This is a genomic window from Chitinibacter sp. ZOR0017 (assembly GCF_000799095.1).
Taxonomy (GTDB): Bacteria; Pseudomonadota; Gammaproteobacteria; order Burkholderiales; family Chitinibacteraceae; genus Chitinibacter; species Chitinibacter tainanensis.
In genome coordinates, this window is the sequence record NZ_JTLG01000017.1 from 169958 (window position 1) to 227628 (window position 57671).

The window sequence follows — 57671 nt, forward strand, 5'->3', positions numbered from 1 at the left end:
TACGCTGGCCTGAAAGATGGCGTGCGTGCCCACCAGCAGCTGGCCGCTGCCGTCTTCCGCGGCGGCGAGCGCCGCGCGTTTTTCTTTGGCTTTCAGGCTGCCGGTCAGCCAGATCACGCGCACGCCCAGCGGGCTGAGCCACTGGCTGAGTTTTTGATAATGCTGCTCGGCCAGAATCTCGGTCGGCGCCAACATCGCTACCTGATAGCCGGCTTCAATCGCTTGGCACGCCGCCACGGCGGCGACAATGGTTTTGCCCGCGCCCACATCGCCTTGCAGCAGGCGCTGCATCGGGTGGGATTGCTGCAGATCTTGGGTGATTTCCAGCAAGACTTTTTTCTGCGCGCCCGTCAGGCCAAAGGGCAGATTGCCGACCAGCTGGGCGGCCAGCGCCCCGCTTGGTGCGATGACCGGCGCCGTACGTTCGCGGCGGATGGCGCGTGCCAAGCGCAGCGAGAGCTGCTGGGCCAGCAGCTCATCAAATTTCAGCCGCCGCCAGGCCGGATGAGTGCGGGCGGTGAGTAAAATCTGCGGGATATCCGGCGTGGGGTGGTGCAGCAATTTCACGCTGCTGGCAAAGTCGGGCAGCCCCAGTTCGTGTAGCAGTGGGGCGGGTAAAGTATCGGGCAGCGGGGTGCTAGCCAGCGCTTTGGCAATCAGCCCCGCCAGCTGGTGCTGCGCCAGCCCGGCGGTGGTGGGATACACCGGTGAGAGCGCGTCTTGCAGGCTGACTTCACCGCCGACGCGGATTTTCGGGTGCACCATTTCCGGGCCAAAATAGCCACGGCGGATTTCCCCATACAGCCGCACCCGTTTGCCGACGGCCAGCTGCTGGGCCTGACTCGGGTAGAAATTCAGTAGCCGCACCATCACACTGCCGGTGTCGTCTTTCACGCGGGCGACCAGTTGTTTGCGTGGCTTAAAGGTAACTTCGCAGGAGGTGACTTCGCCCTCGACCAGCGCAGCGCCACCCAGCGGCGCTTCGGCCAGCGGGTAAAGCTGGGTTTGATCTTCGTAGCGCAGGGGCAAATGCAGCACCAGATCCAGCGGGCGCTGGATGCCCAGCTTGGCCAGGCGGGCTTGCTGTGCGGCGGTGAGCTTGGCGAAATCCATTATGGAACAATCGTTCTGTAATGCGCCTACTGTAGCGGCAAATGCGCCGCAAGGCAATCAGCGCGCGGCTTAGCGCCGGATTTTGGCGAGAAAGCGATCCAGGCTGCGGCCAAAAGCTTGCCGATCGCTGGCGCTAAAAGGCGCGGGGCCACCCAGCTGTTGGCCGCTGCTGCGCAGGGTTTCCATAAAATCGCGCATATTCAGCCGCTCGCGGATATTTTCGGTGCTGTAAAATTCGCCGCGCGGATTGAGCGCCGCCACGCCATTGCCCACCACTTCGGCGGCCAGCGGAATATCGGCGGTAATCACCAAATCGCCGGGCAGGGCTTGGCTGGCGATCCAGTGGTCGGCCTCATCAAAGCCTTGCGCCACTTGCACCGCCCGGATCACTTTGGAAGGCGGCACCCGCAGCAGCTGATTGGCTACCAGCACCGTGGGCAATTGCAAGCGCTCGGCGGCGCGAAAGATGATTTCCTTGATCACCACCGGGCAGGCATCGGCATCGACCCATAGATGCGGTGGGCGGGTATCTGCCGCTAGGGTTTGATCGGTATGGTTTGCTGGCATATACCCTGCTTATTTTCCGGCCTGGCGGTCAGCGATTTTCTTGCGAATCAGCGGCAGGGCGGCCAGCGCCGCTTTTTCGCCTTCGAGAATGGCGACATTTTTCTGATCAAAATCGCTCGGGCCAATTTTGCCCACTTTCGGGGTGATCACCACATCGGCGCGGGCCAGCTCTTGCTCACCCAGTTTTTGCCCCATGATCACAATGGCCTGATTCATCATGCCCAGCGTGCTGGTGGATGATTTGCCACTGGCTTTGGCCGAGATATCCACCGCAATCACCAGATTGGCACCCAGCTCGCGGGCGGCATCCACCGGCACAGGGCTTACCACGCCGCCATCGACAAATTTGCGGCTGCCGATCACGGTGGGGGCAAAAATGCCGGGAATGCTGCTGGATGCGCGCACCGCCTGGCCCACATTGCCCCGGCTAAAGACCACCCGCGCACCGGTATCCAGATCGGTGGCCACGGCGGCGAAGGGCTTGGGTAATTTTTCAAATGGGCGATTGCCGATTTGCTGATTCACATAATCTTGCAGCTTTTGGCCTTTCACGAGGCCGCCGCCGAGTAAATTTACATCGCGAATCTGGCTTTCATCCAGCGCCACGGCTTTTTCTTGCAGGGCAAAGGCATCCAGCCCGCTGGCATACAGACTGCCCACCACGCTACCGGCGCTAGTACCGGTCACAATATCGATCTTAATGCCATTGGCTTGCAGCATTTTAATCACGCCGATATGGGCAAAGCCCTTGGCTGCACCACCGCCGAGCGCGAGACCGATTTTCACGGGCGCTGGCGTAGGGGCCGGGCTGGGTGCTGGGGCTTTGTCATTGCTCGGGTTGGTGACGCAGGCGGCCAGCAGGCCGACGCTGGCACACACGAAGCTACGGCGTAGATAAATCAGGATGCTCACAAGGGGTTCTCCAGCAAATCATGCAGATATTCAACCATGGCTAGCTGCCCATCGCAGCGCCATTTCACATCATATTGATACAGCCGCACCCCATACAGCCGAGTCGGGTCGTCGGCATAGGCAGGGCGCGGGTCTTGCGCCAGTACTTCGGTGATCAGCGCACGCAAATGTGGCACGCTACTGGCCGCCAGTTGGGCCTCGGCCTGCGGGCTAAAATACACTTGCAGCTGCGGCGGTGGGCCGGCCACAAAGCCGCCACGGGCGGCGGGCTGGCTTTCTACAAACGGAATATACGGCTTAATGTCGACAATCGGGGTGTCATTCACCAGGTCGACCCCGGCAAAGCGCAGGGTGACGCCGGCGCTGCAGTCGATATCCACGAGCTGCACCAGCGATAAACCCAGCGAATTGGGGCGAAACGGGCTGCGGCTGGCAAACACGCCGACCTTGGCATTGCCCCCCAGCCGCGGTGGGCGCACGGTGGGCGACCATTGACCGGCCACTTCGTGAAAAATAAAGCTCAGCCACACATGGGAAAAATCAGCGAGGCCGCGCACGCATTCGGCACGGTTATACGGCGGCAACAGCGTCAGGCTGCCGATGGCATGAGGCGCCAAGCTGGGCTGACGCGGGATGCCGAATTTATCGGCAAACGGCGTCGCCAGATAGCCCAGCGGCGAAAGGGTAAAGGTAGTCACGCGCGCATTGTGCCAAACTGCCGGCATTTCAGACAGCGCAGTTTTACCGCTGTGGTGTTACAGACTGTGCCACCAGATGGCGCCGATCACCAGTGGCGAAACCCAGGCACACACCAGTTTGAAAACCGGCAAGATGCGCGCCGAGCCTTCGGCTTGCAGATCGCTCTGAATGCGTGACCAGATCGCCCAGCCGACAAACAGCGCCGACAGCAGCCCGCCGGCTGGCAGCATCAGATTGCTGGTGAGGTAATCCATCAGATCAAACACGGTTTTGCCAAACAGCAGTACATCTTTCATGGCGCCAAACGACAGCGCGGCCGGAATACTAAATACCCACACGCTCACGGCGCTAATCCAGGTGGCTTTGGGGCGGGCGAAGCCGAATTCATCCATCAGAAAGGCCACGATCGGCTCCAAAATCGATACCGATGACGTCAGCGCAGCAAAAATCAGCAACAGGAAAAACGCAATCGCAAAGCCTTGGCCAAACGGCATTTGCGCAAAAATCGCCGGCATGGTGATAAAGGTGAGCCCAGGGCCCGCACCCGGATTCACATTGAACGCAAAGACCGCCGGCAACACCAACAGTCCGGCCAGCAGGCAGGCCAGTGTGGCCAGCGTGGTGATCCACAGCGAGGTTTTCGCCAGATTGGTGCCCGGCGCCACGTATGAGCCATAGGCGATCAGCAGCCCCAAGCCGACTGAGAGCGAAAACAGCGCCAGCCCCATTGCGTCGAGCACAATCGCCGCGGTGAGCTGCGAGAAATCCGGTTGCACAAAATAGCGCACGCCTTCCATCGCCCCCGGCAAGGTGAGCGAGCGGCCAATCAAGACCAGCAAGAGAAAAAACAGCATCGGCATCAGCACTTTACTCCAGCGCTCGATGCCTTTTTCCACCCCCAGCAAGACCACCCAGGTGGTGACACCCAGAAATAGCGTGGTGTAAATAATGGCCTGCAGCGGGTCGGCAATAAAGCGGGTAAACAGCTGCTCTAGTACCGCCACGTCGCGGGTGATGGCTTCGCCGGTGGCCGATTGGTACAAGTAGGCAAAGGTCCAGCCGCCCACCACCGAATAAAACGACAAAATCAGAAACGAGCACAGCACCGACAAGCGGCCCGCCCACGGCCACAGGCCGCCTTTGAGATTACGAAAAGCGGTGGTCGCGGATTTTTGCGCCGCCCGGCCAATCAGCATTTCGGCCAGCAGCATGCCGATACCCACGGTAAACACGCAGGCCAGATACACCAGCAAAAAGGCGCCGCCGCCATTTTTGCCCGCCATATACGGAAACTTCCAGATCGCTCCCAGACCCACGGCCGAGCCGGCGGTGGCCAGAATAAAGCCGAGTTTTGAACCCCAATTCGCACGAGACATACAGCACACATCCACAACAAAACAGCCACTTATCCGGCTGGCGGCACGCTTTTGCGCGCCCGATTGATCGGCAATAACCAAGCCTGAGTGTGCCGGATTTACCAGCTGGCCTCTATTGCGAATAGTTCGTACAGCGAGCCGTGGCGGTGCATGGGGCTGCACACTGTGTTTTCACGGGCTTTCTTAATTCTGTTAGCGGCTTCGGTTACAATGGCGGCTTTTCTTGCTTACCTTGCTGGAGTGCCCATGCCTGTGAATATCGCCCCCCTGGACCCCGCCGCACTGCATCCGGTTGCCGGTGTTGAAATCGGTATCGCTTCGGCAGGCATTAAAAAACCGGGCCGCAAGGATGTCACCGTGTTTCGCCTGGCGCCAGGCAGCAAAGTGGCCGGCGTGTTTACGCTGAACCGTTTCTGCGCGGCACCCGTACGGCTTTGCCAGCAATACCTGCAGCAGTATACGGCTGGAGGCAAGGAAATCCGGGCGCTGGTGGTCAATACCGGCAATGCCAATGCCGGCACCGGGGTGGATGGCTTGAGTCGCGCCACCGCCATTTGCGCTGAGCTGGCCGCCAGCTGGGGCCTGGCCACCGAGCAGGTGTTGCCGTTTTCAACCGGCGTGATCCTGGAGCCTCTGCCGAGCGAGAAAATCATCGCCGCACTGCCTGAGGCTACCGCCGATTTGTCGCCCAGCAACTGGGCCGCAGCAGCCAGCGCGATTATGACCACCGACATCGTGCCCAAAGCCAGCAGCAAACAAATCCAGATCGGCGGCAAAACCGTCACGATTACCGGCATCGCCAAAGGCTCGGGCATGATTCACCCGAATATGGCCACCATGCTGGGCTATGTGGCAACCGACGCGGCGATTAGCCAGGCTTTGCTGCCGGGCTTACTCAAGCACGCGGCCGATGTATCGTTCAACAGCATTACCGTCGATGGCGATACCAGCACTAATGACTCGTTCATCCTGATCGCCACCGGCCAGGCTGGCCATGCCGAAATCACCGTGGCCGACAGCGCCGAATTTGCCGCGCTGCAGGCGGCAGTGGTGGAAGTGTCGCAGTTTCTGGCACAGGCCATCGTGCGCGATGGTGAGGGCGCCACCAAATTCATCAGCATTAATGTTACTGGCGGCGCCAGCTACGACGAATGCAAGGCGGTGGGCTATGCGATTGGCCGCTCGCCACTGGTGAAAACCGCGTTTTTTGCCTCTGACCCTAATCTGGGGCGGATTCTGGCGGCGATTGGCTACGCGGGTATTCAAGATCTGGATGTCGATCAGATCGAAGTGCGGCTCGATGACGTACTGGTCGCCAAAGATGGCGGCCGCCACCCCGATTACCGCGAAGAGCAGGGGCAAGCGGTGATGAATAAGGCCGAGATTGCGATCAATATCAATCTGCAGCGCGGCGCGCACAGCGCCACGGTGTGGACCTGCGATTTCTCGTACGACTACGTGAAAATCAACGCCGAATATCGCAGCTAAGCTGGCCACGCTGAGTTGCCCTGCCGCCTTGCGTGAGTTGATCTGCATGCGCTTGGCGGCTTGGTGCTAAGTCGCAAGCTGCGGTGTACTAAAGCCGTGTAGATGGGCTTAGTAAAAAGGATACCCTAGCGGGTATCCTTTTTTATTCCCTATTGATTAATGCTTTTCAGGCTATACCCCTGTGGTACTGATTAGGCTGGCCGCTGGGGCGGGGCGGTTCTATAGTGAAGCATCTTCTGCGAGACGCGGCGCATGACCCAGCCCACGATTTCATCCTTGCTGCAGCCCATGGTGGCGCAAATCCACCGGCGGGTATTTACCGATCGCTTTGAAGCGTTTAACGATTGCGAGGCCGGTTTTCGTCTGGCGCGAGCGATGCACGATCATGCTGCATTTATCGCCATCGCGATTGATTATGGCTTGGTGATTGATCAGCATGGCTATCCGGATGCCAGCATCAGTATTTTGTATGAAGCGCTGCAGCTGGCGCAGAGCTATCACTTATTTCAAGACGAGGCGCGCCTGCTGAATGTGATTGGCCGCGCGGTCTACACCCGGGCGGAATACCGGCGCGCAATGCAGGCCTGGGCGCATTGCCTGGAAGTGGCGGCGCTGGCCGATGATCAGGTGAGCTGGACATGGGCCAAGCTGGGCATCGCGCAAATCTACGATGCGCTCAATGACAATCACACCGCCGTGATTTTGCTGCGCCAGGCTGAGGCCCGCGGGCGGCCGCTGGGCGACGATATGCTGTTGCTGAATATCTTGCTCAATCTTGGGGTGAATCTGTATCACATCGCCGATCTGCCGGCGGCATTGAGTGTGTATCAGGAATCTTTGCAGCTGGCGGAGCGTCTGCAACATCTGGATGATCTCGGTGAAATTTTATTCCGGATCGCCGAAGTCGAACTGGCGCAGCACAACATCGCTGCGGCTTTACAGCACCTAGATGAAGCGCAACGCATATGCGAGCAATCGCATCATATGTGGGCGCTGGCGAATATTCATGGCGTGCGCGCGCAGGCGCTGGCCGAGCAGGATAAGTTGCAGGAAGCGCTGCTGGAAGTCGCGGTCGGGATTGATTACGCCACGCGCTCCGGCTCGGCGCATATTCAAATGCGCTTGCTGGAATTGCAATCCACCCTGGCCGAGCGTAATCAAGATGCCAGCCTCACCTTGGCGGCGTACAAAGCCGCGATGACCCTGCGCGAGCAAATTAGCCCGCATGATTACCGGCAGCAACTCACCGAGCTGGAAGACCTCGCCGGGCTGCGCCCCAGCCCAGGGCGCATCTTGCTGGAGCTAGCCAATCACCCGCAGCTGGAGCATTGCGAGCTAGCGGCATTGGCGCAGCTCTTGTGCGAAACCGCCTGCCAAATTATGCCCAAGGTCCTGGCCCGCTATGCGGCATTTGAGCCGGATTTGCAGCAATTTTCGGTGATCTTTGGCCAGGCCGAGCTAGAACGGTTGGCCTTACCGCCGCGGCTGCTCAATAGCCTGCGGCAGGGGGAAATGACCGTGGCGCATAATGCGCAACACCATCAGCTGACCTGGGAATGCTATGAGCGTTTGTTTCAGGCACGGCAGGTATTGTCGGTATTAATCGTGCCCTTGCGGCTGAACGAAAGCCTGTATGGCGCGCTGCTGATTGAGCATCCGGGCAGTATTAAAAACTGGTCGGTGGATGAAGTGCAGCAGGCCAATCAGCTGGCGATTATCGGCACCCGGGCGCTGGCCAATATCGAGCGGCAGATTTTTCAGGCCGATATTGCCCGCCTGAATGCCAAGCTGCAGCAGAGCAATACTGAGCTTGAGCAGCGGGTGGTGGAGCGCACGCTGGAATTGCAAAAAGCCATGGCCCACTTGGTTGAATCTGAAAAATTGGCCTCGCTGGGTAATCTGGTGGCCGGCTTTGCGCATGAACTGAACACCCCGCTGGGCACGACGCTCACCGCCGCGAGTACCTTGCTGGAGAAAAACCGCGAAATTCTGGGGGCGGTGAATGAGGGCGCGATGAAGCGTTCGCTGCTGATGCAATATCTGGATGAAAGCAGCATGATTGCTGAGCTGGTTGAGCGAAACGCCCGCCGCGCCAGTAATCTGATCGCCAATCTGAAGCAGGTGGCGGTGGATACCGCCTCTAGCAATCGGCGCGATTTCGATTTGCGCCAAGTGATCGAGGAAACCATCGCCGCGCAGGCCGTCAATTTGCGGCATAAAAATGTGCGGATTGAAAACCGTATTCCGGCCGGGCTACAGTTGCTGAGCTACCCCGGCGCGCTAGAGCAAATTATTAGCAACTTTATTCATAACTCCTTGGTGCATGCCTTTACCCCAGAACAGGAAGGGCAGATTGTGCTGGATGGCCGGATGCTGAACGCTCAGCAAATTGAGCTAAGTTATCGCGATAATGGTTGCGGCATCCCCGACGCCATCAAAAAACGGGTGTTTGATCCCTTTTTTACTACCCGCTTTGGACACGGCGGCAGTGGTCTGGGCTTGTATCTGGTGTATTCGCTGGTCAATGGCACTTTGGGGGGCGTGCTAGAGCTGCAAGATGCACCCGCTGGTGGGGTATGGTTTAGCTTGCGCCTGCCGGTGGAAGCGCCGGCCGAGCAGGGGGCGCATGGCAGCCTGTATAGCGGTAGCTGAAGCAGCGCTGGCGCGGCAAATGAAAACGGAGCCTCGCGGCTCCGTTGTTACTTCAATCATTCAGGGCTTGTTTTGGCCATACCTACCGATAAGGTTCCGCGATCTCCAATGCGAGATTTCTCTCGTCGTCGTGGTCTAATTTGGCAGGGGTTTTAAAGGCCCGGAACAAGTTCATCAACGCATCGTTGACCGTACTCGCTAAGCCTTCCATGAAGTTGATTCGCATAACGAACTCCTTGAAGGTTTCACTATCTACGTCGCTGATTTTGCTGACAGGTGCCGCCCCGTGTTTCCAACGGGCAGCTCGTTGCAGGAGTGTCGTCTCCTGCCTCGCCAGCACTGCGGTGCCGGCCTGTTGGCACAACCGTACGTGCTGCCGTAACCCCATTGTCACGGCAACGAAACCAATTTAGCACTTCGCCGCAGAGTTATACAAGTAGGGTTTACAGAAAAAACGGCCTTACATCATGCGTTTAGCGGCATGAGCCTAACTGGCGTGCCCTGTAGTGGGCAGCCTAGTGCTTGTAGGCGGGTGCGATTTTCATCGCTGAGTAAACTGGGGGGGAGGCGGACCAAATAATCGGCAAAATTCTGGGCGCTATGCTCGCTCAGGTGAGGAATCAGGTGATCAATAAAAAAGATGCGTGGTGCATCGCACAGCCGAGGTGAGAGCTGATTAAGCAGGGTAATCGGGGCGTCGCGCAGAAGATACCAATCCTGTTCATGTACAATCAGCGCATGCAGCAGCGCGCCCCAGCCAAGCTGGCCCACCACCGTTTGTGGTGATACCGCAATAATGCCGCAAACCAGCTCGGGTGCATGCAGCAAGGTATTAAGCTGCGTGAGGGTGCGCTGGCAATTGCTGTGCTGAATTTCAATCAGGTGCCGAAGCATGGCAGGCATAAAGCTGACGAATTGATACGATCAAAGCATTGCTTATGGTTGGTATTTTGCAAGTTAAATCAGAGATTTTTGATGATGAGCGTTAAGAAAGTCACTCGCGTCGCTGCCGGGATATTAGTACGCCCAGATGGACAGTTTCTACTCTCTAGCCGACCCACCGGCAAAGTGTACGCAGGCTACTGGGAATTCCCCGGTGGCAAGCTAGAAGAAAACGAAAGCGCTTTGGCTGCGCTACAACGCGAATTGCATGAAGAGCTAGGCATTCGTGTAACCGCCGCGCGCCCCTGGATTTGCCAGCGATTTGAGTATCCGCATGCCACGGTGGAATTGCGTTTTTTTATCGTAACGGCTTGGGAAGGCGAGTTGCATAGCCGCGAGGCGCAACAGTTTGCTTGGCAGCGGGTAGGGCAGCTGACGCAGTCGCCGATTTTGCCGGCCAATGGCCCAATCCTGCGCGGCTTAGCACTGCCCCAGCGTTTGCTGATTTCGCCGGGGGCCACCCTGCCAGCGGCGCAGTGGCTGACAAAAATGGCGCAATATTGGCAAACCGAGCCGGCCTGGCTGGTGCTGCGCGAACCGCAATGCTCGAAGGAAGAGTATCGAACCTTGTTTGCACAACTGCAGCAGATGCCGCGGCCGCATGGCGGAAAACTACTGGTGCATGGCCCGCATGGTGCGAGCTATGCAGGTGAAGCAGATGGTTGGCATTTAACGTCGCTGCAATTAAGTGCGCTGGATCAACGCCCACGTGGCTTTGATTGGGTTGGCGCCTCTTGCCACAATGAGTCGCAGCTGGCGGCAGCGAACCAATTAGGGCTTGATTACACCCTGCTTGGGCATGTGGCGAGTACCGCTAGCCACCCGCAGCAGTCCCCGCTGGGGTGGGAAGAGTTTACTCGCTTACTGGCCGTGGGCTGGGCAGCGCCGTGTTACGCGATTGGTGGGCAAAGTGTGAACACGCTACCGCAAGCTCATGCTGCCGGCGCACATGGGGTTGCGGTACTGCGTGACGCTTGGATCAGTGAATGACAGCGCATAAGCAATGGTTGGCGCTGCTAGTGGCTGCGTTGGGCTTGATTGGGCTTTATGCCTGGCTTGGGCTGCGTAACGTGGCGGCTACGCCATCGATACGCGTGGATTGCCCCAGTCTGGCTCAGGCGTGTGAGGTGCAACGACCCAACTTGCCCCCGATCCGCTTGCAGGTTGTTGGCGGCGTGCCTGCGCAGGGGCAGTTTACTTTGCAACTCTCCGGCGCCCAGCAGGCCGCGAGTGCCAGCTGGCAGATGAGTGGCATGGAAATGGGTCCCAATCGCTATCAGCTACAAGCTCAAAGTGACGGTAGCTTTCGCGCGAGCATGGCTTTACCCATGTGCACCCAGCAGCGCCACGATTGGGTACTGCAGCTGAATATTGATGGGCGGCTCATTGAAGTGCTGACCAGTGTGCCGGGCACTGGGCAAGGCGCAGCAAAATGAGCCACAATCAAGCCTAGATGTAGATTGGAGTGGGCAAGATGAAACGTGCGCTTTTACTGTGTTTGCTGGCGGCACCCGCGCTGGCGGGCAAAGTTTACCAATGGCGGGATGCCGATGGCCGGGTGTTTTATTCCGATCAGCCGCCGCCCAGTGTGCAATACACCGAGCGCAAAATCCGCCCCAATACGGTCGGGCAGGCAAGCAGGGCGAGCAGTGTTGATCAGGCTAACAATGAAACACAGGTGGTGTTGTGGGTGAGTGCGAGCTGTGAACCCGCCTGTTCGCAAGCACTAGAGCTGCTGGATCGACGTGGTGTGCAATATGATGTCCGCAATGTGGATCCGGCCAATGAAAAAAGCATGCTGGCTTTTTTTAATGTGGTCGGCACGATGCAGGCCCGCCCGCCTGTGCTGCAATTGGGTAAGGAAGTTTTGAAAGAATTTAATAGCCCGCTCTGGCAAGCCGCCTTGTCCAAGGCGGGCTATGGCATCAAAAATACATCAGCCAAAAAATAAGCCGGGCGCTGAGTGTCAATCCCGGCGAATGGCTTACTGCTGATTTAGCTCTTTGCTCACCGAGTATTTAGACCCCGCGACCGTCGCTTCGGCCATCAAGCCATTTTCGGTAATCTGATAGATATAGATTCCATCCGCGATGCGTTTTGCTCCGGCAATCCCTGCGCCTTTATCGTGCGCTTTGGCGGCTGCCGTCGCGGTTGCATCTGCTGCCCAGCCTTGCGTTATGAATTGCTCATAGGCTTTGGCATCGGTAAAGACCAGCACTTCACGGGTTTCTTTGCCACCCAATCCCAGACCCACTTTACCTTGCAACATGGTCATATAAGTCGCTTTACCTTGCCGATAAGCCGCGCCTTCACCGCCGCCGGCCCCCAAGAAAAAGACCGTGACGCCGCCGGTTTTAAAAACTGCATAACCCGCGGCTTTAGCAATATGAGCTTTGGCTTGCGGATATTTTTGATAAATCAACTTGAGCGTACTTTGCGTATTGCGATCAATATTGGCCCGCCGCTCAGCGGGCGTCGCCTGTTTGGCGCTGGTGCTGCTTGGGTCGGTAGGCTGTTCGGCGGCATACAGCGGGGTGATCAGGCTGACTGCAAGTAGGGGAAGGCACATGCGCTTTAACATGGTGGATCTCCTGTTAGTCGGTGAATAGTGAGTATCGTTAGCAAGCTTGGCTAAACCAACCGGAATATTCACATCATCGCTGCGCAATAAAACAAATCCATGACAAACTGACAAGACTGACACTGGTTTTACGATGAAACTGAGGCTGTAGTGTGAAGCGAATCATGCTTGCTGTCAGCCCAACTCCCCTTGGGAGGCATATTTCATGCACAATAAGGGGATTTTGTAATTAAACCCGCGTGTCATGAACTGATTGGCGCGGGTAAAGCTGGGTAATCACGGAATGAAAATTGCATGCTGGAATGTGAACTCACTCAAAGTTCGCTTACCGCAGGTCTTGGATTGGTTACAAGCCAATCCCGAGGTGACTGCGCTCTGCCTGCAGGAAACCAAAATGGATGATCCGGTCTTTCCGGCCGAAGAAATTCGTGCGGCGGGATTCGAGGTCGCTTTTGCGGGGCAAAAAACCTATAACGGCGTGGCGATTATTGCCCGCGCACCGATTGAAGATGTGGTGATCAATATCCCCGGCTTTGATGATCCGCAAAAACGCGTGATCACGGCCACGGTTAATGGGGTGCGGCTGGTTGGGGCGTATATTCCTAATGGTCAGGATCTGGAATCGGATAAATACCCCTACAAACTGGCTTGGCTGAACGCGCTTACCGATTGGCTAGCCCAAGAATTACAGCAATATCCCCAGCTCGCTTTGCTGGGCGATTACAACATCGCCCCGGAAGATCGGGATGTGCATGATATAAAGAAATGGGCGGGTGGCGTGTTGGTGTCGCCTGCCGAGCGCGAAGCCTTTCAACGCCTGCTCGATCTTGGGCTGGTCGATAGTTTCCGTCTGTTTGAACAAGCCGAGAAAGCCTTTAGCTGGTGGGATTACCGGGGCTTTTCCTTTAAGAAAAATGCGGGCTTGCGGATTGATCACATTTTGTTATCTACCGCCCTGGCCCCGCGCTGTACCGCCTGTGTGATCGATGTTGATCCACGCAAGCATGAGCGTCCATCCGATCACACGCCGGTCGTGGCGACTTTAAACTGAGTACCCCATGGATAAAGCAAGATTACTTTCCGGCAGCAGCCTGTTCTGCCAACTGAGCTATCAAGAACTGGCCGAGCTGGCCGAGCACGCTCAGTCCCGCCATGTTCGCACCCGCCAGATCGTGCTGGCACAAGGTGAGCGCAGTGATGAAATGTATGCCGTACTGCACGGCCGGCTGAAAGTCACGCGCAGTAACACCGAAGGCCGTGAGCTGACGCTGGCCATTTTGGAAGCGGGTGAAGTGTTTGGTGAGCTGGCCATGCTGGATGGCGGCGTACGCACCGCCACCGTCGAGGCGCTCGAAGATTGCGAATTGCTGGTGCTGCAACGCGCAGTGGTGGATCAGTATCTAAACGCCCACCCACTGGTGATGCGCTCGCTGATTCAGACATTGTGCGAACGTTTGCGGGCAGCGGATGAGCTGGTGCAAGACACTTTATTCCTGCCTTTGCCGCAGCGTCTGGCCAAAGTGCTGCGCCATCTGGCGCACAATCACGGTGATACCACTGAAGATGGCATTCGCATTGATTTGAAACTCACCCAGCAAGAATTGGCTAATTTTGTTGGCGCCACCCGTGAGAGTGTCAACAAACAGCTGAGTGCCTGGGAGACCCAGGGTTGGCTCTCAATGCGCGGGGGGTATATCTTGCTAAGCAAGATGGATCAATTGCCTTAAGCGCGTACCATGTAGGGTATCTTGCTGGCTGAGGCGCTGTGACACCCCTCACATCCAGCCAGTGGCCCTTGCCGTAGTCTAGCGTCCGCTGCCAACTTTCTGCGTTGGCCCGGGCGCTTTTTTACGCCCCTTGCTGGCTGATTAGCGGTCTAAAATTGGTCTTTATTAGGTATTAACCCTAATATGTCTTGGCTTTGTGTTGTAGTAATGCAGCAGTTTTGATTTGTAATCTACGTAAGTTGACTACGAAAAACCGTCTCTGGCTAAATCTGCGCTGTAAGCAATATTGCTGAATTATTAAAAAATAAATAAGGGGATAAACATGGTAGGTCGATCTGTATCACGCGCTTTGCTGACAGCAGTCTTGGTAATGGGTGTGGCTCACCCAGCGGCACAGGCGTTTAACCCAAGCTCAGGTGCGCCAGTGAATATTGATGACAACGGGGTAGCGCTGCGTGGCTATGATCCAATGTCGTATTTCAGTGGCAAGCCGCAGGCTGGAGATAGCAGCCTGAAATTTAGCTATGAAGGTGCAACGTATTACTTTGCTAATCGCGATAATCTGAATAAATTCAAAGCCAACCCAGCGCAATACGCGCCGCGCTTTGGTGGTTTCTGCGCGCAAGCGGTTGCCAAAGAAAAGAAAGTCGATAGCGATCCACTGTCGTACAAAATTGTGGACGGCTACCTCTTTCTGACGGCAAAAAACGTGTACAAAGATTGGGTGGTGAATGTGGACGGCTACGTGAAGCAAGCCTATGTGCGCTGGCCGGACATCAAAAACGTACCGCCCAAAGGCCTTTAAGCCGCTTTACTCTACGGTCACCGATTTCGCCAGGTTACGTGGCTTGTCGACATCGGTGCCTTTGCGATGGGCCGTATGATAGGCCAGCAGTTGCAAAGGAATCGTGAATACGATCGGCGCCAACGGGCCGCAGTGCCCGTTGAGCGTGATCATCGATTTCACATACGGCAGCGCGGCTTCGCAGCCGGGCTCGGCCAGCAAATACACTTGCCCGCCGCGCGCCTGCACTTCTCGCAAATTCGACATCAGCTTATCAAATAGCTCATCGCGCGCCGCGCAGACAATCACCGGCATCTCTTCATCCACCAACGCCAGTGGGCCGTGTTTCAGCTCACCCGCGGCATAGCCTTCGGCATGAATATAGGCGATTTCCTTGAGTTTTAGCGCGCCTTCCAGCGCGATCGGGAACAAGGTATTGCGCCCCAAAAACAAGGCATGCTGATGATGGCTGAGCGCTTGAGCCCATTGCTCGATCTGGCTTTCCTGCTGCAATACACCGCTGATCATGCCGGGCAGGCGGGGCAGGTAGTGCGCCAGTTCATTGAGTTCGTCCGCGGCCAGCGTTTGCCGCTGCTTGGCCAGCGTGACGGCTAGCACGTACAGCGCCGCCAGCTGGGTGGTAAAGGCTTTGGTGGAGGCGACGCCGATTTCGAGCCCGGCTTGCGTCAGCATGGCCAGATCGGCTTCGCGAGTCAGCGTGGCGTGGGCCACATTGCAGATGGCCAATACTTTCACTTCGCCGCGCTGTTTGGCGCTGCGTACGGCGGCCAACAGATCGGCGGTTTCACCCGATTGCGAGATGGCTACAATCAGCGTGCCGGGCATTTCGCGCGAATCGCGATAGCGGTATTCGCTGGCGATGTCCACACTGACTGGCACGCCAGCCAATGCCTCCACCCAGTATCGGGCCACAAGCCCTGCGTGATAGCTCGAGCCACACGCAATAATCCGGATGTGGTTGGCCGCTTGCAGCACCTCGGCGGCGCCGGGGCCAAACAGCGCCGGTTTAAACTGCTGGGCCAGCGCGCTGCTCATGGTGTTGGCCAGCGCTTCGGGTTGCTCGAAGATTTCTTTTTGCATGTAATGCCGATACGGCCCCAGCTCGGCCGATTGCGCGCAGACATCCAGCATTTTGCTGGCCCGCTCAACCCGCTGCCCATCGCGATCGAAAATCTGCAGAGCCTGAGCGCTGATGAGGGCCAGATCGCCCTCTTCGAGGTAAATCATTTTTTGGGTTAAGGGCAGTAGCGCGGCGATGTCGGAAGCAAAGAAATACTCCTGAAACCCCAGCCCCAAGACCAGCGGGCTACCTTGTCGGGCGCAGATCACTTGCTCGGGGTGATCTAAATGCAAAACGCCAATTGCAAACGCGCCGTGCAGGCGGGCAATCGCGGCTTGCACCGCAGCCAGAAAATCTGGCTGGCGCTGATGTTCGGCATCGATCAGATGGGCAATCACTTCGGTGTCGGTTTCAGACACAAAGCGGTAGCCTTGGGCGATCAGCTCGGTTTTTAGCTCGGCAAAATTCTCAATAATGCCGTTGTGCACCACCATCACCTTCTCGCCGCCTTGATGCGGATGGGCGTTGGCTTCACTGGGGCCGCCATGCGTAGCCCAGCGGGTATGGGCGATCCCGACCAGGCCGCACAGGGTATGCACTTTTTTCGCCAGATCGGCCACGCGGCCGGCGACCCGGGCACGGGCAAATTGGGCACTGGCGCCTAATTGATGAATCATGGCCACGCCGCTGGAGTCATAGCCGCGATATTCCAGCCGCGACAACCCCTCCATCAGCATGGGGACGACATTCCGGCTTGAGAGAGCGCCAACGATACCGCACATGCTTCCTTACTCCTGAGAAAATGCTGCATTGCACGAGCGAACTGTAGGGGAGACGTCGGCAACTGTCGCTAAATCAATCACCTTATGCCGAACGGCAGGCTGGTGCGCCGTTTGACGGATGGCGCTTTGCAATGCTTGGGCGCTCACTAGAGTGAAATCAAGCAAGTGTTTTCGCGGGGTAGCAAAAAGATGGCCATTCAATTACTCAGTTTGGGCGTTATTGGCGTTCGCCTGCTTGATCGCATCCTGACTAGCTCAGCCACCTATCCAGAAGAGCTGGCCGACCAGATCGTGGATGAAATCAATGTCTATCTGGGCCGGGCGCGCGAGGAAGAAAAAAGCCTGTTGTTCAATCTCTCTTGCGAAGTGCACGAGGCGCTGGCCGATCGCTTTGGCCGGGTTGATAGCCCGCAGGCACGGCAAGATGTGGCGCAGATGATGGGCTTGCTGATTTATCGTGCCAAAGTCAGTAGCGGCTCCGCCCGCTAGTGCTACCACTTACCTCGCTGCAACAAGGCCGGCGTGCGCGCCGGCTTTTTTTCGTCTTACGGCTTGATTCACGTTATCCTAGCGCTTCCTGAATGAAGGCTAAATACCATGAAAATCAAAGCTTCCGAGCTGGTCGAGCCGCTGATTGCGCTGGCGGCTTTACTTCTACTGTGCCTCACCGTATATGCCGTGGTGAAACCGTTTCTGGCCGCCTCGCTGTGGGCCGCAATGCTGGTGCTTACTACCTGGAAGCCATACCTCTGGCTGGTAGAGCGGATGCGGGGCCAGCGCGCGCTGGCGGCGGGGGTGATGTTGCTGGGGCTGTGTTTGTTTTTCTTGCTGCCAATTGTGTTGGCGGCCAGCGATTTTGCTGATGTAGGCCTCGATTTTATTGCGCGGATTCGGGCGAGTTTTGAGGCTGGCTGGCCAGCGCTGCCGGAATGGCTGGTGGCATTGCCGCTGGTGGGCGAGCCGATTGGCGAATTCTGGCAAGGCTTGGGCGCGCATGATGCCAAAACCATGTCGATGATCCGTAGCCTGATTGGCCCCGCCACGCAATGGCTACTGGTGGTGGGCGGGCATATTGGTGGCGGCTTGGTGCTGTTGATGATGAGCCTGTTTATCGCTTTTTTCCTCTACCAAGACGGCGAGCACATCCGCGATTGGGTGCGAGGCTTGTTGAATCGGGTAGCTGGCGAGCGCAGCACCGAGCTGTTGGCGGTATCGGTGAGCTCGACCAAGGGCGTGGTGTATGGCTTTATCGGTACCGCGCTGGCGCAGGCGGTGTTGTCGTGGTTTGCCTATGCGATTTCCGGCGTGCCTAATGCCATGTCGCTGGGCTTTGCCAGCTTTATTCTGGCCTTGCTGCCTGGCGGGCCGGTCTTGCTGGGTTTGCCGGCGGCGGCTTGGTTGTTCCATCAGGGCGATACCGGCTGGGCGATCTTTATGGCCGCCTGGATGCTGTTGGTGGTGAGCTCGGCCGACAATGTGATCAAACCCTTGTTGATCGGTAAAGGCAGCAATCTGCCGTTTATTTTGATCCTGTTCGGTGTCTTGGGTGGGGCCTTGGCCTTTGGCATGCTGGGCGTGTTTATTGGCCCGGTGCTGCTGACAGTGTTTTACGAAATCGCCCGCTCTTGGATATTACGCTCGGATGCCCAGCCGGGGGATGAAGTGCTGGCCGAGGCGGAAAGTGTGATTATCACGCAGCCGGATTAAGCTATACCCATATTGTGTATATCTCGATATGCATTGATCCGAAATGCTTATGAGGATATACCCCTAAATAAAAATGGGCCTCACGGCCCGTTTTTATTTGCTTCGCCTTCTCGCGCTACACTTTATAGCGTCCGATCGCTGCATCCAGCTCATCGCTTAACTGCCGCAGGCGGCTGCCTTCGTTGGCGGTATTGTTGGCCACCGAGCTGCTTTCTTCCGACATTTGCGCCACGCGCTCAACTTGTTGCGCCATCATCGCGCTGGCTGAGCTTTGCTCGCGCATCGAGGCGGTAATTTCGCTCACCTGCGCCACCACGGCATCGGCATTGTGGCGAATGCGTTGGATCGCATCGCTAGCCGCGTGGGCGCCTTGCACGCCGTCATCCACCTGCTGCACCGAGCGCTGCATGGTGGCGACAGTGTTGTTAGCTTCCTGCTGAATGGCGCTGACGGTGCCGATAATTTCCTGCGTCGAGTTGCCGGTGCGCTCGGCCAATTTGCGCACTTCATCGGCTACTACCGCAAAGCCCCGGCCTTGCTCACCGGCGCGGGCAGCTTCAATCGCGGCATTGAGCGCCAGCAGATTGGTTTGATCGGCAATCTCTTTAATCACATTCACCACCGCATTGATGCTGCCCGTGCGGTCTTTCAGTGATTCGATTTGCGCCGCGGCCACGCGCACTTGCTCGGCAATGGCATTGATATTGTGAATGGTGGTTTCGATCACCTCACCGCCGGTGGCCGCCATTTGGCCGGCTTCGCGGGCGGTGCTGTCACACTCGCCAGCCCGATCGGCCACATGCGAGATGCTGACCGTGACTTCTTCTACCCCGGCCGCCATGCTGGAAGCCGATTGGCTGACTTGCTGCGAGGTTTCCGAAAGCTCGCGGCTGGCGTTTGAGAGCGAGCTGGCCGTGCTGGTGACATCGCGGCCAATGCGGTTGAGTTGTTGCAGGCTTTGCTGCAGCGAATTGAGCAGACCATTGAGAGCCTGTAGCGATTCCCCGATTTCATCCTGCGTAGTGACGGTTACGCGTTGGGTGAAATCGTAATCGCTGCCCAAACGCACCACGAATTCACGCATCCGCTGCAGCGGAGTGATGATACTGCGGCCGATGAAAAAGCCCAGCGCGACCACCAGACCGATAATGATCACACTGATGGTGATCGAAGCCGAAATGGCCGTGAGCACGTCTTGTTTAAGCTCTTCGCCAGCTTTTTTGGCGAGGGCTTCGTTGAAATTGCTCACGGTTTCAAAACTCTGAAAGGCACGGGTTGCCACTGGTGTGAGCTTTTGTCGTACAAAATCCATGGCCGCATCAGTTTGATCTGCCGCTGATAGCCGTAGTGCTTCTTTAGCGAGCGGATACCAAGCATCGAGTTCCTGTTTTAGTTGAGTGAAGTTTTTACGGTCGGCCTCCTCGAAAATGAAATGTTCGTAGGCCTTGAGATACTCGTCCAGTTTGGCTTTATCTTGCTCAATGCTGCGCTCGAGTTCCTGCATTTTGGCTGGGTCTTTTTCGATGATGTGGCTCAGCACCTCACGCCGAAGCATTGCAAATTCTAGTTCGGCATGTTGAATGGCAATGATGGAGGGCACGATTTCATCGGTGACATCGAGCGCGTTGGTTTTTACTGCGGCAAATTTGCTGTAGTTAACGGCGGTGAGGGTGATCAACCCGAGCGCGGCGAGTAAAACCAGGGCAATCAGTTTGTGAGTGATTTTCATGGCACGTTATCCAGTCGTGGCGAAGATACGCTGTTTCTTAGAATAGTAAGGATTGCGGGGTGAACAAGCTAAAAACCCTGTTTTGAGTAGTGGCTTATGCAATCGGTGTGTTTAATGTAATTAAAGTGCAGCGCAATGCTGCGCCTCAGGGGGGATGCTGAGCAAGAGTGCACATAGTTTTAATGATTTTCCAGAGGGTATAGGCTGGATAAGCTTGTTGGTATTGGTGTTAAAGCCAATACCCGTGAACGTATTTGTAACGCCAGCGCGATTTATTGCTTGCAACGAGTGGCGGGCGCACCGACCAGTGGCGTTGCGCCAGATTAAAAAAACCACATCACGACTTACAAATTCACCACGCCCTGACCGAGTAATTGCACCTTGCCGCTAAGGGTAAGCTGGGCCTGGCTATCAATCTGTAAGTGCAGATGACTAAGTCGGCTGAACAGCCGCTGGATGGTATGGCCTTGTTCCAGCTTGAGTTGCTGCGGCGGGCGCTGGCCGGTGGCTAGCAAATAGCTGCCGATATTCAGCGCCGCCGAGCCGGCGCCAAAATCTTCATACACGCCAAAATGGTCGGCCATAAAGCAGCGCATAGTGATCAGATCATGTTCGCGATGCCAGATCACCGCCTGCGCCACCGGCTCGCCATGGTCGGCGTATTCGGCTAGCAAGGCCGGATGCGGTCGCGCCTGTAATACGGTTTGGCGGGAGCGCACCGGGATCAGCAGTTGCTCTAGCCCGGTATAGATAAGCTGCAGCGGCGGCAGGATTTCGTGGCTTTCAATCCCCAGCGCATGCGCCAGCTGCACCTGGCCATGATTCGGCGCCCGGCTGCGCCCGGCCGGCAACCGCAGCGCCCAGGCTTCGCCCATCGTCTCCACGGCAAATTCGCCCTGAGTGCAGTGCCAGCGCCGTGGCGCCTCTGGGCAATGCGCCTGATAGACCGCCGCCGCCGCCAGATAGCCGCGTGCCGAGAATGGCAGCGCAAATTGCGGGTAATGAAAGGCCAGCTGGGCTGGCTGGCGGCCGGCAAACACGACTTCACTACCATTAAAGGTATAGGCCAGCTGCTGGCGCAGACTTTCCAGCGGTAAATCATCGCTGAGCACCACCACGCAGGGCTCGCCAGACGGTGTTTTTTCGCTGAATACACTAGTCAGAAAGAAAGGGAATTGGGGCATGTTCTTATCGGTGCAAGTTTCTGTGTCAAATCAGCGGCAGAGATCGGGTTTCTTTGCTAAAATGTACGGGATTTTTCTGTCTTGAATTCGCCGAAATTGGATTGCCATGTCTGTGCTCGAACCTATTGCTGAAAAGGATTTGCCGCTCAAGCGGGATTTGGATCTGCTTGCTGCCTTGTTGTCTGACACCATTCGCGAACAGGCCGGTGCGGCCACTGCTGAGCAGATCGAGTCGATTCGAGAACTGGCTATTCGTTACGTACAGGGCCACGACCCTGATGCGGGCAAAGCGCTGGCCCGCTCGCTCTCGACGCTGGATATGCCAGCGACGATGGCCTTGGTGCGCGCATTTAGCTATTTTTCGCATCTGTCCAATATAGCAGAGGATTTGCACCACAATCGTCGCCGCCGGGCGCACAAAGTGGCGGGCTCTAACCCGCAACGCGGCAGCATTGCCGCGGTGCTGAATACCCTGCGCGAGCGTGGCGTGAAGCCGTTTGAGATTCTCAGCCTGCTGAACGACACGCTGATCGCCCCGGTAATGACCGCACACCCGACCGAGGTGAAACGCAAGACCATTCTGGAATGCCACCGCGCGCTGGGCGATTTGCTCACGCAACGTGATCGCAAGCAAATGACGCCGGACGAGCTGGAAGCCAACCAAGAAGCCTTGGAACGCGTGATGATCACGCTGTGGCAAACCCGCGAAATCCGTACGGTGAAGCTCACCGTGCAAGACGAGATCGAAAACGGCGCGACGCATTTCCGCAATACTTTCCTGCACGAAATCCCACGTCTGTATCAAGACATGGAAGATCGCCTGTCAGCATTGACCAATGAACAAGTAACGCTGCCCAACTTTATTCAGGTGGGCAGCTGGATCGGTGGCGACCGCGACGGTAATCCGTTTGTGACCGCCGATGTGATGCGCTATGCTGTATCGCGCCAGGCTGGCGTGGCGCTGGATTATTACTACCAGCAATGTTTGAAGCTCGAAAGCGAGCTGTCGATGTCAACGCGCCTGGTGCAAATCGACCAAGATTTGTCGGCGCTGGCGGCGCAAGCCACCGACGACATCGCGCGTAAATCGGAAGAGCCATATCGCCTGGCGGTAACCGCTATCGCTTCGCGTATTTTTGCGACGGCGATCGAAATCGGTACGTTCCATCATCAACTGCATGATGTGGCACGGGCGCAGCCTTATGCCAGCGCGGACGAATTGGCCGCTGATCTGGCCGTGATTGCCCGCTCACTGAAAGCGCATGGCGCGGCCAAGCTGGCCAATGGCCGTCTGCGCCGCCTGCAGCGCGCGGTATCGGTCTTTGGCTTCTATCTGGCGCCAATCGATATGCGTCAGTTTGCCGGCATGCATGAAAAAATGATCAGCGAGTTGTTTAACCGCGCGGGTCTGGAAGAATATCTGGCGCTGGATGAGCAAAGCCGCCGCGTAGTGCTGCTGCGCGAGCTGGCCAGCCCACGCCCGCTGATCTGTCCGCACGATGTGGCCTATAGCCCGGATGTGCAGCAAGAGCTGGATATCTTAAAAGCTGCGGCGGAAATTCAGGCGCGCTACGGCGAGGCTGTGCTGCCTAACTATATTATTTCCAACTGTGCGTCGGTTTCCGACATGCTGGAAGTAGCCGTATTGCTGAACGATGTGGGCTTGGTGTCACTGGCCCCAACCGTGCGCAGCAAAGTCAATATCATTCCATTGTTTGAAACCACCGGTGACCTGCGCGCCAGCGGCGAAATCATGACCGAGCTGTTTGCGATCCCGCAATGGCGTCAGCTGCTGACCTGTCGTGGTGATGTGCAGGAAGTGATGCTGGGTTATTCGGATTCGAATAAAGACGGCGGATACCTGACTTCGAACTGGGAACTGTACAAAGCCGAATTGACGCTGGTGGATGTATTTAAAGAAGCCGGTATCAAATTGCGCCTGTTCCACGGCCGTGGCGGTACGGTTGGTCGCGGTGGCGGCCCAGCTTATGATGCAATCCTGGCCCAACCTGCCGGCTCGGTAAATGGCCAGATCCGGATTACCGAACAAGGTGAAGTGATCACCGCCAAGTACGCTGACCGTGAAGTCGGCCGCCGTAACCTGGAAATCTTGGTAGCCGCTACGCTGGACGCAAGCTTCCCGGGCGAGCAAACCATCGATCCAACCGCGCGCCGCAGTTTGATGGAGCGCCTGTCGAATTCGGCTTACCGCTTCTACCGTGATCTGGTCTATGCAACGCCGGACTTTATCACTTACTTCCTCGAAGCAACGCCGATCAAGGAAATCCCGAATCTGAACATTGGCTCACGCCCATCGGCGCGGAAAAACACCAATAGCATTTCAGATCTGCGCGCGATTCCGTGGGTATTCTCATGGTCGCAATGCCGTCTGATGTTGCCGGGCTGGTATGGTTTTGGCCATGCCATCAGCGAATATCTGGCTGAATCTGGCGACGAAGGCCTGAAAAACCTGCAAGAGCTGTATGCGACTTGGCCGTTCTTCCAGACTACGATTTCCAATATGGAAATGGTGTTGGCCAAATCCGATATCGCCATTGCGGCGCGCTACTCGGAGTTGGTGCAAGATCAGGACGTGGCTAAACGCATTTTTGGTCGGATTAAAGATGAATGGCAACGCGCGGTGAGTGCTGTGCTGGCGATCACTGGCCATGAAGAATTGCTGGGCGATAACCCGATGCTGGCCCGCAGCCTGAATAACCGCCTGCCGTATCTGGATCCGCTTAATCACCTGCAAGTAGAATTGCTCAAACGCATTCGCGCCGGCGACGACAGCGAAGAGCTGCGCCACGCGGTGCATTTGACCATCAACGGGGTAGCGGCTGGCCTGCGTAATAGCGGCTAAGCACTCGCGCTGCAGCAAAAAAGGAGCCACCATGGCCAGGATGAAATCACCGATTTTATTCGCCGCCCTGGTGGCTTTATGCTTTCTGGTGTCGCCAGCGGCGCAAGCCTTGCCGAGCCATTTTGGCGATAAGGTGGAAAACGCGCTGGCCTGCCGCAGCGAATGGTCCACGGCATTCTGGCGGACCTATTTTCGCCAGCATCTGAATGCCCCCATCCGGGTCTGGGGCGAGGCCGAATGGTTTGGCGGGCAGCAAGCCACCATGGCGGGCAATCAGGTCGAAGAGTTTTTTGTGAACGTCCCTGAGTCGGGCGCTTTAATGGTGGGCGCGCTCATCAATAAACCGCTGGAGCAGGTGAAAAAAAACGTCGAAGAGAAAATGGGCTTTGCCTTTGTGGAGTTACCCGGGCCGTATCCACGCTGGCTATCCAAGTTTGGTAGCGTGCTGGTGGCCAGCGGCCCAGAGCAAACCAAGTGGTATTGTGCCCGTTGGCACCTGGGTAATCGCCCCTGATGGGTATTGCCAGCTAAGCATTGATTGAATTAGGCCCTGAACCATTACCTGGTCAGGGTATTTTTATTTGAGCTTCTTTAAGCTAATTGCAGTGCGCCGCACTGAGGTATGTGATGCAAATAATTGCCGATTATCCGCTCGATAAACTCAATACGTTCGGATTGCGTTCGCGCGCCGAGCAATTTGTAGCGATTGATTCGCTAGCTACATTACAGGCGTGTATTGCGAGCCCGGAACTACGTGCTTTACATTGGCATGTATTAGGTGGTGGCTCCAATCTGGTGCTACCTGAAGTCGTGCCAGGCTTGGTGCTAAAAATGGCGCTCATGGGGCGCAACCTGCAGGCGGAAGACGTCGATGCCTGGTATGTCAGCGGCGCGGGCGGTGAAAACTGGCACGAATTTGTGCAATGGACGCTGGCCATGGGTTGGGCCGGGTTGGAAAACCTGTCGCTGATTCCGGGTACTGTGGGGGCCGCGCCAGTGCAAAACATTGGCGCCTACGGCGTGGAAGTGAAAGATGTATTGCATAGCCTGACTGCAGTCCATCTAGAAACCGGTGAAGTGCGTGAGTTTAGCCGCGCGGAGTGCCAGTTTGCCTATCGGGATAGTTTTTTTAAGCAGGCCGCCGGTCGAGCGTGGTGCATCGTGGCGGTGACGTTCCGGCTGCCGAAAGTGGCGCAGCTGAAAACCAGTTATGGCGATATCGAGCAAGAGCTAGCGCGGCAACAATTGCCCGTTTCCGCCGCAAATATCGCAGCAGCGGTGATCGCGGTGCGTCAACGAAAATTGCCCGACCCAGCCGTGATCGGTAATGCGGGTAGTTATTTCAAAAACCCGATCGTGCCAACGGAACAAGCACAGGCGCTAAAACAGCAATGGCCGGCACTGGTCTCTTTTGCGGTAGATGATAAGCACACCAAGCTTGCGGCAGGCTGGCTGATTGATCAGGCTGGCTGGAAAGGCAAACAGCTCGGCCCAGTCGGGATGTATGCCCAGCAAGCGCTAGTGATGGTGAATCACGGCGGGGCGAGTCAGCAAGATGTAAAAAAGCTGGAGTTTAATATTCAGGCAGCAATTGCCGCGCAATATGGCGTAAAACTTGAGGCCGAGCCAGTTTTTTGGTGAGTGAGAGCTATATCACCATCTGCGAATATGCTGTTTTTGTGTTGTATCAGCAAATTAACATTAATGATGTTAAAATCCGCCGTCATAATGGCCGAGTAAGGCTAGTAAGCTTGGCGATGAATACAAGAAAGCCAAGATTGAACTGGATTCAATAGCGGGACGGGTGATGGCGCGAAAGAAGTTGGCAGTGGTCTTAGGGTGTGCAATTGGGTTAGCGCATGGCGCATATGATGCAGACGATACGCTCAAACTCAATGCCGAAGTGGGCTATGGCTACGATGACAATGTTTTTCGTTTAAGCGAACAAGGCAGTAATAGCATTACCCGCAAGCATGGCCAGCAGGGTGATAGCAAACTAGACGTTGCACTTGGTGGCCGCATTGATGTACCGGTGTCTCGGCAAAATTTCAGTGCCAGCGCGCGGGTTAATCGCCAGCAATACATGGATTTTAGCGAGCTGAATTACACCGGCTGGCAAGCAGATCTTGGCTGGGCCTGGCAGGCGGGCAGTTTGTTGTCGGGGCAATTGAATGCTGGCACTAGCCGCAGCATGAGTAGCTTTGAAGATACGCGTGATGGCCGTATTGATATGGTACGTCAGAGCAATGTGCAATGGCAGGGCGCTTATTTAATATTGAGCAACTGGGCCTTGGTCGCTGATGTGGGCTATAGCAAGCAAACCCATGACGTTCGCACTTTGGAAGACGCCAAAAACCTGACTTATGGTCTTGGTATGCGCTATCGCACTGAATATGGTTCAAGCCTGACAGTGCGCCAGCAGTGGCAAGATTATGATTATTTACGCAATTTAGCTTTCATTCCTGCTGATCGTCGCGGGTATGAAGAACGGCTAACTCAGCTGGTATTGCAATGGCCGTACAGTGAAAAGCTGAACATCAGCGCGTCTGGCGGGGTGAGTAGCTGGAAATCAAAGTTAACTGGTGAGCGTTCTTCTAGCACACCGCAAGGCAACCTTGACCTCACGTGGCAGGCAACGGGTAAAACAAAGTTGCGGGCAGGTTATGGCCAGAACTTTGATCAGTTCACCAGTGGGGCAGGCCGCGATTTGCAGCGAGTTACCTATCTAGGCGCTGCGTGGGCGATGTCTGAAAAATGGCTGTGGGATTTAGAGCTTCGTCACTGGCAAAAACAAACTGAAATGCAGGCAGGCCAGCGTTTGCGCGATGAGCAATACGAATCAGCCAAACTCAGCGTGGTCTTCAAACCTGCCCGTGCATGGAGCATTCGCTCGTATCTGCGCTGGGAGCAGCGCGAAGATCAAATGGGCAGCGCTGATTATGATCTTTTTGCTGGCGGTATAACTGGTCGCTACGATTTTTGAAAGTAATGTTGGGCATATACAAAAAAAAGAAGGAATGAGAATGTTACGCGTATGGTTAATGACAGGTTTTTTGGCTTTGGCAGGTTCGGCACAAGCTGTCGTGGTTCAGCCAGGTTCATTTATTGATAACCCCGGGGTAATTGTTGGGGCAGGTGAACAAGACAACGGCGTGGTCGGGATTGATCAAACCAAGACCAATGTCACTATCGGTGTCAATGGCTTTGTTTCGCAGGGAAGTGGTCCGATTGCCCCGCGCGCATTGACAGCGGGTCCTGCAGCCCCAACAGAGTTTGGTTCTAGCGGAGCTAGCGGTTTTAGTTTGCCAACTGCACCGCTAAACCCAACTACACCAGAAAAGCCAATAACGCCGCCAGTGCCTGAGCCAGAGACTTATGCATTGCTTGGCCTCGGTCTTTTGGGCGTGCTGGCCGCTCGACGCCGTAAAGTTGCAGATTAAACAGGGAGAACCCAGTGCATCAGGATGTTGCTCTACATTTGAATAAACCAGATCAAACTTTACAGGCGGGGTTTAGTGGTCGCCCAAGTTTGCTGGGTGATCGCTTTCGCGAGTTTTCAAATGCGGCGCCCATGGTTAGCTTTTTTAAGCTGTTTCTGGATCCCGTCCTGGTCGTGGTTACACTGTTTGCACTGGCTATCCCGTTTGAAGTGGCAACGGATGGGCATGAAATCATCCTCGGAGCATTGGCTTTTCTGCTCTCGGCTTTGCTGCTCGATGGGGTGTTTTTATTCGTGCCCGGATACTCACGCCCTTTATTAGGTTTAGGCCGCTTCGCTTTTGAATGGCTAGTGGTGGTGACGGCCTTGGTGCTACTTGGTCGGATCTCTGGGTTTGATCAGTACTTCTATCCGCCTTACATGCTCACGTGGTTTGTGGTTGCGCCTTTGGTGCTGATCGCGGCACACGGCTTATTCCGCTGGTTTGTTTTGCGCCCAGATCTCGACCGCGCCACTAAACAACGTGTGGTCGTGATTGGTGCGAATCAACCCGGCGCAACACTGGCCCGCAACATGCAAACACACCCGTTTCTGAATAAAGAATTTGTCGGCTTTTTTGATGATCGGGCTGAAGATCGCTTAATGCTGGAGCGCACCGAGCAGCTCTTGGGTGGGCTGAAAGATGTCGCTGAATATGTGAAGGCGAATCACATCCAGCAAATTTATATTTCACTGCCGATGACGGCTCAGCCACGGGTGATGGATTTACTCGACGAGCTGCGCGATAGCACCGCCTCGGTGTACTTCGTGCCGGACCTATTTGTCTTTGATTTGATCAATGCCCGTTTTGACAATATTGCCGGTGTACCCGTGGTAGCGATTTGCGAAAGTCCATTTGTGGGGATGAATGGCGTGGTGAAGCGGATCAGCGATGTCGTGCTGTCCAGTTTGATTCTGCTGCTAATTTGGCCACTGTTGTTAGGGGTGGCGATTGCGGTGAAGCTCACCTCCAAGGGGCCGGTGTTCTTCAAGCAGAAGCGCTACGGTGAAGACGGCCAGAGCGTCTTGGTATACAAATTCCGTTCGATGAATGTCATGGAAAACGGCGATAAAGTCGTGCAGGCCACCCGGAACGATAACCGCCTCACGCCTATCGGTGGCTTTATTCGCAAGACCTCGCTCGATGAGTTACCGCAGTTTATTAATGTCTTGCAAGGGCGAATGAGTATTGTGGGGCCGCGCCCACACGCAAATGCGCACAATGAACAATACCGCAAGCTGATTTCGGGCTACATGATGCGGCATAAGGTTCGGCCTGGTATTACGGGTTGGGCGCAGGTAAATGGCTATCGCGGCGAAACCGATACATTAGATAAAATGCAGCGCCGCGTAGAATACGATCTGGATTATCTGCGCAGCTGGTCTGTTTGGCTTGACCTCAAGATTATTTGGAAAACCGCCACCATGATGTTCCGCGATCGGAACGCGTTTTAAAGTAAGGAAACACAATGAACGTAAAACCTCTGGTACTGGCTGTATTGATTGCAAGCACCCTCACGGCATGCGGTGAGAAAGACGATAAGAAATCGCCCAGCCAAGTCTTGGCTAAAGTCAACGACAGTGAAATCACCGTCCACCAGCTCAATTTTGTACTGGCCCAAGTGCCGAATGCCCAGCCAGAGCAAAAGCAGCAAGTGCTGGAGCAGTTGGTTGACCAAGAATTGCTGGTGCAAAAAGCCACCGAGCTTAAACTGGATCGCGAACCCAATGTGGTGCAAGCCATTGAAAATGCTAAACGGCAGATTTTGGCGCAGGCAGCGGCCGAACGGGTGATTGGCAAAGCCGGTGAGCCAAGCAAAACGGCTATTGATGATTTTTATGCGAAAAACCCTGCGCTGTTTGCCGAGCGTAAAAATTATGAATTCACAACCTTCGTGATTGAGAAAGCGGCCTATAGCGACGCACTCAATACTGCGCTGAATACCGCCACAACACCTGCCGCAGTGAAAGCGGCCTTGGATGCTGCGGGTATCAAATTTGACACTAACGAAGCCAACCGTTCGGCGGAACAACTGCCGATGCCGATGCTGCCTAAATTTGCGGCGATGAATGTGGGCGACATTATGGCGCTATCCGAAGGCGATAAAACGGTTCTGTTGCAGCTGAAGGCCACACATGCAGCCCCGGTGAGCCCTGCCGAAGCTGAGCCAATGATTAAGCGCTACTTGGCGAATAACGATGCCCAAGCGCAAGCAACGCAAAAAATGAAAGGCCTGCGTGATGCGGCCAAGATTGAATATTTGCAGAAATTTGCTTCTGCACCGGCGGCCAAGCCTGCCGAGCAGGCCGCATCATCGACCGATGAAAGTCTGAAAGCTGGTCTGAAAGGATTGAAATAATGTTACGCAAATGGCTTGGACTGTTCAGCCTGCTCGCCGGCTTGCTCATCAGCGGGGCGGTAAGTGCCGCGGGTGAATATGTGCTCGGGGCGGGGGATGTGGTCAAGATTCAGGTCTATGACCACCCTGATCTCACTACTGAAGTGCAGTTGAATAATCAGGGCACTCTCGCATTCCCACTGATTGGTGAAGTGAAGCTGGCCGGCCTCACCTACACCGATGCGGAAGCACTGATTAGCAAGAAACTGATTCAGGGCGGCTTTATCAAAAAGCCCAACGTGAATGTACTGATTGTGCAATACCGCAGTCAGCGCGTGGCGGTGTTGGGCGAAGTAAATAAACCGGGCCGATACGCCCTGGATAGTGCTACCGATCTGATTGATCTTCTGGCAATTGCCGGCGGCATTAGCGGGACGGGTGGCGATGCGGTGGTGGTGTTGCGTGGCGAAGAGCGCATCGAATACCACCTGAGCAAACTGACCCAGCTGGCCAACCCGGAGCGCCGCACCATTCCTATCTTGAATGGCGATACCGTGTATGTACCCCGCGCCAAGCAAATGTATGTGTATGGCGAAGTCAACCGCCCGGGTGCGTTCAAACTCGAGCCGAAAATGACGGTGATGCAAGCTTTGGCGGTAGCAGGTGGATTTAATCCGCGCGCCGCCAAACGCAGCATTGAAATCCACCGCGTGGATGACAATGGCCAGTTGCAAAAAGTAGAGGCCAAGCTCACCGATCTGCTGCTTGAAAACGATACCGTTTTTGTGAAAGAAAGCTTCTTTTAATCAAGTCTTGTCGAGCGCCGGCCAGGTATGGCCGGCTGTTTTTCGGCCTGAAAAAAGCAGTAGCGTTTTTGTAATGATGGGTATTGGTCGCCGAGCCAATGAGATGAAGATCTCTGGGTGTATACCTACCTGGGTATGGCGCTAAGTCATCATCGATACAGCGAGTACAAACATGACGTTTGAACAGTTTTTGAATATTCTGCGCGCCCGCAAGTGGATTGCATTACTGGTGTTTGCCACCGTATTGCTCACCACCTTGGTTGTGAGTTTACTATTGCCTAAGCAATACACCGCGGAAGCGACCGTGGCGATTGACATCAAAGCTGCCGATCCGGTAACGGGTCAGCCGGTGGCCGGCTATATGGCGCCAAGCTTTATGGCCACGCAAGTGGACATGATTAGCAGCCAAAATGCGGCGCTGAAAGTGGTTGATACCCTGGGCCTAACGCAATTGCCCGAAGCGCAGGCGCAATTTCAGGAGGCCACCAAAGGCCGTGGCGATATTCGCAATTGGTTTGCTGACACTTTGCTCAAAGGCCTCGATGTCAAACCGAGCCGTGAAAGTAATGTGATCAATCTGGAATACACGGCCACCGATCCACAATTTGCCGCTACCTTGGCCAATGGATTTGCCCAGGCCTATATTCGCACCACAGTGGATATTAAAACTGCCGCTGCACAGCAAAATAACGCCTTTTTCCAAGTGCAACTGAAATCGTTGCAAGCCAATCTGGAAAAAGCCCAAGCTACCCTGTCCGAATACCAGCAAGCGAATGGCATTGTCGGTTCGGATGAGCGCCTCGATATCGAAACGCAAAAACTCAATGAGCTTTCTAGCCAACTGGTGGGCGCACAGGCACAAACCTTTGATGCCCAATCGCGTGCACGCGGTGGTCAAATCGCGCCAGATGTATTGAATAACCCGCTGATTCAGCAATTGAAAGCCCAGCTCAGCCAGCAAGAGGCGAAATTTAAAGAGCTATCAGAAAAAAATGGCCCCAATCACCCGCACAATCAGCAGGCTCTGGCCGAGCTGAACGCCACCCGAGCACAACTTAATGAGCTGCAATCGCAATATGCGGGTGGCCTGAACAGCGCGGCGGGCAATTCAGCTTCACGCCAGGCGTCTTTGCAAGCCGCTCTGCAAGCCCAAAAAGACCGCGTGCTCGAGCTGAAAAACCAGCGTGCCAAGCTGGATGTCTTGCAGCGCAATGTGGATAACGCCCAGCGTAGCTACGATCAGGCTTTGCAGCGCTTTAGCCAAACCATGCTGGAAAGCCGCGCAGATTCTAGCAATATCAGCATCTTGAAATCTGCCGTGGCGCCGCTGAAACACTCTAGCCCCAAGACCGTGCTCAACCTGATCTTGGCTATATTTGTGGGCGCACTGCTAGCGATTGGCTTTGCCATGTTGGCTGAATTGATTGATCGCCGCGTTCGTACGCCGGACGATATTGAAAATATGCTGGGGATTAAAGTACTGGCCGATTTACTGCCGCCAGCCCCTCGCAAACGCAAATTTGGCCGCCTGTCAGGAGTAAACGCATGAACGCCGCCATTCATTCTAATCAGCCGGGCAATGGCAATATCGGGCAGCTGTTGCTTAACGCCGGCAAGATCACCCCAGCGCAAGCTGAAAAGATCCTGCATCTGCAAAAAGAAAGTGGGCTGCGCTTTGGCGAAGCCGCCATCAAGCTGGGGTTTATTTCCGACGCAGATATTCAAGATGTGCTGGCGCATCAGTTTGAATACCCCTATCTGGTATCGGGTCAGAGCAAAGTTAGCGAAAAGCTTGTGGCGGCATACTCCCCGTTTGATGTGCGGGTAGAAGCACTGCGCAGCTTGCGCAGTCAGGTATTGCTCAGCTGGATGGAAAGTGGTCATAAATCGGTAGCCCTGGCCTCATATGATGCCGACACCGCCAGCGATACTTTGGCTGCCAATCTGGCGGTGGTGTTTTCGCAGCTGGGCGAGCGCACATTGCTGGTCGATGCCAATTTGCGTGCTCCCCACCAACATCATTTGTTCGCGGTGGAAAACCGTAAAGGCCTCACGGATGTATTGGCTGGCCGGAGTAGCGTGGCGGATTCAATCCAGAAAATCACTGATTTCCGTGATTTATCCTTACTGACGGCGGGTACCAACGCACCCAACCCCCAAGAGCTGCTCTCGCGTGATAGCTTTAGCCAGATGGTGCAAGAGCTGGCCAGCCAATACGATGTAGTGATCTATGCCACCTCGCCCTTGGCCAATAGTGCTGATGCCCAGCTAGTGGCTTCACGCGTGAAAGGGGCCATTTTAGTGGCCCACCGCCATCAAACCCCAGTCAAAGGCCTGCAGGAAGCCAAGGCACTACTGGAGCATAGCCAAACCACCATATTGGGCGCTGTATTGGCGCAGGATGTGTGATATGCAAACCGCACAGCAGCAAGCGCAAAATGGCCAATTTAATTTGGCCGTTTTTTTTAAGAAAAACTTACTCATTGTGTTGGGTTTGCTCGCACTCGCCGTGCCTACATGCCTGAGCCTGGCGCAAGGTATCTGGCAAAGTGATGATCAGGCCCACGGCCCAATTATCCTCGCCATTGTGGTATGGCTATTCTGGCAGGTAAAAGAGCGCATCGTAGCGCTGCCAGATCGCCCAGCCACTGGCATGGCCTTTGTGCTGCTGATCCCAGCCTTATTGCTGTATGTATTAGGCCGCTCGCAAGCGATTTTAATATTTGAAATCGGGGCGTTTATCCCGCTAGTAATGGCGCTATTGCTGCTCAGCAAAGGGCCACGGGCCATTGCAATCGCCTGGTTTGCGCTGGTGTTTATGCTGTTTTTAATCCCGCTACCCGGCTCGGTGGTGGATGCGCTCACTGGCGCCTTAAAAAGCCAAGTCTCCCATATTGCCGAAGTGATCCTCTATGCGGCGGGCTACCCGGTAGGGCGCAGCGGCGTATTGATTACCGTGGGGCAATATCAACTGCTGGTGGCGGATGCCTGCTCGGGTATGCATTCCATGTTTAGTCTGCTGGCGGTAGGATCTTTGTATGTCTACATCACCAATCACCAGAGCAAATGGCGCAATGTCATTTTGATTTTGGCGATTTTGCCAATGGCTTTTATCGCTAACATCATTCGTGTAATGACCTTAATCTTAGTTACGTATCATTTCGGCGACGATGCTGGCCAGGGATTTATTCATGATTTTGCCGGAATGGCATTGTTTGCTTTTGCTTTGGCTGGCATGTTTATTCTTGATGCAATTCTGGGCCTCCTGAACAAACCCAAGGTATACAAACATGCCTAACAAGAAAATGACCCAGTTGCTAGTTGCTGTGATGATGTTCACTGCTGGAATCGCTGCACACACACTAGTGCCAACAGAATCAATAGCTGTAAAGCGCAATTTGAAATTAGCCAATGCACTACCAGAGCAATTTGGTGATTGGAAGATTGATCCAAATCAGCCTGTTATTGAAGTTCCTGCTGAAATGCAGGCAACAATCAATAAAATCTACTCTGATACAATTAGCCGAACTTATATCAATCAAGCAGGGCAACGTGTGATGATTGTAATTGCGTACGGGAAAGATCAGGGGGATCAGAATGCAGTTCATCGACCTGAGGTATGTTATCCCGCTCAAGGTTTTACGGTAGGTCAAAGTCGAAGAGAACAAGTGCGTGTGGGTGAAAAAAGCCTGAATGTAGTTAAATTACTTGCTAAGCAAGATCAACGTCATGAGCCAATTACCTATTGGATAACAGTCGGAGAGTATCAAGTTGCCAGTGGGCAGCAAGCAAAAATAGCTCAACTTAAATATGGCTTGAGTGGCAAAGTAGCAGACGGTTTGTTATTTAGAGTATCCAGTCTAGGTGCTGATGAAATGGCAGAGTATAAATTGCAGGAGAGATTCATTACTGAGTTATATGCAGTATTGCAAGAGCCTGTAAAGAGTTGGTTGTATGGTGTTGCTAGCCCGCAATGATGGAATAAATAGTGATTAAGAATACAACAACTCGCGTAAAACAAAGCATGCTTTCCATGCTGATTACGAGGCCGCTTTCAGCTGTGGCAGGCTTAGTAGTACTTGTCCTATTGTCACGTGGATTAAAAAGTACTGAGTATGCAATCTATTTTGCTGTTTGGGCTGTTGCAGAAATTGTAATTCTGGCGAGCAATTGCGGATTGATTCAATCCGTTTATCGGTATGTGAGTGCAGCACAGAAGACTAATGGCTGCTATGTCGTAGAAGGCCCGGTGCTAAAATTGATTGCACTTCGCTTTTTATCACTAATTTTATCTGGCGGAATTTTGCTATCTTTTCCGGATTTATTTGTAAGGGTTTTTTCAGGGGCGCATTTTAGTTCGGTGTTGGTTCTCTATGTCCTCGCAATATCGATTTGCGAAGGGATGGCGCGTTTTTTTGAATCGATTTTCGATTCTATGCTCTCACAGGGACGTAGCCAATTTACACTTTTACTGCGAACTTTAGTTCGTGTGGTGGGGTTGTTGTATCTTGGTTATCAAGATGGATTGACAATTGAAAATGTGATTCGGTTGGAGATGATCGCCGCTTCTTTGGGTTTTTTTGTTGGGTTTATTCTTTTTGCGCAATTATATGTTGCAAGTGAATTGGGTTCGACGGAATTGCATGAAGGCACTTTGGTGCGCATGGTAAAGTTTGCTGTGCCAGCATATATGGCACAATTACTTGGTATTCTTTACGGCCCGGATGCAATGAAGTTGATTTTAGCGGGCAATGTGGGAGCGCACGCGCTTGCCGTATTTGGCTTTGCATACTCCTTGGCGGCTGTGGTACAGCGCTACTTACCGATTAATATTTTGGCTGGGGTTTTCCGTCCGGTGTTTGTGGCTGCTTCTAAGAAAGAAGATGCAAATCACATTCTGCCTGAGATGCTGGTGATGGTAATTAAAGTTAACTGGCTATTTGTTGTCCCCATTTTTTGCATCTTAATATTCTTAGGGGATTGGTTTTTAGGGAAAATCTCGGGCGGTAATTACACCAACGCTGGGCCAGTAATGTGCATCATTGTTGTGGCATTGTTAGCTGTTGCAACCCATGGTGCATTGTCAATGTACTGTTTGGCACGTGAAACGTCTTGGGCTCCAATGTGGGCAACAGCATGTAGTGCGGTTGGGTTACCAATTGCGATCTATCTAGGTGGACGTTATGGCGCAATTGGTGTGGCCTTGGCATTTTTGGTGAGCGAGATAATCTGGTGCTTTGCGTGCTATTTAATTTTACAGATAAATCAAGTTCATCGATTTACTTTGCCAATTCGAGGTCTACTAGTGATTGTGGGGAGTGTAACTACTGCGGTTGCTTTACCGCTGGCCTTTAATCATTGGTTTTCGCCAGTGCTTTCAGCAGTTGTTGCGATTTTGGTGTTGTTGATTTTGCTGATTAAATTTTCACCCTTTTCTAGTCTTGAGCAAAAATGGCTAACTTCAGTTTGCCCAGCTCCTTTAGCTAAGATATTGAGACTGTAATATGTTTAAGAGAATGATTCGAGAAACGGCCTTGCGTATACCAGGGCTCGCCACAATGTATTCTGGTTCCCGCTCATTTTATCATCGCACTCGTAAAATTTTATTTTACGTGCGCGATGCCAAGCTTACCTTCAAGCATATGAATTGGATGGGTGCGCATCAACGTGCCTATACGACTTTAAGCGCGGCATTGCTCTTTCAGTATCACAAATTAGAGAAAGGCCTTTGTATGCCGGGGGAAAAACGCTTTTTTGGATATGATCCAGCAATTGCGACTCTGGATTTAATGGCCGAATGGCGTAAGCATGGGCTTTCTGAACAAGACCCTGTTTTCCGCGGGGCGATCGAAACATTGCGCGCTTATCGTCAACGATTAAATGAGACCCCCCCGAAGCAGGGAAAGATATTGCGTGAAAGACTTGATGGATTACTCGAGCAATATACTGAGCAGGAAAAGACTTTAAGTACCCCTTTGCCCGCTCGCCTAATCACTACCGATGTGGTGTGGCCTATTTTTCAACAGCTGGTTGAAGCGCGGCGCAGTGTGCGTGAATATCAGTCTACGCCGGTTGACTTGGCTCTAATTCGGCGAGCTGCAGAGCTTGCGCAATTAAGTCCCAGCGCCTGTAATCGGCAGCCGTGCCGTATTCATGTTTACAGCGATAAACAAAAAATCGAAGCGCTGTTAGCTCTTCAAAATGGCAATCGTGGTTTTGGGCATACTGCGCCCTTGCTTATACTCGTCACGGCGGATGCCTATTCTTTTTTTGACGCATCGGAACGTAATCAACCTTATGTAGATGGTGGACTCTATGCCATGAATCTACTTTATGCTCTTCAAGCCCAAGGGCTCTCAAGTTGCTGCCTGAATTGGTGTGTCGAACCGGCACAGGACGAATTAGCACATCAACTCGGGAAGGTGCCAGAACAGGAACGCATCGTAATGTATTTACTGGTCGGTTATGCCGCTAGTGGAGCCTTAGTACCTCGTTCTCCTCGACGCGCGTTAGAGTCTACCGTGATTATTCATTAATAAATTTGTTTTCTCAGGAAAGAAAAATGGCAAAAATCTATTTCGCCGGCCAAGATAATTTTGGTAATCGTGGTTGTGAAGCCCTAATCCGTTCAAATGTTAAAACAATTTTGCAACATATGCCTGCGGCAGAGTTTATTGTGCCGAGTCACGCACCGGAGGTAGATGCTAAGCAATGGCCGGATGCAAAACAATATGCAGTGCAATTTGTGCCTGCTGAACCGATCCCATCTGCAATTCGTTGGTGGAGCCGGGCACGGCGTGTCCTGAAATCCTTGGATGCGCATCCGCCTAAATTCACGGTTAGCGCTAATACGCAGGCACATATTCTAAGTGCAGATGCTTTGGTGATGACGGGCGGCGATATTATTTCTTTGGATTATGGTCTTGGATCACTTTATTACTGGATGCGCATTTGCGAAACCGCGATGAATGCGGGTAAGAAAACAGTACTGTGGGCTGGTTCGGTTGGCCCTTTTAGTAAAATGCCTGCGGTGGAAAAGTTGATGATTGGCTTTTTGCAACGGTTTAGCTTAATCACGGTGCGAGAAACGGCTTCATTAGAATATCTGCAGAAACTAGGGATTGAGAATGTGCAATTAGTCGTTGATTCGGCATTTGCCCTCGATTTTGAGCCAGTGTCTGAAGATTTGTTGCAATTGTTTAAACAAGCCAAGCCAGTGCTTGGATTTAACGTTAGTCCACTGATTCGCAATTTTAGGGAAGACGCTGACTCGAAGACCGCGCTCGATCAGGAGGTGGTGAACTTTTTGATCGCCACTTTGCAGCAAAACGAGGTCAATGTAATGCTCGTGCCACACGTAGATCCGCTCAATGGGCAAACCGAAAACAGTGATTCGGCTTATATGAGTCAGATTTTAGATCAATTGCGTGCCGCTGGATTTGGCCCTGATGTGGTACAGATGTTGCCCCGCACATTAAATGCAGCCCAGTTGAAAGATGTCATTCGCCGGTGTCATTATTTTATGGGTGCGCGCACTCACGCCACGGTTGCTGCATTATCACAAGCGGTGCCAACAACATCGATTGCCTATAGCATTAAGGCGAAAGGGATCAATAAAGATCTATTCGGTCATTTAGATTTTGTGCTGGAAACCCCTCAAGTCACAAGCGCAAGTTTGCAGCAGCATTTTAATCTACTGATTAGTCAACGCGCGACGATCCAGCAGTATTTAGCTGATAAATTGCCAGTCTTTAAATCTGAAGCATATCGCTCCGCACAATTGCTTCAAGCGATGTTTTAAGGGGAGCCCCTATTTGTGATTAACAAAGAAAATGGAGGTGTTTTCGCGCTAGGGGTTATTGCGGTACTGACTGCAATGCTTTTTGGCGGCGTCACAGCTCTTGGTAGCTATCGTTTGATCATCGGCTTATTGGCGCTGCTGAGTGCGGTGGTGCTACTTAGGAGTTTGCCAGTACTGAGTTATTCTGTTTTGGCGGCCAGTCTGCTGGTAAGTGGTTCACTAGAAATTTTCTTCGGTATTTCACAAGCAAATTGGTTGGCATCGTTACTTGCTCTGGCATTGTTTGTTGCGGTTTGCTTTGCGCCTAAACCCGATAAATTAAAAGCCCCATTGTTTATTAATCGGTTGATGGGCATGGGGTTTGCACTCTACGTCTTGACCTTGATTTTTAGCACAATGGTTAATTTTGCCAATGTGAGCCAATTGGTGGTGGGATTAAGAACTTTGATCCCATTTTTAGCCGTATTTTACGTGGTAGCTTTGGGGTATCTGCAAGAGCAGACGTTACAGCGTCATACACGATTGATTTTGATAATTGGTTGTCTGCAGTGGCTTTTTTGTATCGCACAACAATTAATAGTCGTACCCAAGCGCTATGGAATGGGGGCTGTAGGTGGTGATGCAGAAGCCATTGTCGGCTCCTTTGGTGGCAATCCATTGGGGGGGGGCTATACCGGCGAAATGGCTTGTTTTACGGTTATGGTGTTATTTGTTGTTTATTTCTTAGTTGAGCACCAGCAGCTAAACCGGCGCTGGCTGTGGTGTGCGGTGATTTCCGCTTTGGTTTCAATCGGCCTGGCCGAAACCAAAATCGTCATTGTATTAACGCCTCTGTTGCTGATCGGCGTGCTCTGGCAAGTACCAGGCGGTATCAATCGTGGGCAACTGAAAATGTTAGCTCTTTTTGGGTTTGCGTTAATAGTGATTGTTGCAATTTACTCGCAAAGGTTCTGGCAAGCGGACGGCGAGGTGCTGCATGCATTCACCTATTCTTTTGATCCAAATTTCAAAATTGACCCTCTGCATCGTGGTCGTTTTGCAAATTTAGAATATTGGTTTGATCAGACCAAAACGTCGATGCCCTTGTTGTATTCATTTATTGGTTTCGGGCCCGGTGCAACTTTGGAAAGCAGTTTTCTCGCCGGCGCAGGATCAGCAGTGCTGCAGTACGGCCCAGGTATTGATAATACGGCATTTTCTATTTTGTTATGGAATTGTGGGCTGCTAGGTACTCTTGGTTTTACTCTTTTAACATTGGGTGCTTTTTTTGAGGCTAGCCGAATTTCACGCTTAGCCCATGTTACCAGCTGGGTGCGCTGGCTGATGGTTGGTTTAAAAGCGTGGGTGTTGGTATTCCTCGCCATGCTGCCGTATCAGCCGGCCATGGTGGCAGGGGTCAGTATGCAATATTTGTTCTGGTTCTCTCTTGGCTTGATAGTATATTACGGCCGCCGATCAACGCTAGTTGGATTTAAATAAATATAATGAAAAAACAATTGATTGCAGTGAGCGTGTTATTGCTGTCGGCATGTGGTAACAGCCAAGGAAATACTTTTAATGTGGCTGAAGGCGGCAATAAAATAATAATAGCGCCAGCTCTGGTCGATGGTCGTACCGAAGTTAAAAATTTCTTTGGCGTACATTCTTTATGGTGGGAAACGCAAACTGCGTTAGCTGACGCTAATGGCAATTTAAGCACTGCGAGTGTGCAGGCCCTGAAGACCAGTATGGTTTCCTCCATTCGTTATGGTGGCGCTGTTAATGAAATTGATTGGCAAAATTGCATCAAGCCGGTCGCTAATACTTTATTACTTAAACCGGCTAGTTGGTCTGCGCCGCAGCCATGCTTATTTGGTCCGCTTGAATATGCTAAAAGTTTGGATCAATTAAATCTAGGTGTGTCTTGGCATATAGCCAATGTGGTTGGCTACGAGCAGCAGGAAACAGATCTTGGCGTGCTGAGTAAAAGTGCCGCAGCATATGCTAGTTATGTTAAAGGTGCCTCGCCCAGTCGCACTCGCTATTGGGAAATCGGCAATGAGCTAGAACGTGGCCGGCTGCAATGGGCTGCGGATAAAATTGCTCAGCGTTCAGAGCCAGTTATTCAAAGTATTTTGCAGGCGGATCCGGCGGCTAAAATTGTTGTCCCATTGCTTGAATACAAGCCAGATTGGATAAGCAGCGATCTTGAGCATAACCGTTTTTTAGTCAATCGATTTAAAGGGTATACATCCGAATTTGCTTTCCATATGTACTACGATAATCCGCCAGAGGGGCCGAGTATTATCAATCGACTGACTAAGCTGGCGGACAATATCACGATGATGAAGCAGAATGGTGTCCAATATCCTGGGGTCTGGCTTACCGAGCATGCGCGCTGGCCACAAGGTAATCCAAGTGATAATCAATGGTCATCTAATTGGTATCAAACTGCGGATGCCAATGGTGTGCTATCGACTGCGGATTTTCTGATTGGCTTAAGCCAAATGAATGGCGTACGTGGCGCGATGTGGCATGGCTTACGCGCAGGCCCGTGGAATTTTTTAAATGTAAACAATGGAATGGTTATACCAAGTAATATCGCCTATTTGTTTAAGGTTTTTAATCTGCCAGATACCAATAAGGCACTCACGACAGTCTCGACCGCTTCGTATGACGGCGATCATCTGGGTAAATATGCTATTCGTGCTTCTGTATTTTCGATACTTAATCAATCACGCGCATATCGAGTTTGGTTAATCAATCGCTCGCCTTACCAAAAACCGGTTGCCCTTTCGTTGCGTGCCGTGTTGCCAGATGGTGCCGTGACTTTAAAGAAACGTGAGTTACAGATTGCTCAAGATGGTAGTACATCCAGCGCTTTAATAAAATATTCAGAAGAGGGCGGTAACATCAAATCTGGTAATTTATCGCTTCTGGTGCAGCCGCTTTCAGTCATGTCTTTCGATATTGTGATGAAATAATGGCCAATATATTACTTTCTGCATTTGCGTGTGATCCGGATTTTGGCTCCGATGAAGAGGTTGGTTGGCAGTGGGCTCGCCAATTGGCAGTGCGTGGCCATCAAGTGACTGTGTTTACCCGCACTTCGCATCGTAATGCGATTGAGCGACACAGGGATAAAACCGGCGAGTGTGCAAATGTAAGGTTTATTTATATCGATCTGCCCCGTATTCATGCGCTGTTGGCAAAAATTAACCGGCGAAATCACCTGTATTATTATTTGTGGCAATGGGCTGCATATCGCTATGCCGCACACTGGATCAAAACCGAATCTATTGATCTGATTCACCATGTTACTTGGGTTAGTTTTCGCCAGCCTAGTTTTATGGGCCTGTTGGGTAAGCCCTTTTATTTTGGGCCCGTGGCTGGGGGAGATGAAATACCTCCCGGTTATGCGTCTTTATTTTCTACTCAACAACGCATCATCGAAAATGTGCGCGCATTATTGAATGCGTTGGTTCGATTTGACCCCTTAATGCGAATGACTTTTAATCAGGCCCGACGAGTACTCTTTACTTCGGCGGGGCATCTGGGCCGGGTACCCCATGATGTCGCGGCCAAGGCACAAATCGAGTTAGCCATTGGGTGGAATACACAGTCTGCTCCATCTCTAAACGAGCTACCTGCAATTCTGCACCCATACCGCTTGCTATTCGTCGGCCGTTGTATTGGGTTAAAGGGAATGGATCTGGGGTTGCGAAGCTTTGCGCAGGCTTTGTCGCAGCGTCCTGACTTGCGTCTGACCATCATCGGTGATGGTGTTGATCGCCCACGCTGGCAACGTATTGCGGCAGAGTTACAGATTGATCATGCAATCGAATGGAAAGGCTGGCTGGCCAAAGAAGAGGTGCTGGCGACTTATCAGCAATATGATTTGTTGTTTTACCCGAGCTTGCGCGATTCAGGCGGCTTTGTGGTCTTGGAGGCCTTACAAGCGGGACTGCCAGTGGTCTGTTACAAACTAGGGGGGCCCGGTGTCGTGGTCGATGAAAGTTGTGGCGAGGCTGTAGTGGCTTTGACTGATCAGGCCGCCACGGTGAATGAATTTGCAGCCGCAACATTGCGGATTCTGGCACGCTTAGCGAACGACACTGAATTGCGCGGCCAGTGTCAGCAACGGGTACAAGCATTCACCTGGGACGCCTTAATTTCCCGTATCTACTCGCCAATCATGCAAGAACTGGGGTTAAGTAATGAAAATTGAAGTTGTGAGTTTTACTGGCGATTCTGGTCTCGCTGATTATTCAGTATCCCTTGCTCGGGCTTTATCAGCCCTTGTTCGGACTACGGTTGTCACCGCACGCTCATTACCAGCACGTTTTGATCAGTTAGGTTTTGAGGTGTTGAGAGTTTTTCGCCGCTCGCGCCACTATCCGATTGATCTGTTTCGTTTTTTGTTTGGCGTGTTACGGCGCCGTCCTGCATGGGTTATTTTTCAGGGGCCACTTAAATTTGCGCTGCTAGATGGCTTATGTGTTAGAACGTTGCGTGTATTTGGCATTCAATGTTGTATTACTGTGCACGATGTTTTGCCCCACTACCCCCGGCCCTGGAGTAAAACCACATTTGGTTTTTATTATCGCTCATTTGATCGGGTTATTTGTCATTCTCAATCGGCTAAAGCGGGAGTAGAGGCATTAGGTGTCCGCGCTCCAATTTTAGTTGTACCTCATGGTATTTATGATATTTTTAATCTAACCCAAATTAGCCAGCAGGCAGCCCGGGAAAAAATACCCGGTATTGAACCCCAGGACTTTGTCACCCTTTTTTTTGGCCATTTAGAGCCGCGAAAAGGCCTCCTCGAATTTCTGACTTGTGCCAAGCAGTTTGCCGATGTGCCCCGTTTCAAATTTTTATTGGCGGGAGCCAGTAGTGTGGCTGGCCATGGTCCGCAATATGCCGCAGCGCTGAACGAAGCAAAGTTGATGCCTAATGTTGTATTACATGATCGACGCATACCATTTGAAGAAGTCGAGAATTTCGTTGCAGCCAGTAATGTCATCAGTCTTCCGTATCTTGAAGGGACGACCAGTGGTGTACTCAAGATTGCTCTCGCGTTTGCTTTGCCCGTAGTTGCCACGCGGGTTGGCGATTTTCCGGAGCAAGTGCCCGCGGGGGCTGGCTTATTTATTGATGCGGATAACCAAATTGCGACTAATCTTGGGCTTGCATTGCGCGAGATGGAACAAAATTATGATCAATTTCAAACTGCAATGAGTGTGGCAGGTCAAGACGCACAATGGCCATTAATTGCACAGCAACTCCTTGATTTTTTACAGCGAAAATAAAATGCCTCGTCTATTGAGTGTAAACAATTACCACTATCGCCGTGGTGGTTCCGATGTGGTTTATTTAGAACATGCGGCCTTGTTAGAAAAGTTGGGATGGCGCAATGCTTTCTTTTCAATGCACCACCCCAAAAACTTTGCATCAGAATGGTCTGAGTACTTTGTAGAGGAGATAGAGTTTGGTCATAACTATTCATTAGTTGATAAAGTCAAGATGGCCTCAAAGATTGTTTACTCTTTTGAGGCGCAAAAAAAAATTAAGCGACTCGTCAATGACTTTAAACCTGATGTTGCCCACTTGCATTGCATTTACCATCATTTATCTCCGGCGATTATTCCAACGCTAAAAAGTCTGAATGTGCCAGTTGTGATGACTGCCCATGATCTAAAAATTGCCTGCCCAGCTTATAAGATGCTAAATGAAACCGGCATCTGCGAGAAATGCAAAGATGGTTCGGTTATCAATGTTATCAAGCATCGGTGTTTGCGAAATTCTTTGGCGGCCAGTGCCATAGTTGCCGCGGAGACTGCAGTCCATCGTTCGCTCGATACTTATAAAAAACACATTGATCGGATTGTTGTTCCCAGCCAATTTTTTATGAAGAAATTTGTAGAATGGGGTTGGCCTGTTGAGAAATTCGTATACATTCCAAATTATGTTGATGTTTCCCAGTTTGAGCCTGCTCAGGATGCCGGCGCTTATTTCCTGTATTTTGGGCGTCTTGCCCCAGAAAAAGGCGTTGCTACATTAATCCATGCATCACATCAGGCAGGCGTGCCGCTAAAAATTGCGGGTACTGGCCCGATTGAACTTGAACTGAAGGCTCTCACAAAAGAGCTTGGTTCAAGTGCAGAATTTCTGGGTTACCGCTCTGGGGGCGAGTTACATGATTTGATTCGTGGTGCGCGTGCAGTGGTATTACCTTCTGAGTGGTATGAAAATGCTCCAATGAGTGTGCTGGAGAGTTTTGCCTTAGGTAAACCTGTAATTGGCGCCGATATTGGTGGCATACCTGAAATGGTCATAAATGGTACGTCAGGATGGACATTTACAAGTGGCAATGTGGATGATTTGACCGAGGTGTTACGCCAAGTGGCTGGCTGTCCTGATGATGCCTTGGTTCAACTCGGGTATAGCGCACGACAGATGGTTGCTGAGCACTTTAATCGCGAGCAGTACGTGAACAAAATCCAAGCGCTTTATTCTGATCTGGGTGTGCAGCTATGAAAAATAAAACCATTCGTATTTTAGGTATTCGTGGTGTACCAGCTGCCCATGGTGGATTTGAGACTTTTGCAGAATACCTCGCTCCCTTTTTGGTTGAACGCGGTTGGACTGTCATTGTTTATTGCCAAGAAGAGGGTGAGGGTGAGATTTATGAGTCCGACTGGCGCGGAGTGAAGAGAATCCATATTCCGGTTCATGGCAATGGCGCCAAGAGCACGATTGTTTTTGATTGGGTCTCAACGCTGCACGCGAGCAAGAGTAAAGATCTCTGCCTTACGCTAGGGTATAACACCGCTCTTTTTGCGACCGTGTTACGGTTCAAGGGGGTTCCGAATGTTATCAATATGGATGGGATCGAATGGCGCCGGGCTAAATGGGGGCTAGTAGCCAAGACTTGGTTCTGGATCAATGAGTGGGCCGGCTCGCTATTAAGCAATCATATGGTTGCTGACCATCCTCAAATTAAAGTCCATTTAGCGCGTGGTGCTGCTGATAGCAAAATCACCATGATTCCTTATGGCGCGGAACGTCTTGCCACATTTGAACCAAAAATTCTTGAACAGTTCGGGCTCAATGCCGGTTGTTATGGCATTTTGATCGCTCGGCCAGAGCCTGAAAATTCGGTCCTTGAGGTTGTTCAGGCCTTTTCCAAACAATCGCGTGGAATGCCATTAGTAATACTAGGGAATTACAAGCCGCAAGGAAATGCTTACCATGCTGAGGTTTTGGCGGCGGCTAGCGCTGAAGTTAAGTTTGTTGGTGCTATCTATGATCGACAGGTAGTGAATTCTTTGCGGGTTGGTGCCCGTTTCTATGTGCATGGTCATCAGGTTGGGGGGACAAATCCCTCTCTCGTTGAGGCTCTAGGTGCAGGCAACCCCGTGTTGGCCCATGACAATCGCTTCAATAGATGGGTTGCTGCAGAATCGGCGGTCTACTTCTCTTCGATAGATGAATGTCATGAGCAAATCACCAGGCTATGTAACGATGGGGCCTTGGTACAAAACTTGCAGCAGGCCGCTATTGCTCAGTACCATTCAAAGTTTGAATGGGATGCAGTATTAATTCAGTACGAACAATTGTTACTCAAGTGGCAACAAAAAGATTAAAGGAAAGCAGAATGATTTTAGTAACTGGTGGCGCAGGCTTTATTGGTGGCAATTTTGTACTTGATTGGTTGGCGCAATCTGATGAGCCTGTAATTAATGTGGACAAGCTCACCTACGCAGGTAATCTAGATACCCTTAAGTCACTGGATGGTGATGCTCGGCATATTTTCGTGCGTGCCGATATTGGCGATCGTGAAGTGATTGGGCGCCTGCTAGCCGAGTACAAACCACGGGCAGTGATTAACTTTGCGGCTGAGTCGCATGTCGATCGGTCAATTCATGGCCCTGGTGATTTTATTCAGACCAATGTGGTCGGCACTTTCAATCTGCTCGAAAGCGTGCGTGCTTACTGGAGTGAGCTGCCTGCAGATCAAAAAGGGGCTTTCCGCTTTCTGCATGTATCCACCGATGAAGTGTATGGCACGCTAGAAGCTAGTGATCCGCCTTTCAGCGAGACCAATACCTACGAGCCAAATAGCCCTTATTCGGCATCGAAAGCCGCTTCAGATCATTTGGTGCGTGCATGGCACCATACCTATGGCTTGCCGGTGCTGACGACCAACTGCTCTAATAACTACGGCCCCTACCATTTCCCAGAGAAATTGATTCCGCTAGTGATTTTGAACGCGCTGAATGGCAAACCGTTACCGATTTATGGTGATGGCCAGCAGATTCGTGATTGGTTGTATGTGAAAGACCATTGCTCAGCGATTCGTCGCGTACTCGAAGCCGGGAAATTGGGTGAGACATATAACGTCGGTGGTTGGAACGAAAAAGCCAATCTGGATGTGGTGAAGACGATTTGCAGCTTGCTTGATGAATTGCAACCCCGCGCCGATGGCCAAGGTTACGCGGATCAAATTACCTACGTGACCGATCGCCCAGGCCACGACCGCCGCTACGCGATTGATGCGCGCAAACTCGAACGAGAATTGGGCTGGAAACCGGCTGAAACGTTTGAATCGGGCATTCGTAAAACGGTGGAATGGTATCTCGGCAACCAAGCTTGGGTAGGTAATGTGACCAGCGGTGCATACCGTGAGTGGGTATCAACCCAGTACGGAGCCTAAACATGGTCGCTCAAGCAATACCCAAGATTTTAGTGACGGGTAAAAATGGCCAAGTCGGGTTTGAGTTGCAACGTAGCCTCGCCGTATTAGGTGAGGTGATTGCGGTTGATCGAGAAGAATGTGATCTATCGAACCCAGCTGCGATTCGTGAACTCGTGCAGCGTATTCGACCAGACATCATCGTTAACCCCGCCGCGCATACCGCGGTGGATAAAGCGGAATCCGAAATCGAACTGGCCACGGCGCTCAATGCCACCGCACCACAGGTCTTTGCAGAAGAAGCCGCCAGGCTCGGCGCCTTGCTGATTCATTATTCCACTGATTACGTTTTTGATGGCAATAAAGACGGCTGGTACGTTGAGACAGATACACCCAACCCGCGATCGGTATATGGCAAAACCAAATTAGCCGGCGAGCTGGCTGTAGCGGCGGCGAATCCGCGGTATTTGATTTTCCGTACTAGCTGGGTGTTTGGTGCACATGGCGGCAACTTCCTGAAAACCATGCTTAAGCTGATGCAAACCCGCGATGCGCTCAGCGTGGTGGCCGATCAGTTTGGCGCGCCCACTGCTGCCAGCTTACTCGCCGATGTCACCGCGCAAATTATCGCGCAATACCTGCGCAGCACGGATAAGGCCAGCTTCGCCTATGGCACTTACCATCTGGTCGCCAGTGGTGAAACCAGCTGGCATGGGTATGCATCGCTAGTGAATGAAATTGCTGAACAGCAGGGCTATACCCTAAAGATTTCAAGCCAAGACATCAACGCTATTCCTGCCAGCGACTACCCAGTACCCGCGCCACGCCCAGCTAATTCACGCCTGAACACGCAAAAACTGCAAACCACATTTGGGTTAACGCTACCCAGCTGGCAACACAGCGTAGGGCAGGTGATGACACTGCTCAAGCAGGCTTAGACAAAAGACCGAATTCTCAACTTAGGAACTAATCATCATGGCTAATCGCAAAGGCATTATCCTCGCCGGTGGTTCTGGCACGCGGCTGTACCCCGCTACGATAGCAGTCTCAAAACAATTGCTCCCGATTTACGACAAACCGATGATCTATTACCCGCTCAGCACATTGCTGCTGGCGGGTATTCGCGACATCTTGATCATCTCTACCCCTCAAGATACGCCCCGCTTTGAGCAGTTGCTCGGCGATGGCAGCCAATGGGGCATCAAGCTGCAATATGCGGTACAGCCAAGCCCAGATGGTCTGGCACAAGCTTTCATCATTGGTGAAGACTTTATTGGGCAAGATGATGTCGCATTGGTGCTGGGTGACAATATTTTTTACGGCCATGAATTTGCAGGGCTGTTACAAACTGCCGCAGCCAAAGAGAGTGGGGCTAGCGTGTTTGCTTATCATGTTCATGATCCTGAGCGCTACGGCGTGGTTGACTTCGACGCGAACGGTAAAGCGCTCTCAATCGAAGAAAAGCCAGCCATACCCAAGTCAAACTATGCGGTGACTGGCCTCTATTTCTACGACAACCACGTTGTAGAAATTGCCAAAAATATCAAACCTTCGCCGCGGGGTGAGTTGGAAATCACGGATGTCAACGGTGAATACCTCAAGCGCGGCCAATTAGACGTACAAACTATGGGCCGTGGCTACGCATGGCTAGACACAGGTACGCACGAATCCATGCTGGAAGCTAGCCAATTTATTCAAACGATTGAAGCACGGCAAGGCTTGAAAGTTTGTTGTCCTGAAGAGATCGTATATCGCCATGGGTGGATTGATGCCCACCAGATAGAGCGATTGGCTCAGCCATTGAAAAAAAATGCTTACGGCCAATATTTGCTACAAATGATTAAAGAGGCTCGTCGTTGAAATGAATGTCATTGATACACATATTCCTGATGTAAAAATTATTGAGCCTAATGTTTTTGGCGATCATCGTGGTTTCTTCTACGAAAGCTTTAATCACGATAAATTCGAGGCGTTGGTGAGGCGTCAAGTCAAGTTTGTTCAAGATAATCACAGTAAGTCTAAGCGCGGTGTTTTGCGTGGTTTACACTACCAAATTCAGCATGCTCAAGGAAAGTTGGTACGGTGTACCCGCGGTGAAGTTTTTGATGTTGCTGTTGATTTAAGAAAGTCCTCTGAAACTTTTGGGCAATGGGTAGGTGTTATATTATCGGAGGAAAATAAAAGGCAGCTATGGATTCCTGAGGGGTTTGCCCATGGTTTTGTTGTGATTAGTGAAGAAGCTGAATTTTTGTACAAAACTACAGATTATTGGTTTCCAGAATTTGAGCGTAGTTTATTGTGGAATGATAGTACAGTAGGTATTCAGTGGCCATTTGATGGTGAGCCGCAGCTATCAGGAAAAGACCTGCAAGGTGCTACATTTGAAACCGCTGAATTGTATGCATAGGATTTTGATTCCATGACGATTACTCCAGTCATTTTGTGCGGCGGCTCTGGGACACGTATGTGGCCACTATCCCGTGGTGGCTATCCAAAACAGTTTTTGAGCTTGTACGGTGACGCCAGCTTATTGCAACAGACGGCGACACGTTTAAAAGGTCTGCCTGATATTAATTCGCCCCTGCTTATTAGCAATAACGAACAGCGCTTCCTGGTCGCAGAGCAACTTCGGCAGGCTGGTGTTCATAATCCTCAGATAGTGTTGGAACCAATTGGCAGAAATACGGCGCCTGCTGTTGCAGCAGCTGCAGTAATTGCATTGGAGTCTAACCCGGATGCTTTATTACTTGTATTGCCGTCTGACCATGTGATCACGCAAAGTAATGTATTTAAGCAGCTTGTACTGCGTGCTGCCAATGTTGCTACAACGGGTAAATTGGTCACTTTTGGTATCCAGCCTACTGAGCCTCATACTGGTTACGGTTACGTTCAGCGAGGCGATGCTCTTCATGAAACGGATGCCGCATATACTGTAGCTGCATTTGTCGAAAAACCTGATGCTAAACGTGCGGCAGAATTTATTGAGAGTGGTGATTTCTATTGGAATAGCGGCATGTTTATGTTCCGCGCTGATGTGTATTTGCAAGAACTGGCGCAATTCCAGCCCAAAATGCTGGAGCAAGTAAAAGCTGCTGTGGCCGCTTCGCAGCGCGATCTAGATTTCGTCCGCTTGGGGCATGATGAATTTGCCGCTTGCCCTTCTGATTCGATCGATTATGCCGTGATGGAGCATACCGCGCATGCCGCGGTGATTGCGGCTGCCGGCTTGGGCTGGAATGACATCGGCTCATGGACTGCATTGGCCGAAGTGAGCCAGGCCGATGCTGAGGGTAATAATCTGGTCGGTGATGTGATGGTCGAAGGGGTGAGCAATAGCTACATCCGCAGCGAAAACCGCATGATCGCCGCGCTGGGTGTTGATAATCTGGTGATTGTCGAAACCGCTGATGCCATTTTGGTGGCGCATAAAGACAAAGTACAGGATGTAAAAAACATCGTGAATCGTCTGCAAGCCGCGGGGCGCAGTGAATCAGTAACTCATCGCAAAGTCTATCGCCCTTGGGGTAGTTACGAAGGTATCGATTCGGGCGCGCGTTTTCAGGTAAAACGGATTATCGTGAACCCGGGCGCATCACTCAGTTTACAAATGCACTATCACCGCGCCGAGCATTGGATTGTGGTAACTGGTACTGCCCGCGTGGTGAATGGAGACCAAACACTTCTGCTGACAGAAAACCAATCCACCTACATTCCGATTGGTGCTACGCATCGACTGGAAAATCCGGGTAAATTCCCGCTGGAACTGATCGAAGTGCAATCGGGTGGGTATCTGGGTGAGGATGATATCGTGCGCTTTGAAGACACCTACGGCCGGGCTGGTGAGAGAAAATGAGTCGATTGAGTTGTTTCAAAGCCTACGATATTCGCGGCCAGCTGGGCACCGAGCTGAATGAAGACATCGCCTACCGCATTGGCCGCGCTTACGGTGAATTTCTGCAACCCAAACGCATGGTGGTGGGCGGTGATGTACGCCTGACTTCCGAATCGCTGAAAATGGCGCTGGCCAATGGCCTGATGGATGCGGGCTGCGATGTCATCGACATCGGCATGACTGGTACCGAGGAAGTTTACTTCGCTGCGTTCCACCTCGATGTGGATGGGGGTATCGAAGTCACCGCTAGCCATAATCCGATGGATTACAACGGCATGAAGCTGGTGAAGCGTGGTGCAGTGCCGATTAGTGGCGACACCGGCTTGCGCGATATTCAGCGGCTGGCCGAAGAAAATAATTTCGCACCAGTCAGCAGCACGCGTGGCAGCTTAAGCCAGCAATCGATTCTGGCTGATTATATTCAGCACTTGCTGGGCTATATCGACCTCGCCGCCCTCAAGCCACTGAAAGTGGTAGTGAATGCCGGCAATGGCGCGGCCGGCCATGTGGTGGATGCACTGGAAGCGCAATTTGCCGCAGCCAAGGTGCCAGTGCAGCTGATTAAGGTGCACAACGACGCCGATGGCACGTTCCCCAATGGTATTCCGAACCCCCTGTTGCCCGAAAACCGCGCCGATACTGCCAATGCGGTGATCGCCCATGGCGCCGATCTGGGCGTAGCGTGGGATGGCGATTTTGATCGCTGTTTCCTGTTTGATGAGCAGGGTGAGTTTATTGAGGGGTATTATATTGTAGGCCTTTTGGCAAAAGCCTTCCTGGCGCATACCCCTGGCGCCAAGATCATTCATGATCCACGCCTGACTTGGAACACCATCGATATGGTTGAACAAGCCGGCGGTGTGGCGATTCAAAGTAAAACCGGCCACGCATTTATCAAAGAGCGTATGCGCAAGGAAGATGCGGTGTATGGCGGCGAGATGAGCGCGCACCATTACTTCCGCGATTTTGCCTATTGCGATAGCGGTATGATCCCGTGGCTGTTGGTGATTGAGCTGATGAGCCGCAGCGGGCAAAAGCTGTCGGCCATGGTGAGTGAGCGCATTGCCGCCTTCCCATCGTCGGGCGAGATCAATCGAGTGGTGCCTGATGCGAAAGCAGCAATTGCGAAAGTGCGCGCAGCGTACGAGGCACAAGCCGTGACTGTGGATGAAACTGACGGCGTAAGTATAGATTTTGGTGCTTGGCGCTTTAATCTACGCAGCAGCAATACTGAGCCGGTGATTCGCTTGAATGTTGAATCACGTGCGGATGCTGTGCTGATGCAAGATAAAACCGCGGCTATTTTATCCTTGCTGGAATAGAGTTATTCATTGAGTTAGTCGCTAATGCATTTTGCGATCATACAGGCCAATAAAAAACCCCGCGGTGCGGGGTTTTTTATTGGCGGATTCAAATCGTTTATTGCACGATTATTTTGCGGCCACTTTACGACGACGCGCTGCCAGTAAGCCAACCAAGCCCAAGCCCATCAGAGCATAAGTTTCTGGCTCTGGAACAGCTGCTACTGAGTATGTGAATTTGCCTTCATAGTTTGGTGTGAAGCCATTGAAGACAAATTTATAGTTTTTCTTGGCATCAAATGAATTGCTGAAGAGGTATGAGCCTGAGTTAGCACCAAAAACCGCGGTACCAAGTACATTCACACCTTGAACAAGTTTCACAGACAAGAAGTCAAAAGTGCCATCTTTATCTTTGGCATTTTGCAAAGATTCAAAGCTGAAGAGAATTGGTGAGCCATCTTTGACTTTGAAAGTATCAGAATTGAATGTCCATTCATCAGACCAGTTCTGCTTGATATTTTTGGTTGAGTCAAAGCTCGCACCATTAACCAAAGTTACTGCAGCATTTGCTGGTGAAAGAGCTACTGCAACAGCAGCTGCTGCTAAAAATTTAGCAAACTTCATTTACATCTCCATGTAATATTAGCTTTTACTAATTGTAAGGAAGGGTGTTTCAAGCAGGATTATACGGATGACTTTGGCATGTGCCAAGTGATTTGCTTCAAGATTAACTGCTGATTTTGTTAAGTTTTATTGCCGTTTATCGGCGGCCGCCGCCGCGGTTTGGCCACTGCGCAAAGCGCCAGTCTTGATAGCTTTTCGCTTCGTTAAAACCAGCATAATCTTCGGTGAAATTTGCGGTTTTGAGTGGTTTGGCGGTGGATTTGCTCATTACCCCCAAAAAGCCGCCACCGGGGGCGTTGATGTAGAGCCAGTCTTCGCCGGTAATGGGGTCTTTGTAGGCTTTGCGCAGATAGCGCTTGGGAAATTGCACCCGCGGGTCTTGCACCAGGTCTTGCAAGGTTTTCGGGTAGGCGGTTTGCGGGTTGTCGCCGATATTATTTTCGGTATACCGTTTGATGGCGATTTTGATTTCCAGGCCTACACGCAAAAGCTCAGCCTCTTTGGCGCGCTGAATGCGGTTTTGCCAGGTTTCGCCCACTTTCGCCAGATATACGCTCATGATGAGCACCATGGTCAGCGCCCACAGGTAGGCGTAGCCTTGTTGCCGGCTAGGTGAGCGCTTGGCCATCATTACCAGCTGTTATAGCGTGAGCCGTCTTTGGCGGTGGCATCCGATCCGCTGCGGATGTCATATACACCGCCAGTGCCCTCGGGGTTGATAATCACCCAGGTGTCACGGCTGTTGGTAATTGGGTCGAGCGGGACTTCGCGCAGGTATTTGCGATCGACTAGCTCTTGCAGGGTGGCGGGATAACGGCCGGTGTCGGCAAAGAATTTATCAATCCCTTCGCGTACCGCGACTAGATTGTGTTTCAGTACCGTTTCTTGTGCGCGGTCGGTTTGCTGGAAGTAGCGGGGCACGACTAGGGTCAGCAGACTGGCCATGATCGCCAGTACCACCAAGAGTTCAATCAGGGTAAAGCCCAGACGGCGGGGATTACCAGTCACGGTAGGGAACACCATTCAATCCTACGTTGCTTGAGAGGGAGTACACATCATACACGTCGCGCCCTTCGGCAGGCGCGTCAGGCGGGCTGGCATAGCTGCGTAGGCCCCAAGTTTGCGCATTATTTTTGCTTGGACAATCGCAGAATGGATCGCGAGGCATACGACGCAAGAAATAGATCTTACGCCCGCCTGGGTCTTTCAGGTCTTTGACGCCTTCCACCAGTACATCCAGAGTAGGGGGGTAGCCGCTGTCCTCCAGAGATTTATTGACTTTGCCGGCTTCGACAGCGAGTTTGTACTGATCGATTGCATCGCGGATTTGCGTTAAAGAGCGGCGTAATTCGTCTTCACGATAACGCGTAGCCGCGACTTGCGACAGCGGTAAAGCCACTGTCGCCAGCACGGCTAGGATGGTTAAGGTCACCATCAGCTCGATCAGCGTAAACCCGGACTGACGCATTAACGACCCCGCATCCCCGCGCCACGGCTTACCTGACCCTGCGGCTGTTCAGCTTGGGGCTGTGGAGGCTGCTGTGGTTGCGGCACCGGCTGTGGTTCAGGGGCCGGAACTGGTGCGGGTGGTACATACGGCAGCGCGCCGCCTTGCGAATTAATGCTGAAGGTGGACGATGGCCGCAGGCGCAATGGGTCGGTGCTAATTGCGCCTTCGGTACCGCTATCAAAGCTAGTGATATGCGACGATGGCAGTGGCAATGAGCGCACCACACGTGGCGTAATCATCAGGATAATCTCGGTTTTGCTTGCTTCGGATTTTTTAGTGCCGAAGATGCGATCCAGAACCGGGATCGTGCTAATAAACGGCAAGCCTTGGCCGGTATCGGTTTCGCTACGGCTCAGCAAGCCTGCCAGCACCTGAGTTTCGCCATCACGCGCCGTCATATTGGTTTCAGCGCGGCGGGTACCGATTTGGTAGACCACCAGGCCCGATTTGGTGGTGATCTGGCGTGCGATATTCGAAACTTCGAGGTTTACCTTCACGCTGATCTCGTTGTCGACCGTCATGACTGGTTCAACATTCAAGGTGAGGCCCACGTCTTGATAGTTCACCGATTCGGTGCTCACGCCATTCGAGGTCGTGGTGGTTACCACTGGTACGCGATCCCCGATCAGCACTTTGGCTTTTTCGCGGTTTTTCACCCGGATTTTCGGGTTGGCCAGTACATTGGTATTGCCGCGCTGCTGGAGGAAATTGGCGGTGATCGTTGGGCTACCCAGATTGATCAGCACATCGGATTTATTGATGTTTTTAATCTGATCCAGCGTCACCTGACCCGCCACTTTGGTTGGTGTGGTAGTGGTCTTCGTGCCATCCGTATTGGTGGTGGTGACGGGTACTGCCCCGATCGTGTTGCCATATACGGTGCCGGTGACACTACCCGGGTAGAGTATACCCAGATCAAGCACGTCACTATTCGAGACTTCGAGGATCTCAACATCCATCAGCACTTCAGATTGGGGAATATCCTGAGCGGCAATCAGGCGCTCGGCCACGGCAATGGCATCGGGTGTATCGCGCATCACCAGCATGGATAGCCGCTCGTCGATGTACACGTCGCGGGTTTTTACCATCTGCTTGATCATGGCCAGCACTTGCTTCGGATCGGCGTTAGACAGATAGAAGGTGCGCATCACCATGTCTTTGTAATCGCGATCTTTATCCGGGCGCTTTGGATAAATCAGAATGGTGTTGTCATTCAGGATTTTTTTATCCAGCTGATTGGTGGCCAGAATCAGATTGATAACGTCTTCCACCGTGGTATCGCGGGCATAGATCGTGGTTTTCAGATTAGGCGGCACGTCTTTATCAAAGATAAAGTTCACCTTGCCGATGCGCGACACAATATCAAACACGCTCATCATGCTCTGATCGCGAAACTGCAGCGAGATTGGGCTTTTCAGGGCTTGGGCGAGGCTAGGGCGCAGGCTGACTTCACGCGCTTTGCGGTTCTCAATATCGTTTTTAATCAGCTGGGCCTGAGTATTGCGCGGGTTATCCATCAGGATTTGCTGCACGATGCCCAATACTTCATCCGGCCGGCTGTCTTTGTTTTCCCGTGCGTATTTCAGCATTGAATCATGCCGTACGCCCATCTCAATCAGCCGCACGCCTTCTTGCGCCCGGAAATTGGTCGGATCCCACACCAGCACTTGCTGATAGCTGCTGATGGCCAGCGCACTATTGCCTTGCGCACGTGCCTGATCGCCCTGCACCAAGAGGTTATTCACAAAGCGGCTCACACTGCTTTGATAAGCCGCGCGCAATTTGATGTCATTGGGCGAGCTGGCAATCTGCTGCTTCAGGATTTTCAGCGCCGCTTCTGGATTGCCGGCATCTTGCTGGGTTTCTGCTTGATAACGGGCCATATCGGCGGCACAGCCGGCCAGGAAAGCCAGCGAAATCATTGAGGTCATTAACGCACGTTTCACGGCGTTCCTCCTGTCGGCAGCGATTGCTGCTGATTGAGTGGTAAATAAGTGAAGGAGATAGCATCGCGGCTCAGGCGATCAAGGCGGTACACGCCCAGGAAAGTCTCGCCCGGGCGGATGCGGCCCATGGTGTCACAGCTTGAGCACAACACCAGTGATTGGCCTTGTCCTTCCAGCACGTAATAATCGCTGCTCTTATCGTGCCAAGTGGCCGTGAGCTGCAAAGGAAATGGTGGTGCCACCGGTACCGGGGTTGGGGTCGGCTTCGGTGTGGGTGTTGGTTTTGGCGGTGGCGGCGCCCAATTCTGTTTCGGGAATAAATCCGACAGGCTGCTGGGCTCATGCGAGCCTGGCGCCACGGCAGCCATGCTGGCCACTGAAGCGCCCGATGCCACGGCTTTGGCCACGCTGCTGGCAACACTGGCGCGCTGCGCACGTGGTGCCGCCGTGTCGAGTTCTGGCGCTTCTTGTTGGGAATCCTGCCAGAAGGTATAAGCAGTCAGCGCTAAAGTGCCACCGAGAATAATCTGCATGGGACGGGAGAGCATTAACGCACCTCCGTCAGATAAGAGAGCTGCACCTGAATCGACAAGCGCTCCTCGCCGATGGTGCTGCGTTGCAAATTGGCGGCTTCCACACGTACGCCCGGAATCTGATGCAGGGCGGCCATAAAGCGACGGAACTGAATATATCGGGCCGTAGCTGGAAACTGCATGCTATAGCGTTTTAATTTGCCATCCGCTTCATGCTGCGATTTGTAATCCACCTGATCCATCACCACCTGATTCGCGCTGGCCACTTCATTCACGCGGCGCAAGAAAAAGGTGAAGGTATCTGCTTGATTCAGTTTTACCGTGGCTGCGGCCGCTTCACTGGCCATCGCCGTGCTGCGCAGTAGCTTAAATTTGCGTTCAAGCTCAGCTTCGCGTTTGGCTAGATCAGCCTGGTATGGCTTTAAATCTTGGGTATACAGCATCAGCGCAAAGCCCAACAGTGCAAGCCCTGCCAAGCCAAGCACGCCGGCGTACTTGGGTAGCTGGCGCAAATACCACATCAATTGGGCTTTTTTCATCGTGTGGCCCCCGTTACTTGTGAGGCGACATTCGAGGC

General features: G+C 52.8%; 53 protein-coding genes and 2 pseudogenes (2 of these 55 running past the window's edge). 37 read left to right on the forward strand and 18 right to left on the reverse strand.

Translation table 11 applies throughout. The features are described 5' to 3' along the window. The 5 genes in view from recG to L991_RS06045 are tightly spaced (at most 30 nt apart) and all read right to left on the reverse strand, a layout consistent with a single transcriptional unit that may run on beyond the window. Positions 1-1170, reverse strand: the 5' portion of a protein-coding gene (gene recG / locus L991_RS06025) for an ATP-dependent DNA helicase RecG (protein WP_255350770.1). The gene continues 909 nt to the left of window position 1, outside the view; the window shows 1170 of its 2079 coding nt (coding positions 1-1170); its start codon is at positions 1168-1170; its stop codon lies off the left edge, out of view. A gap of 12 nt (positions 1171-1182) precedes the next feature. Continuing rightward, positions 1183-1680: a YaiI/YqxD family protein gene (locus L991_RS06030; RefSeq protein WP_052190660.1), complete on the reverse strand. Its 498-nt coding sequence runs from the start codon at positions 1678-1680 to the stop codon at positions 1183-1185. A 9-nt stretch (positions 1681-1689) separates the two neighbouring features. Next, positions 1690-2592 carry a patatin-like phospholipase family protein gene (locus L991_RS06035; protein WP_231550492.1) on the reverse strand — a complete coding sequence of 301 codons (903 nt, stop codon included), beginning with the start codon at positions 2590-2592 and terminating at the stop codon, positions 1690-1692. Then, positions 2589-3317, reverse strand: coding sequence for a tRNA (N6-threonylcarbamoyladenosine(37)-N6)-methyltransferase TrmO (gene tsaA / locus L991_RS06040; protein WP_052190661.1), 729 nt, complete (start codon positions 3315-3317; stop codon positions 2589-2591). The genes L991_RS06035 and tsaA overlap by 4 nt, the downstream gene beginning before the upstream one ends. 30 nt (positions 3318-3347) lie before the next feature. Beyond that, positions 3348-4667 (reverse strand): sodium-dependent transporter, encoded by a 1320-nt coding sequence (locus L991_RS06045; protein WP_047393493.1) that lies wholly within the window; start codon positions 4665-4667, stop codon positions 3348-3350. 246 nt (positions 4668-4913) lie between these two features. Here L991_RS06045 and argJ point away from each other — a divergent pair, with 246 nt between their 5' ends. Together argJ and L991_RS16435 are read left to right on the forward strand one after the other, a co-directional pair. Then, positions 4914-6155 carry a bifunctional glutamate N-acetyltransferase/amino-acid acetyltransferase ArgJ gene (gene argJ / locus L991_RS06050; protein WP_047393300.1) on the forward strand — a complete coding sequence of 414 codons (1242 nt, stop codon included), beginning with the start codon at positions 4914-4916 and terminating at the stop codon, positions 6153-6155. 252 nt (positions 6156-6407) lie between these two features. Beyond that, the gene (locus L991_RS16435) at positions 6408-8807 is read left to right on the forward strand and encodes an ATP-binding protein (protein WP_052190662.1); all 2400 of its coding nucleotides are present in this window, start codon (positions 6408-6410) and stop codon (positions 8805-8807) included. Positions 8808-9272: 465 nt separating this feature from the next. Here the strand turns inward: L991_RS16435 and L991_RS06065 are convergent, their stop codons facing one another. Further along, a complete protein-coding gene (locus tag L991_RS06065) occupies positions 9273-9710 on the reverse strand; it encodes a hypothetical protein (RefSeq protein ID WP_047393305.1) in 438 nt (145 codons plus the stop codon). A gap of 72 nt (positions 9711-9782) precedes the next feature. Between L991_RS06065 and L991_RS06070 the strand changes: the two genes are divergently transcribed. Genes L991_RS06070 through L991_RS06080 form a run of 3 tightly spaced genes read left to right on the forward strand, consistent with a single transcriptional unit; the run spans position 9783 to position 11700 of the window. Further along, entirely contained in the window at positions 9783-10739 is a 957-nt protein-coding gene (locus tag L991_RS06070) for a Nudix family hydrolase (RefSeq protein ID WP_047393309.1), read from the forward strand. Then, positions 10736-11185, forward strand: coding sequence for a hypothetical protein (locus L991_RS06075; RefSeq protein ID WP_047393311.1), 450 nt, complete (start codon positions 10736-10738; stop codon positions 11183-11185). Before L991_RS06070 ends, L991_RS06075 begins: the two co-directional genes overlap by 4 nt. A 38-nt stretch (positions 11186-11223) precedes the next feature. Next, positions 11224-11700 (forward strand): DUF4124 domain-containing protein, encoded by a 477-nt coding sequence (locus L991_RS06080; RefSeq protein ID WP_047393313.1) that lies wholly within the window; start codon positions 11224-11226, stop codon positions 11698-11700. Between the two features lie 33 nt (positions 11701-11733). Here the strand turns inward: L991_RS06080 and L991_RS06085 are convergent, their stop codons facing one another. Beyond that, positions 11734-12330 carry a YSC84-related protein gene (locus L991_RS06085; RefSeq protein WP_052190664.1) on the reverse strand — a complete coding sequence of 199 codons (597 nt, stop codon included), beginning with the start codon at positions 12328-12330 and terminating at the stop codon, positions 11734-11736. A gap of 283 nt (positions 12331-12613) precedes the next feature. Here L991_RS06085 and xth point away from each other — a divergent pair, with 283 nt between their 5' ends. The 3 genes from xth (at position 12614) to L991_RS06100 (ending at position 14862) form a co-directional block, all read left to right on the forward strand. Further along, on the forward strand, positions 12614-13381 hold the full coding sequence (gene xth / locus L991_RS06090) for an exodeoxyribonuclease III (RefSeq protein ID WP_047393315.1): 768 nt from the start codon (positions 12614-12616) through the stop codon (positions 13379-13381). Between the two features lie 7 nt (positions 13382-13388). Beyond that, complete coding sequence (locus L991_RS06095; RefSeq protein WP_028449223.1) at positions 13389-14057, forward strand: Crp/Fnr family transcriptional regulator; 669 nt, start codon at positions 13389-13391, stop codon at positions 14055-14057. Positions 14058-14379: 322 nt separating this feature from the next. Then, positions 14380-14862: a YHS domain-containing (seleno)protein gene (locus L991_RS06100; RefSeq protein ID WP_034619002.1), complete on the forward strand. Its 483-nt coding sequence runs from the start codon at positions 14380-14382 to the stop codon at positions 14860-14862. 6 nt (positions 14863-14868) lie between these two features. Here the strand turns inward: L991_RS06100 and glmS are convergent, their stop codons facing one another. Further along, a complete protein-coding gene (gene glmS / locus L991_RS06105) occupies positions 14869-16704 on the reverse strand; it encodes a glutamine--fructose-6-phosphate transaminase (isomerizing) (protein ID WP_047393319.1) in 1836 nt (611 codons plus the stop codon). 189 nt (positions 16705-16893) lie between these two features. Here glmS and L991_RS06110 point away from each other — a divergent pair, with 189 nt between their 5' ends. Together L991_RS06110 and L991_RS06115 are read left to right on the forward strand one after the other, a co-directional pair. Continuing rightward, entirely contained in the window at positions 16894-17193 is a 300-nt protein-coding gene (locus L991_RS06110) for a hypothetical protein (RefSeq protein ID WP_047393321.1), read from the forward strand. A 108-nt stretch (positions 17194-17301) separates the two neighbouring features. Continuing rightward, positions 17302-18411: an AI-2E family transporter gene (locus L991_RS06115; RefSeq protein ID WP_052190665.1), complete on the forward strand. Its 1110-nt coding sequence runs from the start codon at positions 17302-17304 to the stop codon at positions 18409-18411. Between the two features lie 115 nt (positions 18412-18526). Here the strand turns inward: L991_RS06115 and L991_RS06120 are convergent, their stop codons facing one another. Continuing rightward, a complete protein-coding gene (locus L991_RS06120; RefSeq protein WP_052190666.1) occupies positions 18527-20140 on the reverse strand; it encodes a methyl-accepting chemotaxis protein in 1614 nt (537 codons plus the stop codon). A gap of 344 nt (positions 20141-20484) precedes the next feature. After that, the gene (locus L991_RS06125; protein ID WP_047393324.1) at positions 20485-21324 is read right to left on the reverse strand and encodes a PhzF family phenazine biosynthesis protein; all 840 of its coding nucleotides are present in this window, start codon (positions 21322-21324) and stop codon (positions 20485-20487) included. Between the two features lie 106 nt (positions 21325-21430). Here L991_RS06125 and ppc point away from each other — a divergent pair, with 106 nt between their 5' ends. The 27 genes and pseudogenes from ppc (at position 21431) to L991_RS06255 (ending at position 52502) form a co-directional block, all read left to right on the forward strand. Further along, positions 21431-24187: a phosphoenolpyruvate carboxylase gene (ppc, locus tag L991_RS06130; protein ID WP_047393327.1), complete on the forward strand. Its 2757-nt coding sequence runs from the start codon at positions 21431-21433 to the stop codon at positions 24185-24187. A gap of 31 nt (positions 24188-24218) precedes the next feature. Beyond that, positions 24219-24701: a hypothetical protein gene (locus tag L991_RS06135; protein WP_156129007.1), complete on the forward strand. Its 483-nt coding sequence runs from the start codon at positions 24219-24221 to the stop codon at positions 24699-24701. 113 nt (positions 24702-24814) lie between these two features. Continuing rightward, the gene (gene murB / locus L991_RS06140) at positions 24815-25828 is read left to right on the forward strand and encodes a UDP-N-acetylmuramate dehydrogenase (protein ID WP_047393331.1); all 1014 of its coding nucleotides are present in this window, start codon (positions 24815-24817) and stop codon (positions 25826-25828) included. A 166-nt stretch (positions 25829-25994) separates the two neighbouring features. After that, complete coding sequence (locus L991_RS06145; protein WP_047393334.1) at positions 25995-27170, forward strand: hypothetical protein; 1176 nt, start codon at positions 25995-25997, stop codon at positions 27168-27170. A 370-nt stretch (positions 27171-27540) separates the two neighbouring features. Then, positions 27541-27627, forward strand: a pseudogene (locus L991_RS18025) (PEP-CTERM sorting domain-containing protein); the annotation flags it as partial. A gap of 131 nt (positions 27628-27758) precedes the next feature. Then, positions 27759-29120: an undecaprenyl-phosphate glucose phosphotransferase gene (locus L991_RS06150; protein ID WP_047393501.1), complete on the forward strand. Its 1362-nt coding sequence runs from the start codon at positions 27759-27761 to the stop codon at positions 29118-29120. Between the two features lie 14 nt (positions 29121-29134). Continuing rightward, positions 29135-30025, forward strand: a complete 891-nt coding sequence (locus tag L991_RS06155; RefSeq protein ID WP_047393337.1) for an EpsD family peptidyl-prolyl cis-trans isomerase — start codon at positions 29135-29137, stop codon at positions 30023-30025. Then, on the forward strand, positions 30025-30810 hold the full coding sequence (epsE, locus tag L991_RS06160) for a polysaccharide export protein EpsE (protein WP_047393342.1): 786 nt from the start codon (positions 30025-30027) through the stop codon (positions 30808-30810). The genes L991_RS06155 and epsE overlap by 1 nt, the downstream gene beginning before the upstream one ends. Before the next feature lie 172 nt (positions 30811-30982). Next, positions 30983-32359, forward strand: a complete 1377-nt coding sequence (gene epsF / locus L991_RS06165) for a chain length determinant protein EpsF (RefSeq protein WP_047393345.1) — start codon at positions 30983-30985, stop codon at positions 32357-32359. Further along, complete coding sequence (gene epsG, locus L991_RS06170) at positions 32356-33219, forward strand: chain length determinant protein tyrosine kinase EpsG (protein ID WP_047393349.1); 864 nt, start codon at positions 32356-32358, stop codon at positions 33217-33219. Before epsF ends, epsG begins: the two co-directional genes overlap by 4 nt. Position 33220: 1 nt before the next feature. Continuing rightward, complete coding sequence (xrtB, locus tag L991_RS06175) at positions 33221-34108, forward strand: exosortase B (protein ID WP_047393352.1); 888 nt, start codon at positions 33221-33223, stop codon at positions 34106-34108. Continuing rightward, a complete protein-coding gene (gene epsI / locus L991_RS06180) occupies positions 34101-34787 on the forward strand; it encodes an exosortase-associated protein EpsI, B-type (protein ID WP_047393355.1) in 687 nt (228 codons plus the stop codon). The genes xrtB and epsI overlap by 8 nt, the downstream gene beginning before the upstream one ends. 11 nt (positions 34788-34798) lie before the next feature. After that, complete coding sequence (locus tag L991_RS06185) at positions 34799-36313, forward strand: lipopolysaccharide biosynthesis protein (RefSeq protein WP_156129008.1); 1515 nt, start codon at positions 34799-34801, stop codon at positions 36311-36313. 1 nt (position 36314) lies between these two features. Further along, positions 36315-37346: a nitroreductase family protein gene (locus tag L991_RS16440; protein WP_052190667.1), complete on the forward strand. Its 1032-nt coding sequence runs from the start codon at positions 36315-36317 to the stop codon at positions 37344-37346. Positions 37347-37372: 26 nt separating this feature from the next. Then, positions 37373-38611: a polysaccharide pyruvyl transferase family protein gene (locus L991_RS06195; protein ID WP_047393360.1), complete on the forward strand. Its 1239-nt coding sequence runs from the start codon at positions 37373-37375 to the stop codon at positions 38609-38611. 15 nt (positions 38612-38626) lie between these two features. Continuing rightward, complete coding sequence (locus tag L991_RS06200) at positions 38627-40090, forward strand: hypothetical protein (protein ID WP_156129009.1); 1464 nt, start codon at positions 38627-38629, stop codon at positions 40088-40090. Between the two features lie 5 nt (positions 40091-40095). After that, on the forward strand, positions 40096-41574 hold the full coding sequence (locus L991_RS06205) for a hypothetical protein (RefSeq protein WP_047393368.1): 1479 nt from the start codon (positions 40096-40098) through the stop codon (positions 41572-41574). Then, positions 41574-42818 (forward strand): glycosyltransferase family 4 protein, encoded by a 1245-nt coding sequence (locus tag L991_RS06210; RefSeq protein WP_047393369.1) that lies wholly within the window; start codon positions 41574-41576, stop codon positions 42816-42818. The genes L991_RS06205 and L991_RS06210 overlap by 1 nt, the downstream gene beginning before the upstream one ends. Beyond that, positions 42808-43902: a glycosyltransferase family 4 protein gene (locus L991_RS06215; protein ID WP_081986557.1), complete on the forward strand. Its 1095-nt coding sequence runs from the start codon at positions 42808-42810 to the stop codon at positions 43900-43902. Before L991_RS06210 ends, L991_RS06215 begins: the two co-directional genes overlap by 11 nt. 1 nt (position 43903) lies before the next feature. Continuing rightward, complete coding sequence (locus L991_RS06220) at positions 43904-45130, forward strand: glycosyltransferase family 4 protein (protein ID WP_047393375.1); 1227 nt, start codon at positions 43904-43906, stop codon at positions 45128-45130. Next, positions 45127-46239: a DUF1972 domain-containing protein gene (locus L991_RS06225; RefSeq protein ID WP_047393378.1), complete on the forward strand. Its 1113-nt coding sequence runs from the start codon at positions 45127-45129 to the stop codon at positions 46237-46239. Before L991_RS06220 ends, L991_RS06225 begins: the two co-directional genes overlap by 4 nt. 11 nt (positions 46240-46250) lie before the next feature. Then, positions 46251-47309: a dTDP-glucose 4,6-dehydratase gene (gene rfbB / locus L991_RS06230; RefSeq protein WP_047393380.1), complete on the forward strand. Its 1059-nt coding sequence runs from the start codon at positions 46251-46253 to the stop codon at positions 47307-47309. Positions 47310-47311: 2 nt separating this feature from the next. Next, entirely contained in the window at positions 47312-48226 is a 915-nt protein-coding gene (gene rfbD / locus L991_RS06235) for a dTDP-4-dehydrorhamnose reductase (RefSeq protein ID WP_047393383.1), read from the forward strand. A gap of 37 nt (positions 48227-48263) precedes the next feature. Continuing rightward, complete coding sequence (rfbA, locus tag L991_RS06240; RefSeq protein WP_047393385.1) at positions 48264-49148, forward strand: glucose-1-phosphate thymidylyltransferase RfbA; 885 nt, start codon at positions 48264-48266, stop codon at positions 49146-49148. A gap of 1 nt (position 49149) precedes the next feature. After that, a complete protein-coding gene (gene rfbC / locus L991_RS06245) occupies positions 49150-49695 on the forward strand; it encodes a dTDP-4-dehydrorhamnose 3,5-epimerase (RefSeq protein ID WP_047393387.1) in 546 nt (181 codons plus the stop codon). A gap of 12 nt (positions 49696-49707) precedes the next feature. Further along, positions 49708-51141: a mannose-1-phosphate guanylyltransferase/mannose-6-phosphate isomerase gene (locus L991_RS06250; protein ID WP_047393390.1), complete on the forward strand. Its 1434-nt coding sequence runs from the start codon at positions 49708-49710 to the stop codon at positions 51139-51141. Continuing rightward, the gene (locus tag L991_RS06255) at positions 51138-52502 is read left to right on the forward strand and encodes a phosphomannomutase/phosphoglucomutase (protein WP_047393393.1); all 1365 of its coding nucleotides are present in this window, start codon (positions 51138-51140) and stop codon (positions 52500-52502) included. Before L991_RS06250 ends, L991_RS06255 begins: the two co-directional genes overlap by 4 nt. A gap of 108 nt (positions 52503-52610) precedes the next feature. Here L991_RS06255 and L991_RS17470 read toward each other — a convergent pair. From L991_RS17470 to L991_RS16445, 8 genes and pseudogenes are all read right to left on the reverse strand, one after another. Next, a pseudogene (locus L991_RS17470) lies at positions 52611-53084 on the reverse strand (FxDxF family PEP-CTERM protein); the annotation flags it as partial. Between the two features lie 157 nt (positions 53085-53241). Beyond that, positions 53242-53733, reverse strand: coding sequence for a membrane protein (locus tag L991_RS06265; RefSeq protein WP_047393504.1), 492 nt, complete (start codon positions 53731-53733; stop codon positions 53242-53244). Between the two features lie 2 nt (positions 53734-53735). Further along, the gene (locus L991_RS06270) at positions 53736-54113 is read right to left on the reverse strand and encodes a type II secretion system protein (protein WP_231550494.1); all 378 of its coding nucleotides are present in this window, start codon (positions 54111-54113) and stop codon (positions 53736-53738) included. Continuing rightward, positions 54103-54573 (reverse strand): type II secretion system protein, encoded by a 471-nt coding sequence (locus L991_RS06275; protein WP_047393400.1) that lies wholly within the window; start codon positions 54571-54573, stop codon positions 54103-54105. The genes L991_RS06270 and L991_RS06275 overlap by 11 nt, the downstream gene beginning before the upstream one ends. Further along, entirely contained in the window at positions 54573-56561 is a 1989-nt protein-coding gene (locus tag L991_RS06280) for a secretin N-terminal domain-containing protein (RefSeq protein WP_156129010.1), read from the reverse strand. Before L991_RS06280 ends, L991_RS06275 begins: the two co-directional genes overlap by 1 nt. Further along, entirely contained in the window at positions 56558-57109 is a 552-nt protein-coding gene (locus L991_RS06285) for a hypothetical protein (protein ID WP_047393403.1), read from the reverse strand. The genes L991_RS06280 and L991_RS06285 overlap by 4 nt, the downstream gene beginning before the upstream one ends. After that, the gene (locus tag L991_RS06290; RefSeq protein ID WP_047393404.1) at positions 57109-57633 is read right to left on the reverse strand and encodes a hypothetical protein; all 525 of its coding nucleotides are present in this window, start codon (positions 57631-57633) and stop codon (positions 57109-57111) included. The genes L991_RS06285 and L991_RS06290 overlap by 1 nt, the downstream gene beginning before the upstream one ends. After that, positions 57630-57671 carry the final stretch of a hypothetical protein gene (locus L991_RS16445; RefSeq protein ID WP_052190671.1) on the reverse strand. The gene runs 537 nt beyond the window's last position, so the window shows 42 of its 579 coding nt (coding positions 538-579); the start codon falls outside the window, past its right edge; it ends in the stop codon at positions 57630-57632. The genes L991_RS06290 and L991_RS16445 overlap by 4 nt, the downstream gene beginning before the upstream one ends.

Coding starts and splice junctions, on each gene's coding strand:
- L991_RS06290 (WP_047393404.1), bottom strand. CDS start 57,633: ATGAAAAAAGCCCAATTGATGTGGTATTTGCGCCAGCTACCCAAGTAC.
- L991_RS06155 (WP_047393337.1), top strand. CDS start 29,135: ATGAACGTAAAACCTCTGGTACTGGCTGTATTGATTGCAAGCACCCTC.
- L991_RS06215 (WP_081986557.1), top strand. CDS start 42,808: ATGAAAATTGAAGTTGTGAGTTTTACTGGCGATTCTGGTCTCGCTGAT.
- epsI (WP_047393355.1), top strand. CDS start 34,101: ATGCCTAACAAGAAAATGACCCAGTTGCTAGTTGCTGTGATGATGTTC.
- L991_RS06120 (WP_052190666.1), bottom strand. CDS start 20,140: ATGAAAATCACTCACAAACTGATTGCCCTGGTTTTACTCGCCGCGCTC.
- L991_RS06110 (WP_047393321.1), top strand. CDS start 16,894: ATGGCCATTCAATTACTCAGTTTGGGCGTTATTGGCGTTCGCCTGCTT.
- epsG (WP_047393349.1), top strand. CDS start 32,356: ATGAACGCCGCCATTCATTCTAATCAGCCGGGCAATGGCAATATCGGG.
- murB (WP_047393331.1), top strand. CDS start 24,815: ATGCAAATAATTGCCGATTATCCGCTCGATAAACTCAATACGTTCGGA.
- L991_RS06210 (WP_047393369.1), top strand. CDS start 41,574: ATGGCCAATATATTACTTTCTGCATTTGCGTGTGATCCGGATTTTGGC.
- L991_RS06195 (WP_047393360.1), top strand. CDS start 37,373: ATGGCAAAAATCTATTTCGCCGGCCAAGATAATTTTGGTAATCGTGGT.
- rfbC (WP_047393387.1), top strand. CDS start 49,150: ATGAATGTCATTGATACACATATTCCTGATGTAAAAATTATTGAGCCT.
- L991_RS06075 (WP_047393311.1), top strand. CDS start 10,736: ATGACAGCGCATAAGCAATGGTTGGCGCTGCTAGTGGCTGCGTTGGGC.
- L991_RS06065 (WP_047393305.1), bottom strand. CDS start 9,710: ATGCCTGCCATGCTTCGGCACCTGATTGAAATTCAGCACAGCAATTGC.
- L991_RS16435 (WP_052190662.1), top strand. CDS start 6,408: ATGACCCAGCCCACGATTTCATCCTTGCTGCAGCCCATGGTGGCGCAA.
- L991_RS06080 (WP_047393313.1), top strand. CDS start 11,224: ATGAAACGTGCGCTTTTACTGTGTTTGCTGGCGGCACCCGCGCTGGCG.
- tsaA (WP_052190661.1), bottom strand. CDS start 3,317: ATGCCGGCAGTTTGGCACAATGCGCGCGTGACTACCTTTACCCTTTCG.
- epsF (WP_047393345.1), top strand. CDS start 30,983: ATGACGTTTGAACAGTTTTTGAATATTCTGCGCGCCCGCAAGTGGATT.
- L991_RS06115 (WP_052190665.1), top strand. CDS start 17,302: ATGAAAATCAAAGCTTCCGAGCTGGTCGAGCCGCTGATTGCGCTGGCG.
- L991_RS16440 (WP_052190667.1), top strand. CDS start 36,315: ATGTTTAAGAGAATGATTCGAGAAACGGCCTTGCGTATACCAGGGCTC.
- L991_RS06100 (WP_034619002.1), top strand. CDS start 14,380: ATGGTAGGTCGATCTGTATCACGCGCTTTGCTGACAGCAGTCTTGGTA.
- L991_RS06250 (WP_047393390.1), top strand. CDS start 49,708: ATGACGATTACTCCAGTCATTTTGTGCGGCGGCTCTGGGACACGTATG.
- xrtB (WP_047393352.1), top strand. CDS start 33,221: ATGCAAACCGCACAGCAGCAAGCGCAAAATGGCCAATTTAATTTGGCC.
- L991_RS06220 (WP_047393375.1), top strand. CDS start 43,904: ATGCCTCGTCTATTGAGTGTAAACAATTACCACTATCGCCGTGGTGGT.
- L991_RS06045 (WP_047393493.1), bottom strand. CDS start 4,667: ATGTCTCGTGCGAATTGGGGTTCAAAACTCGGCTTTATTCTGGCCACC.
- epsE (WP_047393342.1), top strand. CDS start 30,025: ATGTTACGCAAATGGCTTGGACTGTTCAGCCTGCTCGCCGGCTTGCTC.
- argJ (WP_047393300.1), top strand. CDS start 4,914: ATGCCTGTGAATATCGCCCCCCTGGACCCCGCCGCACTGCATCCGGTT.
- L991_RS06085 (WP_052190664.1), bottom strand. CDS start 12,330: ATGTTAAAGCGCATGTGCCTTCCCCTACTTGCAGTCAGCCTGATCACC.
- L991_RS06125 (WP_047393324.1), bottom strand. CDS start 21,324: ATGCCCCAATTCCCTTTCTTTCTGACTAGTGTATTCAGCGAAAAAACA.
- glmS (WP_047393319.1), bottom strand. CDS start 16,704: ATGTGCGGTATCGTTGGCGCTCTCTCAAGCCGGAATGTCGTCCCCATG.
- L991_RS06255 (WP_047393393.1), top strand. CDS start 51,138: ATGAGTCGATTGAGTTGTTTCAAAGCCTACGATATTCGCGGCCAGCTG.
- L991_RS06285 (WP_047393403.1), bottom strand. CDS start 57,109: ATGCTCTCCCGTCCCATGCAGATTATTCTCGGTGGCACTTTAGCGCTG.
- L991_RS06070 (WP_047393309.1), top strand. CDS start 9,783: ATGATGAGCGTTAAGAAAGTCACTCGCGTCGCTGCCGGGATATTAGTA.
- L991_RS06095 (WP_028449223.1), top strand. CDS start 13,389: ATGGATAAAGCAAGATTACTTTCCGGCAGCAGCCTGTTCTGCCAACTG.
- L991_RS06205 (WP_047393368.1), top strand. CDS start 40,096: ATGAAAAAACAATTGATTGCAGTGAGCGTGTTATTGCTGTCGGCATGT.
- L991_RS06225 (WP_047393378.1), top strand. CDS start 45,127: ATGAAAAATAAAACCATTCGTATTTTAGGTATTCGTGGTGTACCAGCT.
- L991_RS06135 (WP_156129007.1), top strand. CDS start 24,219: ATGGCCAGGATGAAATCACCGATTTTATTCGCCGCCCTGGTGGCTTTA.
- L991_RS06145 (WP_047393334.1), top strand. CDS start 25,995: ATGGCGCGAAAGAAGTTGGCAGTGGTCTTAGGGTGTGCAATTGGGTTA.
- xth (WP_047393315.1), top strand. CDS start 12,614: ATGAAAATTGCATGCTGGAATGTGAACTCACTCAAAGTTCGCTTACCG.
- rfbB (WP_047393380.1), top strand. CDS start 46,251: ATGATTTTAGTAACTGGTGGCGCAGGCTTTATTGGTGGCAATTTTGTA.
- L991_RS06275 (WP_047393400.1), bottom strand. CDS start 54,573: ATGCGTCAGTCCGGGTTTACGCTGATCGAGCTGATGGTGACCTTAACC.
- L991_RS06150 (WP_047393501.1), top strand. CDS start 27,759: ATGGTTAGCTTTTTTAAGCTGTTTCTGGATCCCGTCCTGGTCGTGGTT.
- rfbA (WP_047393385.1), top strand. CDS start 48,264: ATGGCTAATCGCAAAGGCATTATCCTCGCCGGTGGTTCTGGCACGCGG.
- rfbD (WP_047393383.1), top strand. CDS start 47,312: ATGGTCGCTCAAGCAATACCCAAGATTTTAGTGACGGGTAAAAATGGC.
- L991_RS06030 (WP_052190660.1), bottom strand. CDS start 1,680: ATGCCAGCAAACCATACCGATCAAACCCTAGCGGCAGATACCCGCCCA.
- L991_RS06265 (WP_047393504.1), bottom strand. CDS start 53,733: ATGGCCAAGCGCTCACCTAGCCGGCAACAAGGCTACGCCTACCTGTGG.
- ppc (WP_047393327.1), top strand. CDS start 21,431: ATGTCTGTGCTCGAACCTATTGCTGAAAAGGATTTGCCGCTCAAGCGG.